Source organism: Mesorhizobium marinum, assembly GCF_040813675.1.
Taxonomy (GTDB): Bacteria; Pseudomonadota; Alphaproteobacteria; order Rhizobiales; family Rhizobiaceae; genus Mesorhizobium_K; species Mesorhizobium_K marinum.
The window spans coordinates 225,948-281,718 of the sequence record NZ_JBFOCI010000003.1; the positions used below are offsets into that span (position 1 = coordinate 225,948).

The 55,771-nt window shown below is 66.0% G+C and carries 50 protein-coding genes, 2 tRNA genes and 2 pseudogenes (2 of these 54 only partly in view); 22 read left to right on the forward strand and 32 right to left on the reverse strand.

Annotated features, from left to right (window positions below; all coding sequences use genetic code 11):
* Positions 1-847, forward strand: the 3' portion of a protein-coding gene (locus ABUE31_RS11945; RefSeq protein ID WP_367723827.1) for an MFS transporter. It extends 398 nt beyond the left edge of the window; 847 of the gene's 1,245 nt are visible here — the last part of the coding sequence; the start codon falls outside the window, past its left edge; it ends in the stop codon at positions 845-847.
* A gap of 11 nt (positions 848-858) precedes the next feature.
* Here ABUE31_RS11945 and ABUE31_RS11950 read toward each other — a convergent pair whose 3' ends face one another.
* Positions 859-3,588: a DUF2339 domain-containing protein gene (locus ABUE31_RS11950; protein ID WP_367723828.1), complete on the reverse strand. Its 2,730-nt coding sequence runs from the start codon at positions 3,586-3,588 to the stop codon at positions 859-861.
* A gap of 21 nt (positions 3,589-3,609) precedes the next feature.
* Positions 3,610-4,368 (reverse strand): DNA repair protein RecO, encoded by a 759-nt coding sequence (gene recO / locus ABUE31_RS11955; RefSeq protein ID WP_367723829.1) that lies wholly within the window; start codon positions 4,366-4,368, stop codon positions 3,610-3,612.
* Positions 4,369-4,466: 98 nt separating this feature from the next.
* Between recO and ABUE31_RS11960 the strand changes: the two genes are divergently transcribed.
* The gene (locus ABUE31_RS11960) at positions 4,467-5,345 is read left to right on the forward strand and encodes a bifunctional helix-turn-helix transcriptional regulator/GNAT family N-acetyltransferase (protein WP_367723830.1); all 879 of its coding nucleotides are present in this window, start codon (positions 4,467-4,469) and stop codon (positions 5,343-5,345) included.
* Between the two features lie 10 nt (positions 5,346-5,355).
* Here the strand turns inward: ABUE31_RS11960 and era are convergent, their stop codons facing one another.
* The 7 genes from era to rpoZ all read right to left on the reverse strand — a co-directional run bounded on the left by era (position 5,356) and on the right by rpoZ (position 11,608).
* Positions 5,356-6,261: a GTPase Era gene (gene era / locus ABUE31_RS11965; protein ID WP_367723831.1), complete on the reverse strand. Its 906-nt coding sequence runs from the start codon at positions 6,259-6,261 to the stop codon at positions 5,356-5,358.
* Positions 6,258-6,977 carry a ribonuclease III gene (gene rnc / locus ABUE31_RS11970; RefSeq protein ID WP_367723832.1) on the reverse strand — a complete coding sequence of 240 codons (720 nt, stop codon included), beginning with the start codon at positions 6,975-6,977 and terminating at the stop codon, positions 6,258-6,260. Before rnc ends, era begins: the two co-directional genes overlap by 4 nt.
* Positions 6,978-6,988: 11 nt before the next feature.
* Positions 6,989-7,738, reverse strand: coding sequence for a signal peptidase I (gene lepB, locus ABUE31_RS11975; RefSeq protein WP_367723833.1), 750 nt, complete (start codon positions 7,736-7,738; stop codon positions 6,989-6,991).
* 74 nt (positions 7,739-7,812) lie between these two features.
* Positions 7,813-8,214, reverse strand: a complete 402-nt coding sequence (gene acpS / locus ABUE31_RS11980; protein WP_367723834.1) for a holo-ACP synthase — start codon at positions 8,212-8,214, stop codon at positions 7,813-7,815.
* A 52-nt stretch (positions 8,215-8,266) separates the two neighbouring features.
* Entirely contained in the window at positions 8,267-8,845 is a 579-nt protein-coding gene (pyrE, locus tag ABUE31_RS11985; protein WP_367723835.1) for an orotate phosphoribosyltransferase, read from the reverse strand.
* A gap of 11 nt (positions 8,846-8,856) precedes the next feature.
* Complete coding sequence (locus ABUE31_RS11990) at positions 8,857-11,100, reverse strand: RelA/SpoT family protein (protein WP_367723836.1); 2,244 nt, start codon at positions 11,098-11,100, stop codon at positions 8,857-8,859.
* A 109-nt stretch (positions 11,101-11,209) separates the two neighbouring features.
* Positions 11,210-11,608, reverse strand: coding sequence for a DNA-directed RNA polymerase subunit omega (gene rpoZ, locus ABUE31_RS11995; protein WP_367723837.1), 399 nt, complete (start codon positions 11,606-11,608; stop codon positions 11,210-11,212).
* A 296-nt stretch (positions 11,609-11,904) separates the two neighbouring features.
* Here rpoZ and ABUE31_RS12000 point away from each other — a divergent pair, with 296 nt between their 5' ends.
* Positions 11,905-12,483: a LabA-like NYN domain-containing protein gene (locus tag ABUE31_RS12000; RefSeq protein WP_367723838.1), complete on the forward strand. Its 579-nt coding sequence runs from the start codon at positions 11,905-11,907 to the stop codon at positions 12,481-12,483.
* A gap of 9 nt (positions 12,484-12,492) precedes the next feature.
* Entirely contained in the window at positions 12,493-13,146 is a 654-nt protein-coding gene (locus ABUE31_RS12005) for a uracil-DNA glycosylase (protein ID WP_367723839.1), read from the forward strand.
* 2 nt (positions 13,147-13,148) lie between these two features.
* Here ABUE31_RS12005 and ABUE31_RS12010 read toward each other — a convergent pair whose 3' ends face one another.
* The 3 genes from ABUE31_RS12010 to dapA all read right to left on the reverse strand — a co-directional run bounded on the left by ABUE31_RS12010 (position 13,149) and on the right by dapA (position 15,376).
* The gene (locus ABUE31_RS12010) at positions 13,149-13,856 is read right to left on the reverse strand and encodes a glycoside hydrolase family 25 protein (protein ID WP_367723840.1); all 708 of its coding nucleotides are present in this window, start codon (positions 13,854-13,856) and stop codon (positions 13,149-13,151) included.
* A gap of 134 nt (positions 13,857-13,990) precedes the next feature.
* Positions 13,991-14,470, reverse strand: coding sequence for an SsrA-binding protein SmpB (smpB, locus tag ABUE31_RS12015; protein WP_367723841.1), 480 nt, complete (start codon positions 14,468-14,470; stop codon positions 13,991-13,993).
* 24 nt (positions 14,471-14,494) lie between these two features.
* Positions 14,495-15,376, reverse strand: coding sequence for a 4-hydroxy-tetrahydrodipicolinate synthase (gene dapA, locus ABUE31_RS12020; protein ID WP_367723842.1), 882 nt, complete (start codon positions 15,374-15,376; stop codon positions 14,495-14,497).
* A gap of 200 nt (positions 15,377-15,576) precedes the next feature.
* Here dapA and ABUE31_RS12025 point away from each other — a divergent pair, with 200 nt between their 5' ends.
* A complete protein-coding gene (locus tag ABUE31_RS12025; RefSeq protein WP_367723843.1) occupies positions 15,577-17,652 on the forward strand; it encodes a lytic transglycosylase domain-containing protein in 2,076 nt (691 codons plus the stop codon).
* Between the two features lie 92 nt (positions 17,653-17,744).
* Positions 17,745-18,629 carry an alpha/beta fold hydrolase gene (locus tag ABUE31_RS12030; RefSeq protein WP_367723844.1) on the forward strand — a complete coding sequence of 295 codons (885 nt, stop codon included), beginning with the start codon at positions 17,745-17,747 and terminating at the stop codon, positions 18,627-18,629.
* Between the two features lie 271 nt (positions 18,630-18,900).
* Here ABUE31_RS12030 and ABUE31_RS12035 read toward each other — a convergent pair whose 3' ends face one another.
* The gene (locus ABUE31_RS12035) at positions 18,901-20,100 is read right to left on the reverse strand and encodes a porin (RefSeq protein ID WP_367723845.1); all 1,200 of its coding nucleotides are present in this window, start codon (positions 20,098-20,100) and stop codon (positions 18,901-18,903) included.
* A 421-nt stretch (positions 20,101-20,521) separates the two neighbouring features.
* Here ABUE31_RS12035 and ABUE31_RS12040 point away from each other — a divergent pair.
* The 3 genes from ABUE31_RS12040 to ABUE31_RS12050 all read left to right on the forward strand — a co-directional run bounded on the left by ABUE31_RS12040 (position 20,522) and on the right by ABUE31_RS12050 (position 22,983).
* Positions 20,522-20,611: transfer RNA gene (locus ABUE31_RS12040), tRNA-Ser, on the forward strand.
* 305 nt (positions 20,612-20,916) lie between these two features.
* Positions 20,917-21,234 (forward strand): hypothetical protein, encoded by a 318-nt coding sequence (locus tag ABUE31_RS12045; RefSeq protein ID WP_367723846.1) that lies wholly within the window; start codon positions 20,917-20,919, stop codon positions 21,232-21,234.
* Positions 21,235-21,336: 102 nt separating this feature from the next.
* The gene (locus ABUE31_RS12050; protein ID WP_367723847.1) at positions 21,337-22,983 is read left to right on the forward strand and encodes a tetratricopeptide repeat-containing sulfotransferase family protein; all 1,647 of its coding nucleotides are present in this window, start codon (positions 21,337-21,339) and stop codon (positions 22,981-22,983) included.
* Here the strand turns inward: ABUE31_RS12050 and ABUE31_RS12055 are convergent.
* A protein-coding gene (locus ABUE31_RS12055) for an IS5 family transposase (RefSeq protein ID WP_367722482.1) occupies positions 22,980-23,746 on the reverse strand; the annotation gives its coding sequence in 2 pieces (ribosomal slippage) (positions 22,980-23,422 and positions 23,422-23,746; 768 coding nt in all). The two genes, ABUE31_RS12050 and ABUE31_RS12055, sit on opposite strands and share 4 nt — an antisense overlap.
* A gap of 333 nt (positions 23,747-24,079) precedes the next feature.
* On the opposite strand from ABUE31_RS12055, the gene ABUE31_RS12060 reads away from it, so the two are divergent.
* Both ABUE31_RS12060 and ABUE31_RS12065 read left to right on the forward strand, forming a co-directional pair.
* Positions 24,080-25,222, forward strand: coding sequence for a porin (locus ABUE31_RS12060; RefSeq protein WP_367723848.1), 1,143 nt, complete (start codon positions 24,080-24,082; stop codon positions 25,220-25,222).
* A 202-nt stretch (positions 25,223-25,424) separates the two neighbouring features.
* Positions 25,425-26,351: pseudogene (locus ABUE31_RS12065) on the forward strand (tyrosine-type recombinase/integrase).
* Between the two features lie 81 nt (positions 26,352-26,432).
* Here ABUE31_RS12065 and ABUE31_RS12070 read toward each other — a convergent pair.
* Both ABUE31_RS12070 and ABUE31_RS12075 read right to left on the reverse strand, forming a co-directional pair.
* Positions 26,433-27,362: a dimethylarginine dimethylaminohydrolase family protein gene (locus tag ABUE31_RS12070; protein ID WP_367723849.1), complete on the reverse strand. Its 930-nt coding sequence runs from the start codon at positions 27,360-27,362 to the stop codon at positions 26,433-26,435.
* A gap of 15 nt (positions 27,363-27,377) precedes the next feature.
* Positions 27,378-28,958, reverse strand: a complete 1,581-nt coding sequence (locus ABUE31_RS12075; protein ID WP_367723850.1) for a zinc-binding metallopeptidase family protein — start codon at positions 28,956-28,958, stop codon at positions 27,378-27,380.
* A gap of 102 nt (positions 28,959-29,060) precedes the next feature.
* Here ABUE31_RS12075 and ABUE31_RS12080 point away from each other — a divergent pair, with 102 nt between their 5' ends.
* The 5 genes from ABUE31_RS12080 to ABUE31_RS12100 all read left to right on the forward strand — a co-directional run bounded on the left by ABUE31_RS12080 (position 29,061) and on the right by ABUE31_RS12100 (position 33,953).
* On the forward strand, positions 29,061-29,969 hold the full coding sequence (locus tag ABUE31_RS12080) for a LysR substrate-binding domain-containing protein (protein ID WP_367724164.1): 909 nt from the start codon (positions 29,061-29,063) through the stop codon (positions 29,967-29,969).
* A 99-nt stretch (positions 29,970-30,068) separates the two neighbouring features.
* Positions 30,069-31,151 carry an ABC transporter ATP-binding protein gene (locus tag ABUE31_RS12085; protein ID WP_367723851.1) on the forward strand — a complete coding sequence of 361 codons (1,083 nt, stop codon included), beginning with the start codon at positions 30,069-30,071 and terminating at the stop codon, positions 31,149-31,151.
* Between the two features lie 47 nt (positions 31,152-31,198).
* Positions 31,199-32,311, forward strand: a complete 1,113-nt coding sequence (locus tag ABUE31_RS12090) for an ABC transporter substrate-binding protein (protein ID WP_367723852.1) — start codon at positions 31,199-31,201, stop codon at positions 32,309-32,311.
* 11 nt (positions 32,312-32,322) lie between these two features.
* Positions 32,323-33,153, forward strand: coding sequence for an ABC transporter permease (locus tag ABUE31_RS12095; protein WP_367723853.1), 831 nt, complete (start codon positions 32,323-32,325; stop codon positions 33,151-33,153).
* 2 nt (positions 33,154-33,155) lie between these two features.
* A complete protein-coding gene (locus ABUE31_RS12100) occupies positions 33,156-33,953 on the forward strand; it encodes an ABC transporter permease (protein ID WP_367723854.1) in 798 nt (265 codons plus the stop codon).
* Between the two features lie 18 nt (positions 33,954-33,971).
* Here ABUE31_RS12100 and ABUE31_RS12105 read toward each other — a convergent pair whose 3' ends face one another.
* From ABUE31_RS12105 to ABUE31_RS12120, 4 genes are all read right to left on the reverse strand, one after another.
* On the reverse strand, positions 33,972-34,988 hold the full coding sequence (locus ABUE31_RS12105; RefSeq protein ID WP_367723856.1) for an ABC transporter permease: 1,017 nt from the start codon (positions 34,986-34,988) through the stop codon (positions 33,972-33,974).
* Positions 34,985-36,565 carry a sugar ABC transporter ATP-binding protein gene (locus ABUE31_RS12110; protein WP_367723857.1) on the reverse strand — a complete coding sequence of 527 codons (1,581 nt, stop codon included), beginning with the start codon at positions 36,563-36,565 and terminating at the stop codon, positions 34,985-34,987. Before ABUE31_RS12110 ends, ABUE31_RS12105 begins: the two co-directional genes overlap by 4 nt.
* Positions 36,566-36,652: 87 nt before the next feature.
* Entirely contained in the window at positions 36,653-37,600 is a 948-nt protein-coding gene (locus ABUE31_RS12115; protein ID WP_367723858.1) for a substrate-binding domain-containing protein, read from the reverse strand.
* A 152-nt stretch (positions 37,601-37,752) separates the two neighbouring features.
* Positions 37,753-38,043, reverse strand: a complete 291-nt coding sequence (locus tag ABUE31_RS12120) for a hypothetical protein (protein ID WP_367723859.1) — start codon at positions 38,041-38,043, stop codon at positions 37,753-37,755.
* Positions 38,044-38,250: 207 nt separating this feature from the next.
* Between ABUE31_RS12120 and ABUE31_RS12125 the strand changes: the two genes are divergently transcribed.
* The 4 genes from ABUE31_RS12125 (at position 38,251) to ABUE31_RS12140 (ending at position 40,993) form a co-directional block, all read left to right on the forward strand.
* Positions 38,251-39,276 carry a glucokinase gene (locus ABUE31_RS12125; RefSeq protein WP_367723860.1) on the forward strand — a complete coding sequence of 342 codons (1,026 nt, stop codon included), beginning with the start codon at positions 38,251-38,253 and terminating at the stop codon, positions 39,274-39,276.
* Between the two features lie 21 nt (positions 39,277-39,297).
* Positions 39,298-40,116 carry a 4-hydroxy-tetrahydrodipicolinate reductase gene (gene dapB, locus ABUE31_RS12130; protein WP_367723861.1) on the forward strand — a complete coding sequence of 273 codons (819 nt, stop codon included), beginning with the start codon at positions 39,298-39,300 and terminating at the stop codon, positions 40,114-40,116.
* A gap of 33 nt (positions 40,117-40,149) precedes the next feature.
* Entirely contained in the window at positions 40,150-40,767 is a 618-nt protein-coding gene (locus ABUE31_RS12135; RefSeq protein ID WP_367723862.1) for a 2,3-bisphosphoglycerate-dependent phosphoglycerate mutase, read from the forward strand.
* A 141-nt stretch (positions 40,768-40,908) separates the two neighbouring features.
* Positions 40,909-40,993, forward strand: a tRNA-Leu gene (locus ABUE31_RS12140).
* Positions 40,994-41,099: 106 nt separating this feature from the next.
* Here ABUE31_RS12140 and ABUE31_RS12145 read toward each other — a convergent pair.
* The 8 genes and pseudogenes from ABUE31_RS12145 to ABUE31_RS12180 all read right to left on the reverse strand — a co-directional run bounded on the left by ABUE31_RS12145 (position 41,100) and on the right by ABUE31_RS12180 (position 48,617).
* Positions 41,100-42,611 (reverse strand): aldehyde dehydrogenase family protein, encoded by a 1,512-nt coding sequence (locus ABUE31_RS12145; RefSeq protein WP_367723864.1) that lies wholly within the window; start codon positions 42,609-42,611, stop codon positions 41,100-41,102.
* Between the two features lie 163 nt (positions 42,612-42,774).
* Positions 42,775-43,119 (reverse strand): cupin domain-containing protein, encoded by a 345-nt coding sequence (locus tag ABUE31_RS12150; protein ID WP_367724165.1) that lies wholly within the window; start codon positions 43,117-43,119, stop codon positions 42,775-42,777.
* Between the two features lie 51 nt (positions 43,120-43,170).
* Positions 43,171-43,602 (reverse strand): annotated as a pseudogene (locus tag ABUE31_RS12155) (cupin domain-containing protein); the annotation flags it as partial.
* Positions 43,494-44,768, reverse strand: a complete 1,275-nt coding sequence (locus ABUE31_RS12160) for a nucleotide disphospho-sugar-binding domain-containing protein (protein ID WP_367723865.1) — start codon at positions 44,766-44,768, stop codon at positions 43,494-43,496. The pseudogene ABUE31_RS12155 and the gene ABUE31_RS12160, both read right to left, overlap by 109 nt.
* A gap of 17 nt (positions 44,769-44,785) precedes the next feature.
* Entirely contained in the window at positions 44,786-45,853 is a 1,068-nt protein-coding gene (locus ABUE31_RS12165) for an ABC transporter ATP-binding protein (protein ID WP_367723866.1), read from the reverse strand.
* A complete protein-coding gene (locus tag ABUE31_RS12170; protein ID WP_367723867.1) occupies positions 45,850-46,644 on the reverse strand; it encodes an ABC transporter permease in 795 nt (264 codons plus the stop codon). The genes ABUE31_RS12165 and ABUE31_RS12170 overlap by 4 nt, the downstream gene beginning before the upstream one ends.
* Positions 46,644-47,480 carry an ABC transporter permease gene (locus tag ABUE31_RS12175; protein WP_367724167.1) on the reverse strand — a complete coding sequence of 279 codons (837 nt, stop codon included), beginning with the start codon at positions 47,478-47,480 and terminating at the stop codon, positions 46,644-46,646. Before ABUE31_RS12175 ends, ABUE31_RS12170 begins: the two co-directional genes overlap by 1 nt.
* A 72-nt stretch (positions 47,481-47,552) precedes the next feature.
* Entirely contained in the window at positions 47,553-48,617 is a 1,065-nt protein-coding gene (locus ABUE31_RS12180) for a polyamine ABC transporter substrate-binding protein (protein WP_367723868.1), read from the reverse strand.
* A 210-nt stretch (positions 48,618-48,827) separates the two neighbouring features.
* Between ABUE31_RS12180 and ABUE31_RS12185 the strand changes: the two genes are divergently transcribed.
* Positions 48,828-49,769, forward strand: a complete 942-nt coding sequence (locus ABUE31_RS12185; RefSeq protein WP_367723869.1) for a GntR family transcriptional regulator — start codon at positions 48,828-48,830, stop codon at positions 49,767-49,769.
* Positions 49,766-51,037, forward strand: coding sequence for a glycosyltransferase (locus ABUE31_RS12190; RefSeq protein ID WP_367723870.1), 1,272 nt, complete (start codon positions 49,766-49,768; stop codon positions 51,035-51,037). Before ABUE31_RS12185 ends, ABUE31_RS12190 begins: the two co-directional genes overlap by 4 nt.
* 51 nt (positions 51,038-51,088) lie before the next feature.
* On the opposite strand, the gene ABUE31_RS12195 is transcribed toward ABUE31_RS12190, so the two are convergent.
* The 4 genes in view from ABUE31_RS12195 to ABUE31_RS12210 are tightly spaced (at most 41 nt apart) and all read right to left on the reverse strand, a layout consistent with a single transcriptional unit that may run on beyond the window.
* Positions 51,089-52,903, reverse strand: a complete 1,815-nt coding sequence (locus ABUE31_RS12195) for an ABC transporter ATP-binding protein (RefSeq protein ID WP_367723871.1) — start codon at positions 52,901-52,903, stop codon at positions 51,089-51,091.
* Positions 52,900-53,844, reverse strand: a complete 945-nt coding sequence (locus tag ABUE31_RS12200; protein WP_367723872.1) for an acetamidase/formamidase family protein — start codon at positions 53,842-53,844, stop codon at positions 52,900-52,902. The genes ABUE31_RS12195 and ABUE31_RS12200 overlap by 4 nt, the downstream gene beginning before the upstream one ends.
* Positions 53,834-55,477: an ABC transporter substrate-binding protein gene (locus tag ABUE31_RS12205; RefSeq protein WP_367723873.1), complete on the reverse strand. Its 1,644-nt coding sequence runs from the start codon at positions 55,475-55,477 to the stop codon at positions 53,834-53,836. The genes ABUE31_RS12200 and ABUE31_RS12205 overlap by 11 nt, the downstream gene beginning before the upstream one ends.
* A gap of 41 nt (positions 55,478-55,518) precedes the next feature.
* Positions 55,519-55,771 carry the 3' portion of an ABC transporter permease gene (locus tag ABUE31_RS12210; RefSeq protein ID WP_367723874.1) on the reverse strand. 668 nt of this gene lie beyond the right edge of the window, so only the last 253 of its 921 coding nucleotides appear in the window; the start codon falls outside the window, past its right edge; it ends in the stop codon at positions 55,519-55,521.

The window sequence follows — 55,771 nt, forward strand, 5'->3', positions numbered from 1 at the left end:
TTTCGCCCGCCACACGCCCCCGGAAAAGCGGTCGATCGTGTTCGGCATCGGCACGGCGGCGGGTTCCGCCGGGATGTTTCTCTTCGCCCCGATCGGACAGGGGCTGATCGACGCCTATGGCTGGTCGCAGAGCCTGGTGATCATGGCGGTGATGATGCTTGCCGTGCCGCTGCTGGCGATCCCGCTGCGCGGCAGTTCGCACAATGCCGAGGCCGCGCGCATGGCCGCCCAGCAGACCGTCGGCGCGGCGCTGCGCGAGGCGATGAACCATCGCAGCTACACGCTCCTGGTTTCCGGATTCTTCGTCTGCGGCTTCCAGGTGGCCTTCATCACGGCGCATTTCCCCGCCTATATCGACGACCTCGGCATCGACGCCCGCTACGCGGTGATCGCGCTTGCGCTGATCGGCTTCTTCAACATCATCGGCTCGCTGTCGGCGGGCATCATCGGGCAGCGCTACTCGAAGCCGAAGTTCCTGGCGTGGATCTACATCGGCCGGTCGATCGCGGTCACCGTGTTCCTGCTCGTCCCGCAGACGCCGACCAGCGTGATCGTCTTCGCGATCGTGATGGGGCTGCTGTGGCTGTCGACCGTTCCGCCGACCAACGGGCTGGTCGCAATCATGTTCGGAACCCGCCACCTCGGCATGCTCGGCGGCGTCGTCTTCCTGTCGCACCAGATCGGCTCGTTCCTCGGGGTCTGGCTCGGCGGCTATCTCTACGACCACTTCGGCTCATACGATCCGGTCTGGTGGATCGGGGTCGCGCTCGGCCTGTTCGCCGCGATCGTTCACTGGCCGATCGAGGAGAAGCCGGTCGAACGGCTGGCGGCGCTGCCGGCCGAATAGGCGCGGGCCGCCTACGGGTCCGGCGCGCGCTCGGCGCTCGCCGACCTGGCGAGCAGCTTCTGGTAGAACAGGCCGATGCCGATGAGCACGGCGCCGAGACCGATGAAGGACAGCGCGCGCAGCACGCCTTCAAGCTCGGACATGTCGAAGATGAACACCTTCGCCACGGCGACCGCGATCAGCGCCGCCGACGCGATGCGCAGCACCTGCGACCGCCGCCGGACACCGGCGACGAGCAGTCCGACGCCCATGACCAGCCAGAGCGCCGAATAGGCGTAGGTCTCCAACTGGCTCATACCGGTCCAGTAGGCGATGTGCTCGCCCTGGAAAAGCCGGCGGATCGACAGCGTCGCATAGGCGAAGAACAGCAAGGCCGCGAGCAGGCCGAGCATCGCCGAATACCAGCGCGGACGCCTGCCGCGGGCATAGACCGCCAGCGCGCCGGCGGCGATGCCAGGCAGCAGATAGGCCAGGAAAAGCAGGTTGAAGACGGGTATCCGGCCGGTCGATTCGTCGGTGATCAGCGGGTTCAGGAACAGGAAATGCTGGAAGGCGACGAACGCCGCCGAGGCGACGCCTGCGACCAGCGAACCGATGCGCAGCACCGAGCTTGGCGAACGCATGTCGAGCGCCACAAGGATGGCGCCGGCACCGAGCGCGATCAGCGTGTAGACGGCCTGCTCCGCGAGCGTGGGGGCGCCAGAGTTGATGACGCCGCCGTTCATCGCATGGCGCACCAGCATCGCCACGGTCAGCAGCGCGAGCAGGACCGCCGCCGCCTCCATGATGAGGCGCGGCCGCCCGCCGGTCGTGCGGGAAAGCTGCCAGGCAGCGAAGGCGAAGGCGAGCGCCGGGATGAGGTAGCCGGGCAGAAGCGCGTTGAAGACCGGCGTCCTGCCCAGCAGGGAAGCGCCGACGATCGTCGGATCGACCGCGATGCGGCCGACGACGACAACCACCACGAGAACGCAGAGCCAGCCCAGCACGGGATAGGCGCGGATGCGTGTCGCGACGGCCGGCACCACGGCAAGCGCGCCGGTCAGCACCGTCGTCCAAAGCGGGCCGAAGCTCATGTGCAGCGCGAGAACGGCTGCGACGCAGGCTCCGATGAAGGCGAACGACACGGCGAGACCGCCGGTCAGCGGCGGGCTTTCCCGCCGGGCCAGGATCTCGCCACAAGCGACGAACGCAGCGGTGAGGATCACTGCTGCGAGGGCGTAGCCCAGATCGCGGTCGAGGTCGCCGAACGCGATCCATTGCGACGCGAGAACGACGAGCGGCACAAGCACCGCCCAGCCGGTCCATGCCGCAGCCCGCGCGGGCGCAGAGGCAATCGCGCGCCATGCGCCCCAGATGCCGTCGACGAGAAACAGCACCGCAAGCACCAGGCCTGCCTGCCCCAGGACCGCAGCGAACGGCGACGCTTCGAACCCTTCGAAGGACAGGTCTCCGCCCGGGAGCTGCAACGTAAACGATCCCGTCAGCGCAAGCTTCACATTGACAAGGACCGTGGCGACGCCAGCAGCATGGAGAAGAGACACGGCGCCCGGCCGGTAGAAGGCGACGACGATCATGCCGAATATCAGCGCCGAACCGTAGGCTGCGCCGCCGAGCACCTGGTATTCGGGGGCGGACATCAGGACGGCCGCCGTCAGGGCGACGAAGACCGCCGGGACAACGGCGGGCCAGGCGGCCTGGTCGCCTTCACCGCCCGGCCTCAGCCAGACAAGGGCAAGCGCGCCGAGCGTGACGACGCTGATCGCCACCACGGCGATCATGTCGACGCTTGGCGAGTCGAACAGATAGGCGAGCGTCCACAGGCCGGTGCAGGCAAAGCCGGCGGCAGCCAGAACGTCCCAGCTGCGCAGACGGGCAATCGCCGTGTTTGCGACGAGCACGATCGCGAGATAGCCGAACAGGGTCCATGCGCTCGGCGACTGGGACGAAACGAGCGCCGGGGTCATCATCGAGCCGAGCAAGCCGAGGCCGGCCAGCGCCTGACCGTGCACAAGAGCCGCAGCGATGGTGGCGACGCCGATGACGCCGAGGAGCAAAAATGCGGCCGCCGGCCCAAGGAAACCGTAGATGCCGTGTGCGGCATAGACCGCGCCGAACAGCGTGAAGGCGCCGGCCGCCGTGAGAACACCCGGCACGTAGGCGCCCGCCGCGCCTTCGAGCGGCACTTTGAAACCCCGGCGTCGGACGAACTCGCCGCCTCCGGCAAGGAGGAGCCCGAGCAGACCGGCCATGGTGAGGCGCGCGCCCGGGCCGAAGATGCCGGCCTCGATGGAGTAGCGCACGAGAAACAGCCCGCCCAGCGCCAGCGCCAGTCCGCCGACCCATATCGCCCAGCGCGTGCCGAGCGCCGTCTCGATGTCGGGCGTCGAGGCCGCCGGCCGGACGGCCACGGCATCGGGCTCCGCCCGTGAGTCGGCGGCGGACTGCTCCTCGGCGGGGGCCGACATTGCCGCGGCGGCCCAGGGTCCTGCCTGTTCCGGCGTTTCCGCTGTATCGGCCGCGGCTTCGGCGGCCGGCGTTTCGACCGGCGCGACTTCGGCCGCAACCGTCTCTGCGGCGGCCGCCTCGTCCTCGGCCTTGGCGACCGCCGCGGGCGGGTTGGCGAGAACGAAGCTGCGCAGCGCGCCGATCTCGCGTTCGAGAAGACCAATGCGGCTGTTCTGGCGCGCCACGACGACGACCAGCGCGATGAACGCCACAATGCCGATCAGACCATCAATCATGTGTTCCCCCGGGCGCCGCCTTCACGCAGCGCTTTCCCCGCCGTCCGCATGCGCTCCCGGCCGATGCCGACGCAGCGCGCCGAGAAACGCCGATCGCGCTTCTGGCTCGCCGAAACCACGGGGTTCGTAGACATGGCGGGAGAAGAAAAAGCCGGTCAGCAGGAACGCCTGCGCCACCGCCGACGCATCGGCTCGCTGTCCCGGTTCGAGCAGGAAGGATGGGAGCACCAGCATCCTGTCGCGCCAGGGTTCGCCGGCGTCCCGCGAGACTGCCCTGCCCGACTTCGGCGAGACATAGGCGAGATCGACGCGCGATCCGGTCGCCGCGCACTCGGAGAGGTCGAGCCCGAAGCCGAGTTCGTCGAGCAGCATGACCTCGAAGCGCACGACCAGTTCGCCGGCCGCCGCGGGGTCGTCCAGATGGTCGATCACGAGGCCGAGCGTTTCATAGAGCCGTTCGTGCGGGTCGCGCTCAGGCAGCAGTCTGAGGTGCCCGGCCAGGGTCTGAAGCCCGTAGATCGCGCAGGCGCTGTCGAAGAGCCGCGCAGCGTTGAGGTCGAGCGCCTCGACCTGGAACGTGCCCAGATGCTCGTCGAGCCTGGCACGCCAGAGCAGGTCGACCCTGTTGCCGGCCTGAAGCAGCGGCTGCTGCTTGCGCGACCGCCCTCCGCGCACCAGCCCGAGATGGCGGCCGTGCAGGCGCGTCATCACTTCCAGGATGGCGCTCGTCTCGCCATGCCTGCGGGTGCCGAGAATGATTCCCTCGTCGCGCCATTCCATCAATCGAGCCTTCCACCGGTTCGAAGGCGAAATCAAGGATCGCTGCCGCAGCGCGACTTGGCAAACGGAAATATCTGACTAAAGTCAGAGAAATGGACATGGCTTCCGTCAGACAGATTCGCAGCTTCAACCGCGCGGTGACGCACCGCACCGGCGCGCTGGAAGACAGCTATCTCGGACGCGGGCGCCCGCTCGGCCACGCGCGGCTGCTCTTCGAGGTCGCGCCCGAGGGAAGCGACATCGCGTCCCTGCGCGAACGGCTCGGTCTCGATTCCGGCTACGCCAGCCGCCTGCTCAGGGCGCTGGAGACCGAAGGGCTCGTCGCGCTGCAGAGCGATCCCGCCGACCGCCGGCGCAGGCTGGTCACGCTGACCGATCGCGGCCGCGCCGAACGCGAGGCCTATGACGCGCTTTCGGACGATCTGGCAGCATCGCTGCTCGCTCCCCTGAGCCGGTCGCAGCGCGAACGGCTGGTCGCGGCCATGACCGAGGTCGAGACGCTGATGAAGGCCGCATCGATCGCCATCATGCCGGAACCCGAGGACAGCGCAGATGCGCAATGGTGCGTGGCGTCCTATTTCGGCGAGCTCGCGGCGCGGTTCCCGGGTGGCTTCGACCCCGGCGATGGCGGTTATGCAGGCAAGCCCGCTGAGACCGCCGGCGCGTTCCTGATCGCCCGCCTGCACGGCCGTCCGGTGGGATGCGGCGCGCTGAAGCCGACAGGGCATTCGACCGCCGAGATCAAGCGCATGTGGGTCGCGCCCGAGGCGCGCGGGCTGGGCGTCGCCCGGCGCCTGCTTGCGGCACTGGAGGACGCGGCGCGCCAGTCCGGCCTGACCAGGGTGGTGCTCGACACGAACCGCACGCTCTCCGAGGCGCAGGCCCTCTATCGCAAGGCCGGCTACCGCATGATCGAGCGCTACAACGACAATCCCTATGCCGACTTCTGGTTCGAGAAGACGCTGGGGCCGGAGTAGCGACGCCGCGCTAGCGCGGGAAATCCAGCCCCATCTCGCGGTAGCGTTCGGGGTCGTCGCCCCAGTTCTCGCGGACCTTGACGAACAGGAACAGGTGGACGGTCTGCTCGAGGATGTCGCCGATCTCCTTGCGGGCGGCCTGCCCGATGGCGCGGATGGTCTCGCCCTTGTGGCCGAGGACGATCTTCTTCTGGCTGTCGCGCTCGACATAGATGACCTGCTCGATGCGAACCGAGCCGTCCTTCTTTTCTTCCCACTTTTCGGTTTCGACGTGCGAGGAATAGGGCAGTTCCTGATGCAGCCTCAGGTAGAGCTTTTCGCGGGTGATTTCGGCCGCGAGCTGGCGCATCGGCAGGTCGGAAATCTGGTCCTCCGGATAGTACCAGGGCCCCTCGGGAAGCGTCTCGGCCAGATGATCGAGCAGATCGTCGCAGCCCGAACCGGTGAGCGCCGAAACCATGAAGGTGCGCTGGAACGCGACGCGCTCGTTCGCCGCCTTGGCGAGCTCGAGCAGAGCCTCCGGCTTGACCCGGTCGACCTTGTTGAGGATCAGAACCTTCGGCTGGGGGACGGAGGCAACCTTGTCCAGCAAGGCGTCGGCATCGCCCTTGATGCCGCGCTCGGCGTCGATCAGCACCAGCACGACGTCGGCGTCCTTGGCGCCGACCCAGGCCGTCGTCACCATTGCCGTATCCAGCCTGCGCCGCGGCTTGAAGATGCCCGGCGTGTCGACGAAGACGATCTGGGCGTTGTTGTGGGTGGCGATGCCGCGAACGATTGCGCGCGTCGTCTGCACCTTGTGGGTGACGATCGACACCTTGGCGCCGACCAGCCGGTTGACCAGTGTGGACTTGCCGGCGTTCGGCGCGCCGATCAGGGCGACAAATCCGGAGCGGGTCGGTTGTTCGGTGGTCATGCTGCCGCCCCTTTCTCGGGCGTCCATACGCCCTCTCTCACCAGAAACGCCGAGGCTGCCGCCTCTTCCGCGGCGCGGCGCGACGCGCCGGTACCGGTCGCCGGCTCGAAACCGGCGACCCGAAGCGAAACCGTGAAGACCGGCTGGTGGTCCGGTCCCTCGCGTCCCTCGATCACGTAGGCCGGCCGGGCGTCGCTCGACTTGGCGATCCATTCCTGCAGTTCGCCCTTCGGATTGGCGGGCTTCTCCACGGCGAGAACGGCAAGCGGGCCCCAGAGACGATGCACGACGGTGCGCGCCGCCTCCATGCCGCCGTCGATGTAGATGGCGGCGATCAGGGCCTCGACGGCGTCCGCGAGGTAGTTGCCGCCGGCCTTGCGTCCGCGCGACTTCAGCGCCGAATCCGCCCGCATGACATCGCCGAGCTGCATCTCCATCCCGATCTTCGAGCAGGCGCGGGCATCGACGAGCGCGTTGAAGCGCGGCGCGATCTCACCCTCCCTGGCGTCGGGAAACTGCGCAAGAAGCATGTCGGCGACGATCAGGCCGAGCACGCGATCGCCGAGAAACTCGAGGCGTTCGTTGTTGCTGGCCGCCTTCACCGCGCTTGAATGCGTCAGGGCCGTCTCGAGCAGGCGCAGATCCTTGAAGCCGTAGCCGGTCTTCGCCTCGATCTCCCTGGCCAGCGCTTCGCCCGTCGGACGCTTCAAGGGCATGAAGCCGGTCCCTAGCCAACCCAGTTGAATAGCCGGGACGGACGCATCAGCGACGGCCACTTCCAGATCTCGAGCGGGCTCGCGCCGCCGGCGATCGAGAAGAAGATGATGTTGGCGCGGCCGACCAGGTTCTCTTCCGGCACGAAGCCTACCGAAAAGCGGCTGTCGGTCGAATTGTCGCGGTTGTCGCCCATCATGAAATAGTGGCCCGGCGGCACCACGAACTCGCGGGTGTCGTCGCCCAGGCCGTTCCGGGTCAGGTCCAGCGTGTCGTAGGAGACGCCGTTCGGCAGGGTCTCGCGATAGACGTCGACCGGCCGGTCGACCTCGGTGATGTCGGGATTGTCGATTTCGCCGATCTTCTCGCGCGGGACTGCCTGGTCGTTGATGTAGAGCTGGCCGTCGCGCATCTGGATGCGGTCGCCGGGAAGGCCGATGACGCGCTTGATGTAGTCCAGCGACGGGTTCGGCGGGAACTTGAACACGGCGACGTCGCCGCGCTCGGGCGGCGTGTCCCAGATGCGGCCCGAAAACAGGTTGGGACCAAACGGCAGCGAATAGCGCGAGTAGCCGTAGGCCCACTTGGTCACGAAGAGGTAGTCGCCTTCGAGCAGAGTCGGCCGCATCGAGCCGGACGGAATCGAGAACGGCTGGAAGAACAGCGTGCGGATGACCAGCGCCAGCAGCAGCGCCTGCACGATCACGCTCACGGTCTCGCCGAGACCGCCCGATTTCTTCTCGCTTTTGTCAGCCACGCTCATACCGTCCTCGATTGTGCGCCGTTGGATATAAGGTCAGAAGCCGCATGGGGCAATCGCATTGCCCGTCCGCCGGCCTAACCGTAGGGAACCGCCTCGATGATGACGACGGCCTGCGCCATGGGGAACTCGTCCGTAATCGTGAGGTGGATGACCGCGCGGTGGTCCGCGGGCAACAGCCTCTCGAGCTTTTCGGCGGCTCCGCCCGTCAGGTGCATGGTCGGCCGGCCGTTCGGCAGGTTGACCACTCCCATGTCGCTCCAGAACACGCCCTCGGCGATGCCGCTTCCCAGCGCCTTCGCACAGGCCTCCTTGGCGGCGAAGCGTTTCGCGTAGGACGCCGCGGGCTGCGCCCTGCCCTCCGCCCGCGCCCGCTCGACCGTGGTGAACACCCGCGCGACAAAACGCTCGCCATGGCGCTGCAGCGATTTCTCGATGCGGCGGATGTCGATGAGGTCGCTGCCGATGCCGAGGATCATGGCGCGGCCGGCGTCGAGGTTCTGCGGTTGCGCGGCATCCCTTTTCCAGCCCTCAGATGTTGCGGCTGCCCGGCTTGACGGCCGGCAGCTTCGCCAGTTCCGGCGGCAAATTGTCCGCCGGGTAGGCCGGCACCTCGTATTCCGCGAGCGCGACCAGCGGCACGCCGACATCGGTCTTGCCGGCAGAGCGGTCGATGATGCAGGCGGCGGCGACGACATCGGCGCCGATGTCGCGCAGACAGGTGATGGTCTCGCGGATGGACAGCCCCGTCGTGACGATGTCCTCGACGATCACCACGCGCGCGCCCTTCTCGATCTCGAATCGGCGGAGGCGGAACACGCCGTTTTCGCGCTCGACCCAGATAGCGGGCACGCCGAGATGGCGCGACGTCTCGTAGGCCGGGATCAGCCCCCCGATCGCCGGGCCGACGACATAGTCTATGCGGCCGGGCACCTCGGCGCGGACCTTGTCCGCAAGCGCCCGGCAGAGGCGCTCGGTCTTGTCGGCATGCATGAAGACGCGCGCCTTCTGCAGGAAGACAGGGCTGCGCAGGCCGGAGGTCAGAATGAAGTGGCCCTCCAGCACGGCGCCGGCCTCGCGGAAGATCTCCAAGACTTCACCAGTGTCCATCGTCGCTCCGTTCAGCCGTTCACGCGCCGCGCATCGCTGACGCTGGTGTTGTTCTTGAGCTGCGTCAGCAGCCGATTGAGGTGTTTCAGGTCCCAGACCTCAAGATCGACCAGCATCTCGGTGAAGTCGGGAGCCGTCCTTATCATGGACAGGGAGTGGATGTTCGCATCGTTGACGGCGATGACCTGCGCGATCTCGGCAAGCGAGCCCGGCGCGTTGATGGCGGTGACCGACACGCGCGCCGGGAACCGCTCCTTGTTCGTCTCGTCGATGTCCCAGCGCACGTCGATCCAGCGCTCCGGCTGGTCGTCGAACGCCTGCAGCGACGGCGACTGGATCGGGTAGATGGTGATGCCGGATCCCGGCTGCAGGATGCCGACGATGCGGTCGCCCGGCACGGCGCCCTCGTCGGCGAAACGCACCGGAAGGTCGCCGCCGACGCCGCGGATCGGCACCGCGCCGTCCCGGACCTCGTGGTCGGTCCTGTCCTTGCTGCGGCGCGCCCGCGTCGGCAGCTTGAACAGCATGCCCGCGGCGTTGCGCAGGTTGAACCAGCCTTCCTCGCGCTGCGCCTTCTGCTGCAGGGGCTGCGTGACGCGCTCATCCTTGAAGTCGGGGTAGACGGCGCGCATCACGTCGCTCGACGCCAGTTCGCCGCGGCCGACCGAGGCGAGCACGTCGTCGATGTCCTTGCGGGCCAGCCGGTGCAGCACCGGCTTCAGGCTCTCCCGGCTGAACGACTTGCCTGCCCGCTCGAAGGAGCGTTCGAGGATTCTGACGCCCAGACCCGAAAACTGCTTGCGGATGGCGTTCTTGGTGGCGCGGCGGATAGCGCCGCGCGCCTTGCCGGTCACCACCATGGACTCCCAGGCGGCCGGCGGAACCTGCGCCTTCGAGCGGATGATCTCGACCTCGTCGCCGTTCTTCAGTTCGGTCATCAAGGGCATGATGCGCCCGTTGATCTTGGCGCCGACGCAACTGTCGCCGACATCGGTGTGGACCGCGTAGGCAAAGTCGATCGGAATGGCGCCACGCGGCAGCGCGATCAGCATGCCCTTGGGCGTGAAGCAGAACACCTGGTCCTGGAATAGTTCGAGCCGGGTGTTCTCCAGGAAGTCCTCGGGGTTGTCGCCGTCGGACAGCTGCTCGATCGTCCGGCGCAACCAAGCATAGGCGTTTGTCTCGTTCGAGAGCGCATGCCCGGCCCCGTTGGCCTTGCCCACGCCGTCCTTGTAGAGCGCATGCGCCGCCACACCGTATTCAGCGATGTCGTTCATCTCGGTGGTGCGTATCTGAAGCTCGATGCGCTGGCGCGACGGGCCGACAATGGTCGTGTGGATCGACCGGTAGTCGTTCTGCTTCGGCGTCGAGATGTAGTCCTTGAAACGGCCCGGCACCATCGACCAGGTCGTGTGGATCGCGCCGAGCGCGCGGTAGCAGTCGTCGACCGTGTCGACCAGCACGCGGAAGCCGAAGATGTCGGAAAGCTGCTCGAAGGACAGCGCCTTGGCTTCCATCTTGCGGAACACCGACCACGGCTTCTTCTGCCTGCTCTTCACCTCGGCCTTGATGCCGTGCTTCTCGAACAGCCCGCCCAGCGAGCGCTCGATGTCGCCGACCACGCCCTTGTTCTGCTCGAAGACGCCGGCGAGCCGCTCGGTCACCGTCCGGTAGGCTTCCGGGTTGATGTACCTGAAGCCGAGGTCCTCGAGTTCCTCGCGCATCTCCTGCATGCCCATGCGACCGGCCAGCGGCGCGTAGATCTCCATCGTCTCCTCGGCGATGCGCAGGCGCTTGTTCTCGGGAACGTGGTGGAGCGTGCGCATGTTGTGCAGGCGGTCGGCGAGCTTCACCAAAAGGACACGCACGTCCTCGGAGATCGCCAGCAGCAGCTTGCGCAGGTTCTCGGCCTGCTCGGCCTTCTTGGAAACCAGGTCGAGCTTCTTCAGCTTGGTCAGGCCCTCGACAAGCTTGCCGATGTCCGGCCCGAAGAGCTCGTCGATCTCGGCGCGCGTCGCGGTGGTGTCCTCGATCGTGTCGTGCAGCAGCGCGACCGCGATCGTCGATTCGTCCAGGCGCATGTCGGTCAGGATCGCGGCGACTTCGAGCGGATGCGAGAAGTAGGGATCGCCCGATGCGCGGCGCTGGTGGCCGTGCTTCTGCATGGCGTAGACATAGGCCCGGTTGAGCAATGCCTCGTTGACGTCGGGCTTGTAGCGCTGCACGCGCTCGACAAGCTCATATTGACGCATCATGGGCAGTGTCCGTGGGCCAGAAATAGATCATGCGCCGCAAAGGTTTACGGCGCATGTCATAGATAGCGGTCAAAGCGCCGCCGTGAAAGTGGCGGCGCTGGTCCAAAGACTAGAAGTCGTCGCTTTTTTCCGGCGGGACCAGACCTTCGATGCCGGCGAGAAGCTCTTCCTCGCTCATGCGGTCGAAAGCGATGTTCTCTTCCGCTTCTTCGGCATCGACGGCGGCGCCCGAGCCGGCCTGGTCGACCAGTTCCTGGCCGTCGCTTTCCGGTTCGTCCACCTCGACATGCTTCTGCAGCGAGTGGATCAGGTCTTCCTTCAGGTCGTCGGGAGACAGCGTCTCGTCGGCAATCTCGCGCAGCGCAACGACCGGGTTCTTGTCGTTGTCGCGCGGCACGGTGATCTGCGCGCCCTGGCTGATCAGGCGGGCGCGGTGGCCGGCCAGAAGCACCAGTTCGAAGCGGTTGTCGACCTTGTCGATGCAGTCTTCAACGGTTACGCGGGCCATTCAAATGCCCCTTTCATGTTCGGAATGTACTGGAAATCAGGCGGCGTCCATAACGCGAAAGGCCGTGGAATACAAGCATTTTGGCCTGCCCTCCCGGGCGGCCCGCCGATATGGCCGGCAGCCGTCCAACCGGCCCCCCGGGATCACATTTTATTGTTTGCCGGCCGAATTCCTTGGAAATGCGCGATTTTGCGCCGATAGTCGGGGAACCAAGATGTCCGGAATTGAATTTCCCCGGACATCGACGCTAATGAAATACGTTTTGGTCCATTGCATATTTCAGAAGGGTCCCGGGCATGTTTGATCCCCGCGAGAAGATCGCACTCTTCATCGACGGCGCCAATCTCTACGCAACATCGAGGGCTTTGGGCTTCGACATAGACTACCGCAAGCTGCTGGCCAGCTTCCAGAAGCGCGGCTACCTCATCCGCGCCTACTACTACACCGCACTCGTCGAGGACCAGGAGTATTCCTCCATCCGGCCGCTGATCGACTGGCTCGACTACAACGGGTTCAAGGTGGTGACGAAGCCCGCCAAGGAGTTCACCGACTCGACCGGCCGGCGCAAGATCAAGGGCAACATGGACATCGAACTGACTGTCGATGCGCTCGAACTTTCGGATCATGTCGATCACTATGTCATCTTTTCGGGAGACGGCGATTTCCGCACCCTTGTCGAGGCGCTGCAGCGGCGCGGCCGGAAGGTGAGCGTGATCTCGACCATGGCCTCCCAGCCGCCGATGATCTCGGACGACCTGCGCCGGCAGGCCGACAATTTCATCGACCTGATGTCGCTCAAGGGCGAACTGGGACGCGAGCCGAGCGAACGCCCAGTCCGCAAGCCCGAACCGGTCGACGACGACGCCGACGCCTGATTCCCAGACATGACCGAGACCTTGACCGAACCGGGGCGGAACTGCCCGCTGTGTCCGCGCCTGAAAGACTTTCGCGACAACTGGCGCGGACGCGAACCGGGCTGGTTCAACGCACCGGTGCCGGCGTTCCTCCCCCCGGAGGGGGAAGATGCGGTCCGGCTGCTCGTGGTGGGACTTGCGCCGGGGCTGCGCGGCGCCAACCGGACCGGGCGCCCCTTCACCGGGGACTATGCCGGCGACCTCCTCTATTCGACGCTGATCCGGTTCGGGCTGGCGCGCGGGCAGTTCCTGGCGCGGCCCGACGACGGGCTGGAACTGGTCGGGACTGCGATCATCAACGCCGTGCGGTGCGTGCCGCCGGAGAACAAGCCGACCCCGGCCGAGATCACGGCCTGCCGGCAGTTCCTGACACCGGCGCTCACCGGGCTGCCGAAGCTGCGCGCGGTGCTGGCGCTCGGCGCGATCGCCCACCAATCGACGGTCAGGGCCTTCGGCCAGCGCGTCGCGGCGCTGCCGTTCAAGCACGGCGCGCGCTACGACCTGGATCGCGTGGCGCTGTTCTCCAGCTACCACTGCTCGCGCTACAACACCAATACCGGCGTTCTGACGGAAGACATGTTCGTCAGCGTTTTCAGCGAGATAGATGATTTCCTGCGGAACTAGATTCAATCCGCCGGACGGGTCAATCCGGTCAGGCGGGACAGTCCTCCCCGGATCACATCGAGATCGACATCGCCCTCTATGCCGTCGACGCGACCGACGTCGCTGTACTGCCAATACACCCAGTCCTCGTGCGCGGGATGACGGGCGAGCGAACGGACCCAGCGCAGACGATCCGGCATGACAGCGGCGTAGAGATCTTCCGCGTCACCGGCCAGATAGATGATCGCCGGCTTGCCGAAATGCGCTTCCACCGGCTCCAGAAACGCCGCCAGTTCGATGGACAGCGTCTCGGGCGCCGGGCGTTGCGGACAGTTGCCGTGGAACTCGACGTCGACGACAGGCGGAAGCAAGGACGGGTCGCGCGGGACCGTCGCGATGAAGTTTCGGGCCTGCTCGACACCCGCCCGGCAGAAGGTGAAGAAGTGATAGGCGCCGACGGCGAGGCCGGCTTCCTTCGCTCCCGCCATGTTCCGTGAAAACGACCTGTCGACCCAGTCGCCGCCCTCGGTCGCCTTGATGATGGCGAAGGAGACATCGTCAGCCGCGACGCGCTTCCAGTCGATCACGCCCTGATGGTTGGAAACGTCGATGCCGCGAAGGGGATGGGCGGCCCGATCCGGCGAGAACGGCATCAGGTAGAGATAGCCGACGCCGAGCGCGACGCAGCCAAGAAGGAGAACGCCGATCAGGCCCCACAGGTAGCGTCGCATGGATTGTCTGCCGGTCATGGTCACACGCAACCCTGTCAGAGGCCAGCAGACGCTCCAGACTCGTGCGAACGGAACCTGACGATCCGGCCTACATTCGATCACGAAGATCGCGCTCAAGCGCCGTCAGCGCGTGCTCAGCCCCGCTCCTTCAGCAGGCGGCCTTTTTCGCGCGCCCAGTCGCGGCTCTTCTCGGTCTGGCGCTTGTCGTGCAGCTTCTTGCCGCGCGCGACCGCGAGCAGCAGCTTCGCGCGCCCCCTGTCGTTGAAGTAGATCTTGAGCGGCACCATCGTCATGCCTTCGCGCTCGACCGCCTGGCCGAGCTTCGCCATCTCGCGCTTGCTGAGCAGGAGCTTGCGGCGGCGGCGCGGTTCGTGGTTGAAGCGGTTCGCCTGCAGGTATTCGGGCAGATACGAGTTGATCAGCCAGATTTCCCCGCCTTCGAGCGACGCGTAGGATTCCTGGATGTTGGCCTGGCCCTGGCGCAACGACTTCACTTCGGTGCCGGTCAGCACCAGGCCGGCCTCGACCGTATCGAGCACTTCGTAGGAGAAGCGCGCCTTACGGTTTTCCGCCACGGTCCGGTTGTTCGGATCGGCTTTCTTGATCTGGTTCATGCAGGCCTAGGTGGACGCGCCGCGTCAGTTTATCAACCCTGCGGACTTCATTGCGGCGTCGATCTTCTCCGCGGTCGCCTCCTCGACGGTGGTCAGCGGCGAGCGCACGACGTTCTCGATCTTGCCCAGGCGCGACAGCGCGTATTTGGCGCCGGCGACGCCCGGCTCGATGAAGATCGCCTTGTGCAGCGGCATCAGCCGGTCCTGCAGGTCGAGCGCCTTTTCCTTGTCGTTGTCCAGCGTCGCCGCCTGGAACTCCGCGCAGAGGCGCGGCGCGACGTTGGAGGTGACCGAGATGCAGCCGACGCCGCCATGGGCGTTGAAGCCGAGCGCCGAGGCGTCCTCGCCGGACAGCTGGATGAAGCCCTTGCCGCAGGACAGGCGCTGCTCGGAGACGCGCTCCACCTTGCCGGTCGCATCCTTGACGCCGGCGATGTTCTTGAAGTCGTGCGCGAGCCTGCCCATCGTCTCGGGCGTCATGTCGATGACCGAACGCGGCGGAATGTTGTAGATGATGACCGGCAGCGTCGTCGCCTTCGCGACGGCCGCGAAATGCGCATAGAGCCCGCGCTGGGTCGGCTTGTTGTAGTAGGGCGTGACGACCAGCACGGCGTCGGCGCCGGCCTCCTCGGCGAACCTGACCAGGCCGACCGCCTCGTCGGTGTTGTTGGAGCCGGCCCCGGCGACGACAGGCACCCTGCCCTTCGCCGCGGCAATGCAGGTCTTCACTACATGGCGGTGCTCGTCGTGCGAGAGCGTCGGGGATTCGCCGGTCGTGCCGACCGGCACGAGCCCGGCGGTGCCCTCCGCGATCTGCCAGTCGACGAACGCGCGAAAGGCTTTCTCGTCTATGCGCCCGTCCTTGTCGAACGGCGTGACAAGCGCGGTGAGAGAGCCTCTCAGCATGATTCGGTACTCCGGCGGCTGCTATGGATTTCTTCAACTCCCGTGCGGCTTCTAGCCGAAAGCCGAGCCGCGCACCATAGGCCAAGTTGCGGTTCGCCGCCCACCACGAGCGCCGGGAAGCACATGGTTTACCGACCGTTCACCATCCGGCCGGTAGGCTCGCTCTACCCGTTCCGGTCCAATTCGTGTAAGGACAGGACATGATCAGCAAGCCGCATCGGGGCCGCGCAAGCTGCTTCACGCTTCTCGCCGCATCGCTGGTGCTGACGCCCGCCGCCGCGCAGGAGGCCGCCGAGCAACCGACAATGGCGATGCCCGTCCTGCCGGACGCGGGAGACATCGCCGCGCGCGGGCGCCTGCTTCCACTGCAGTTCGGCCTCGACGCACTCAGCCGCGGCGAAGTCGCGAATGCGCGGCGTATCCGCGACCGCCAGCCGGAGGGATCGCTCGACCGCCATATTCTCGCCTGGGCCATCGCGATGGACGGGGGGCCGGACATACCGAGCCTCGACATCGCTGCCGCGGCGGTGGTCCTGCCCGACTGGCCGGGCGTCGCGGCGATGCGCCGGAACAGCGAGCGTGCGCTCTACCGGGAGGACCCTGACGCCCGCAGGGTGATCGAGATCTTCGGATCGTCGCAGCCGCGCACGCTCGACGGCGTCGTGCTGCTGGCGCGGGCCAATGTGTCGCTCGGCCAGACGAAAGAAGCCTGGGCCGTCCTGTCGCCGTTCTGGCGCACCAGGAAAATGGAGGCGCCGGAGGAGCAGCGCATCATCCGCGAATTCGGCGAACTCCTGACGCCCGAAGACCACCGCTGGCGCATGGAGCGCATGCTGCACGCCGAACGCATCAGCGCAGCCGAGCGGGTGGCCAAGCTCGCCGGCGCCGAGCCGCTGGCAAAGGCATGGGCGGCGGTCATCCGCAACGAGAAGAAGGCTTCCGAACTGCTGAAGGCAGTGCCGAAGGAGATGCGCTCGGCCGGCTACTACTTCGCGGCGGCCCGATACCTGCGGCGCAAGGAGAAGTTCGCGGAGGCCGCCGAACTGATGCTGATGGCGCCGACCGATGCCGGATCGCTGGCGGATGCCGATGCGTGGTGGCTGGAGCGCCGGGTTCTGTCGCGCGAACTGATGGACGCGGGCGACATGAAGCTCGCCTACCGGATCGCCGCCGCGCATTCGGCCGAAAGCCCGGTCGAAGCGGCGGATGCGGAATTCCATGCCGGCTGGTATGCGTTTCGCGGCCTGAACGACGCCACCACGGGCGCGAAACACTTCCTGCGGATCGCCGACCTCGCCAGCGGCTCGATCTCGCTGGCGCGCGCCTATTACTGGCTCGGCCGCGCGGTCGAGGCGGGCGCCGCGATCGATACGCAGGCCGGCCGCACGTCGCCGGCGGACGCAAAAGCGTATTACGAAAAGGCGGCCGCCTTCGGCACCACCTTCTACGGCCAGCTCGCCGCCGAGCGAATCGGCGGCAGGACGCTCAACGTCGACTATCCCGAGCCGACGGCGCTCGACCGCGACCGGTTCGAGCGGCGCGAGACGGTGCGGGCGATCCGGCTTCTCGAACGCTGCGGCTACCTGACGATGGCGGATACGCTCTATCGCGCGCTCGCCGACGAACTCAGCGCACCGGCCGAACTGGCCCTGCTCGCCGCGATGGCCGACAGCCGGGGCAACCATGTGCTTGCCTTGAAGGTCGGCAAGATCGCCGCCGGCCGCGGACTGGACATCGGCGCGCTGTCGCACCCAGTCGGCGCGATCCCGGCCGACGCAGAAATCTCCGCCTCGGGCAAGGCGCTCGCCTATGCGATCGCGCGCCAGGAAAGCGAGTTCAATGTCGGCGCCGTCTCGCATGCCGGCGCCCGCGGTCTGCTGCAACTGTTGCCCGGCACCGCGAAGTCGGTCGCCAAGAAGGCCGGTCTCGCCTACTCGATGGACAAGCTGACAACCGACGCCGGCTACAACGCGACGCTTGGCGCGGCCTTCCTGGGCGAGCAGCTCGGCCGCTTCGACGGCTCCTATGTGCTGACCTTCGTTGGCTACAATGCCGGGCCGGGTCGCGCGCGCCAGTGGATGCGACGCTACGGCGACCCGCGCGGACAGGACGTCGATGCGGTGGTCGACTGGATCGAGCGCATTCCCTTCGAGGAAACGCGCAGCTACGTCCAGCGCGTGATGGAGAACTACCAGGTCTACAAGATGCGGCTCTCCGGCAGCTTCGACATCGAGAGCGACCTGGTCAGGGGCCGGCAGGTCACGGCCTCGCAATAACACGGCGGATACGATTTCCCTGGCCGTCCCGGCTTTGCCGAGCGGGCCAGCCGATGCTATCTGCAGGGGCGACCACAGATCGGGCAGCCGCAATGACCGCAGATTCCGGATTCACAGACCTCTACTATTCCGCGACCGACGGGCTGAAGCTGCACGCCGCCGTCTATGGCGAGGGGCTGAGGCACACCACGCCGGTCGTCTGCCTGCCGGGCCTTTCGCGGAATGCCCGCGATTTCCACGAGCTGGCGCTCTACCTGTCGCGGCGCGAGGAACGCCCGCGCAAGGTCGTCGTGTTCGACTATCGCGGCCGCGGGCTCTCGGCCTACGACCGCGCCTGGAAGAACTACAATGTCGTCGTCGAGGCGGACGACGTGGTCGCGGGACTCGTCGCGGCCGGCGTCGAAAAGGGACACTTCATCGGCACCTCGCGCGGCGGGCTGATCATCCACCGGCTCGGATCGGTGCGCCCCACCGCAATCAGGAGCGTGGTGCTCAACGACATCGGGCCGGCCATCGAAGGCGAAGGGCTGGCGCAGATCCGCTCCTACCTCGAACAGGCGCCGAAGCCGCGGGACATGGCCGAAGCGGTGGCCATCCAGAAGGCGGCGCACGGCGCAGCCTTCCCAGCGCTTTCCGACGCCGACTGGACGCGATTCGCAGACGCGATCTACAGGGAACAGAAAGGACGGCCGGTCGCCGACTTCGACCCAGCGCTTCTGAAGGTGGTGAAGGGTTTCGACCTCGACAAGCCGATCCCCGTCATCTGGCATCTGTTCGAGGCGCTGCGGGGCATGCCGATGCTGGTCGTTCGCGGCGGGAACTCCAAGCTGCTCTCGGCAGCCACGCTGGCGGAAATGGCGAACCGGCATCCGGACTGCCAGACGATCACGGTGGAGGGGCAAGGCCACCCGCCGATGCTCGAGACCGGCGACCTGCCGCAGGCGCTGGCCGCGTTCTTCGACAAGGCGGAGGCGTGACGGCCGCCTGACCCGCGGCGTCGCGGAGAGCGCCCTTCCGCGGAGAAGCGGACGGGGCTTGCCGAATATCGACGGCAAGGCACAGGGGCCTGCGGGCAGAGAGCGTTTCGCCTCGGACGCCGCAGTCCGGGCTTTCCGATATTCAAACCGACTTTCGTCCCCCACGCAGGACTTGTGCCTGAGGGCCGCGCGGTCGTGCCGACCGGAAACAAGAAAAACGGCCCGCGCTCGGTTGAGCGCGGGCCGCCTTGAGACTTACGTCGTCAGCCTATCAGCCGCCGAAGTTGGCCTGCAGACGCAGGAAGCCGCCAAAAGCGTCAGCATCGTCGTCGCTGTCGAAGTTGTCGGTGTAGATGATTTCCGGCTTGATGAGGAAGTTGTCGACCAAGTAGTAGTCGAGGCCAACGACCGTCGAGAAGTTGTCGAAATCATCGTAGCCGATTTCGAGGTTCGCCGTCATCTTCTCGCTGAACTTCCAGGCGCCGCCGAGCCAGAAGGCCCAATCGCCACCCCACTGCGCGTAGTAGTTCAGGCCGAAATTATCGTCATCCTTCGAACCCCAGCCGGCCATCACGAAGGCCGACAGAGCGTCGCCGATGTTGAAGTCGACACGACCCTTGACTGCGAACTCTTCCCAGACCGAGTCATAGCCGGCAACGAGCGAAACGCCACCCCAACCGCCGGTGTAGCCGACGCCGCCGACCACATGCGGAACGTAGCTGTCGATCGCAAAGGCGTCGATGCTAATCGGAGTCGGAGCGGGGAGGTAGCTGCCCGTACCGCCACCATCACCGGTTTCAAGAGCAACCGCGGCCGAGAAGCCGTTGCCGCCGTTGAAGGTGTAGGCGATCTGGTGGGTGCCGAACGGACCGTACGGAATGATACCGTCGTTCGCGACGCCCGACGCGTAGCCGGTGAAGGTCGAGAACAGCGAGTCCGTCTTGCCGACGCGGAAGCCGCCGAGTTCGATGTAGGCATGCTCGATGCTGACATAGTCGTTCGACGTGGTGATGCCGTAGCCGTACGCACCGGGGTCGATCTGAATGCCGAACACCTTAACACCATTGGTCTGCGTGTCATAGTTGAAATTGACCGCAGCATAGGTGCGCAGCGTGCCGAGTTCGGTCTCGGTGCGGCTGTCGACGCGGAGCTGGAAGCGAGCACGCTTGAAGTACGTGTCGTTGGTATCAACGTCGCGATCGTCAAAGAACGCATCGTCGATGTCATCCTTATCGACGACGTCAACGAGGCCGTTGGTGTCACCAATACCGATGTCGTAGCGGACGTAGCCGGAGACCTTCAAGCAGGTCTCGGTGCCCGGGATGTAGTAGAAGCCGACGCCGTACGTGTCGCAGATGCGAACGTATTCCATCGGTTCCGGCTCAGCGATCACCACCGCGTCGGCGGCGCGCGCACCGGACACTGCGACCATCGCCGCAGCAGAGCCGAGAAGCAGCCCCTTGATGTTCATTTTCTGACCTCCAGTCAAAAGTTAATAAGCGGGTCTGGGCTTTTTTGCTGAAGGACAGCTTTCCCTGCCCCATCCCCAATTCCGAAAAAACATGCGCACCGCGCTGCTTCTTCACCGCCGACATTACCCATCACGGTTCGTCGTTCAACCACGATATGGGCTTTGCCACGACCCGCCGACCGCTATCCCGACGCGCTGTTGCACAAATGACACGATTTGGCGGGCGGCGGAAAGCTTAGGTTAACCATTGGACCCCCGGCGCATCGTGCAGCCCGCTTTGCAGGGTGGCAAAAACCCGGGGAATCGCGAGGTCCCGACGATGCCGGTCGATTCGAGCGTTTCCGGGCCAGCACCTGTTTTTTCGACGCCGACAGGTATTCCAGTTGATTGTGCCTGGCCTTTTCATTATCCAGCGCGCGACGGAGAGGTGGCCGAGTGGTCGAAGGCGCTCCCCTGCTAAGGGAGTAGAGGCGAAAGCTTCTCGTGGGTTCGAATCCCATCCTCTCCGCCATGCCGATGGAGCATATTGAGGTAGACGCTCGCGTATGCGGCCTCAAACGACCAGATCCCCGGATTCGGTACCTTGCTCCGTCTTCAGAAGAACTGATGCGTCCGGCCACAGGACGAACCAACCATGGCGCAGTTTGCGGGCTGATATGGCGTGGCGGTAGATTGCGCCTGACAGCCTAGCAGGGCCAGCGTCGCAAAAATGATTACGATCCTTGGAAGCATGGCGGAGTACCCTTGTCTTCTGCTGTCGCCAGTTATTAACGATTGCCGTGGCAGATAGTGCTGACACGGACGGCGGCGAGATCCATGACAAAATGGCTTGCAGTATGCATTGTGGCTGCGATCGCTGGCGGTTGCACCTCGACTCCCGCAGAATATGCGGCCACGCTTTCACCCAAAGATCCCAAATGGCAGTCCCCTCAATGCAGGACGACGCGGGCGGAGGCCGCCACCTTCGAGCAGCGGAAAGTCAGTTGGGCGGCCGGCGCCCTGCTCGGCCCGTATGGCCTTGCAATCGCAGCGGCAGCAAAGGAGCATCAGGAAAAGCAGCGGCGCAAACTCGCTCGCGAGATGCATCTGAATTGCTCGACCAAGCCGCTACCCAAGTCGCTCCAACGAATCTAGGTTCTTTGGATTCGGCTTTGATCCAGCCCGTTGGAACTTCTCATGCCCTGGTGACGAACCCTTCGACTGGATTTGCCGCCCGCTTGTTGCTAGGCAATCTCGATGAGCAGACTGCCCGCCTCGTTCGCCAAGCACCTGAAGCCCGTCCGACGTCCGGCGACGCCGCCGCCGGTTGCCAAGAAGACCGTCAACGGCGTCGACGAGTTGCTTCGGCGCGCCAAGGAGTTCCACGACAAGGGTGATTTCACCGAGGCCGAAAAGCACTGTGTCATGGTGCTGGCCCGCGATCCCGGCAATGCGCAGGCGCTGCTGCTGGCCGGCTCACTGGCGCGCGGCGTCGACGATCTCGGGCTGGCCCTGATTTTCTTCAGGAAGGCGCTAGCGCGGCAGCCGAAGTCGGTCGAGACACATCTTGTGCTCGCGGCGACCTACAGCGAGGCGCACGAACACGACAACGCAATCAAGCACTTCCGGGAAGCGCTTTCGCTGCAGCCGGGCAAACCGGCCGCGCTTGGCGGGCTCGGCCAGGCCTATACGGCCGCCGGAAAAGCCGAACTCGCCCTGCCGCAGTTCGAAGAGGCCTTGCGGTCGATGCCGGAACACCCCTCGCTGCGCCTCGACCATGCCAACGCGCTGATTGCGCTCGGCCGGATGGAAGAGGCGGCGGATCTCCTGCGCGAAAACATCGCGCTCGGGCATCGCGTGGCGGCTTCGTATCGCACCTTGGCCGACACCCGAAAGTTCTCGACCGAACCGGCCGAACTCAAGGCGATCCTGGAAAAGCTGGAGGAAAACGGGCTTCCTCCGAAAGAGAGCGTGTCGCTACATCACGCGGCCGGCAAGATCCTGAACGATCTCGGGAAATACGATTCGGCCATCGACCACTTCCAGGAAAGCAAGATCGTCAGCGGCCACGGCTTCGACCTCGACGCGTTCCGCCGGAAGATCGATAGCCTCGTAGCCGGGTTCACGCCGCAACTGCTGAAGTCGAAGGCCGGCTACGGCAACCCGTCAGAGGCGCCGGTGTTCATCGTCGGCATGCCGCGTTCCGGCACGACTCTGACCGAACAGATCTGCGCCAGCCATCCCGCCGTCCATGGCGCGGGCGAGTTGAGCAAGCTCGGAACGGTCGTGCGGACCGGAGGCTACAATCAGGCGCCGGACGGATCGATAAAGAAGACCCTGCAATCCATTACCCGCGACGAGGCGCGGTCGATGGCGCGCGAATATCTCGACTTCATACGGGGCACGGCGCCCTCGGCGGCCCGTATCGTCGATAAAATGCCACATAATTTTCAGCACGTGGGCATGATCGCGCTGCTCTTCCCGAACGCGAAGATCATCCATTGCACGCGCGACCCGATCGACAACTGCGTCTCGTGCTTCTTCAACACGTTCAACGAGAATCACGGCTACAACACCGACCTGCATACGCTCGGGCTGTACTACCGCGAGTACCGCCGCCTGATGCAGCACTGGAATACGCTCCTCCCGGGCCGCATTTTCGAGGCCAACTACGAGACGATGATCGCCGACCAGGAGGCCGAAACGCGGCGCCTGATCGAGTTCCTCGGCCTGCCCTGGGACGATGCCTGCCTTCGCTTCTACGAAACCGATCGCTCGGTGACGACGCCGAGCCGCTGGCAGGTGCGCCAGCCGATCTACAGATCGTCGGTCAAGCGCTGGAAGAAGTACGAACACAAGATCCAGCCACTGATCGAATCGCTCGGCGACCTGGCGGACGTCTAGGGCGTGGACTCAACTGAACGCATCCAGAGTCTAGCCGAAGCGAGTGCGACAGCGGCGAGGAAGTTCGTGGCGTGCTTTTCGAAGCGAGTGGCGATGCGCCGGAACTGCTTGATCTTGCAGAAGAAGCGCTCGACCAGGTTGCGGCGTCTGTAGAGTTCGTGATCGACGGAGCGTTGGGCCTTGACGCGGCTCTGGGTCGGGATATGGGCCTCACCGCCTGCCCTGCGGACGAGATCGATGATGGCGCGGCTGTCGTAGCCACGGTCGGCGACGAGCGCCCGAGCTGGCGGCAATCCCGCCAGAAGATCTGGCACGGCGGTCTTGTCTGACGCCTGCCCAGGCGTGATCAACAACCGGACCGGCAGTCCGTCTTGATCGACGACGGCATGGATCTTGGTGCTCAGTCCGCCACGAGAACGGCCGATGGCGTGATCCGGACCCCCTTTTTTCCACCGGCTGCGTGCTGGTGGGCCCGCACGATCGACGAGTCGATCAGGTGAAGAGACTGCGGCGACTGGGCCGCCAGGGCCTCGAACAGGCCGAGCCATACCCCCTTCTTGGCCCAACGATTGAAGCGGTTGTAGACCGTCGTGTATGGCCCATACCGTTCCGGCAGATCACGCCACGGCGATCCTGTCCTCAGCACATAGAAGATGCCGTTGACCACCCGACGGTCGTCAACCCGACGCTTACCCTTGCCAGCCGCAGGAAGTAGCGGCTCGACAATCCGCCACTCCGCCTCGTTCAGATCGTATCGCGCCATTTCAAGGCCTCCTTCCGGAACCCTTGAATCAACACCGCGACCAATCAGCAAGGCCTATTGAGTACGCGCCCTAGTCCGGACCGTTGCTGCGCGGGGGCGGCAGGCCGGTCGCCGCGAGGCGCATGCCGCCCGGCCGGTTCGCGCCGGGCGCCCGTCCCACGTCCTGACCGGCCGCTTCCCGGCACGATTCGCTCACCCCGATGCCCGGGCCGCGTCCTTTGATTGGCATGCGGCCGCCATGCCAGCTTCTCCCTGAACCCGTCGCCCAACCGATGTCGATGGGAAAAACTCAATGATTTCAATGCATGTCATTTTTTGACTGGAGGTCAGAAAATGAACATCAAGGGGCTGCTTCTCGGCTCTGCTGCGGCGATGGTCGCAGTGTCCGGTGCGCGCGCCGCCGACGCGGTGGTGATCGCTGAGCCGGAACCGATGGAATACGTTCGCATCTGCGACACGTACGGCGTCGGCTTCTACTACATCCCGGGCACCGAGACCTGCTTGAAGGTCTCCGGCTACGTCCGCTACGACATCGGCGTTGGCTACAACGGTCTTACGGATATCCGGGACAAAGAAGACGGCGATCTGAACGACACGTATTTCAAGCGCGCCCGCTTCCAGCTGCGCGTCGACAGCCGTGCCGAAACCGAGCTCGGCACGCTGCGCACCTACGCCGCGATCAACTTCAACTACGACACCAACGGCAACTATTACTCGAGTTCCGTTCCGTTGGTCACGGATTCGTCCGACTATGTCGGCATTGAGCATGCCTACATCGAGCTCGGCGGCTTCCGCGTCGGCAAGACGGACTCGCTGTTCTCGACCTTCACCGGCTACGCGTCGGGCGTCGCGAACGACGGTATCGTCCCCTACGGTCCGTTCGGCACGCACCAGATCGCCTACACCTTCAACGGTGGCAACGGCTTCTCCGCCGCGGTCGCTCTTGAAACCGGTGACGGCAATGGTTCGCTCAACTCGTCCGACCCGAACATCTACTCGATCGACAGCTACGTGCCGCATGTCGTCGGCGGCGTCGGCTACACCGGCGGCTGGGGTGGCGTGTCGCTCGTTGCCGGCTACGACTCGGTCTGGGAAGAAGTCGCCGTCAAGGGTCGCGTCGACTTCAACATCGGCGACGCTCTCTCGGCCTTCGTGATGGCCGGCTGGGCTTCCAAGGACGAGGACATCGTCCGCAACATGACGACTGGCCCGAACTATTACGGCCAGTGGGGCGGCGACTGGGCCTTGTGGGTCGGCGGCGCCTGGAAGTTCAACGAGAAGACCACGCTCAACGTCGAAGTCGGCTATGATGACGCCGATAACTTCTCGACGGTGGTTGGCCTCGACTACTACCTGGTCAACAACTTCCTCATCAAGCCGGAAGTCGTCTACTACGACAACTTTGACGACGACATGGGCTACGACGGCGACAACTGGGGCGGCTTCCTCCGCTTCCAGGCCAACTTCGGCGGCTGATCCAGCCAGTGCCGGCGTCTAGAAGGCCGGCTGACAAACAAACCGAAGCGGCCCGGGTCAGAAAACCCGGGCCGCTTCAGGCACTAGTCTGCCAGGGGTATCCGCCAGGAGGGGGTGGCGGCCTTGTGCATATCGGCCAGAAATTGAACTTCATCCAGACCGCGAAGCGTCGTAAGAAGCCTCGCGAATTTGGGAAATGAAAATGTCAAAATGGGCTGATCACCTAGCAAAGCAGAACGCGATTCCGCCGCCGGACGGAAATCAGACGATAAGCTTCACCTACGGCGGCGAGCGGATTGTCAAGAAAGTTGATACTTATACTATTTCAGAACTTTTCTCGGCTCACGGGGCCGTGCTATGGAATGAAGGACGTCACAAAGATAATGTAAGGTCATTTCTAGGAGAAATTGACGAAATACTTCTGGGTCAGAGGTTCAGCACTTTCGATCAGGAGACTTTGGACGGGCTTGTGCAAGCCCTCAGAGATCGCGGCAACAGCAATGCAACGATCAACAGGAAGATGGCTGCGCTCAGCAAGTTGCTGCGCAAGGCGTACAAGATGGGAAATATCTAAAACCTACCGGAATTTCGCCGGCAGAAGGAAAAAAGCGGGCGCATCCGCTTTCTCGAGATAGACGAAGAGGACCGCCTCTTCGATCGCATTCGCTTTCACTCCGTCGAATACCATGAACTGTCCGTTTTCCTGGTGGATACCGGCGCCAGGCTCGGCGAAGCGATCGGCCTGCGCTGGAACGATATCCACAACGGCTCGGCATCCTTCTGGCTGACCAAGTCGGGTCGCAGCCGTTCAGTCCCGCTTACCAGCCGTGTCAAGGACATACTTAGTGGCATGGACCGCCGGTCGCCGGGGCCATTCGCAAAAATCAAGCAATACCAGTTCCGCGCCGTCTGGCACAAGGCGAAGGCCGAGATCGGGCTTGCCACCGACAGCGAACTGGTGCCCCACACGCTGCGCCACACCTGCGCGTCGCGGCTGGTGCGCGGCGGCATCGACATCCGCCGCGTGCAGATGTGGCTCGGACACCAGACGCTGCAGATGACGATGCGCTATTCCCACCTCGCCACGCACGACCTGGACGTCTGCGTGCCGGTGCTGGAACGGCGCTGAGCCAGCGCGGCCGAAGGCAAGGAACGAGCAGCCAGGCGCTGTAGTCCGCGCCTGAACCGCCCGCGTCCGCCACACGCCCGGTCATTCCGGTGCGCGCCTCAGGGCCTGGGCCATGCAATGGATGCCGCCGCCCGTCTTCGAGATCTCGCTCATGTCGACGGCGGCGACATCGAAACCCAGCGCCTTGAGCTTTTCGATCAGCGTCTTCGACACGGTCGGCGCGATGACGCGGTCCCTGCCGAGCGACATGAAGTTGCAGCCGAGCGCCATCGTGTCCTGGAACGGCACGTCGACGATCTCATGGCCCTTGCCCTTCAGCCAGTCGACGATGCCGGGCTCGGTGCAGGCGAGGCAGACGGCCGTCAGTCTATCGGCGATCGGCACCACCATCAGGTCGATGTGCACGTAGTATTCGTCGATGAAGGCAAGCCTGGTTTCCCAGCCTTCCTTCTCGAACCACTCCTGCACCTGGCGGGCGCCCTCCTCCTGGGTTCGCGCGCCGCCGCAGCCGATCAGCACGACGCCCTCCTCGATGACGTTGAAGTCGCCGCCCTCGAAGGTGCCGGCCGTCACCATGTCGTAGATCGGGATGCCGAGCTTCTCGTAGGTGCGGATGGCTGCGTAGTTCTCGCCGCGCCGCCACCAGTTGGCCATCGCGGTGATGATCGCGCCATAGGGGGTCATGACGCTGGAATCGCGTGAATAGACCTGCATCGGCAGTTCCGGGGTCGGATCGTGCCAGTGGACCTTCACGCCGAAGTTCTCGTAGGCGGCGACCAGATCCTTGTGCTGCGCCTGGGCGGTCTGGATGTTGCAGGGGTTCTCGCGCAGGTGCTTGCGCGACAGCGAACTGGTCGCAAGATGGCGCAGATAGGCCGGCGATCCCAGCAGCACGTCGGTCAGCGGGTCGGTCTCGTTGCGGAAGCCCCAGTTGCGCAGCGGCGCCGTGCCGCCCGCCGGATCGCGGCGCTGGAGCGAAAAGGGCTCGGCGATCGTTTCGTGACGCGTCATGTCGGTCTCCTCGGTTCAGGCGGCGGGAACGGACGGAATCCACCAGTCGCGGCCGCGCGGCGTGGTGACATATTCCGGCCAGCGGAAATGGATCGGCGGTTGGTAGTCGCAGAGCGGCGGCAGCCAGCGGTCGCCGCCGACACCGCCGCCCGTGCGTTCGACGAATTCCAGGCGGGCGGCGTCGCGCGCCGCCCTATCCTCGACCAGGCGGAGCGCGGACAAGGCAAGCACTTTCGATGCGCAAACCACCATCGGATCGATGGTTTCGGCGATGCCGCCGAGCGCGTTCATCACCCAGGACGGGTATGCAAAGCCGGGCGGCCCCTTCAGCGCCGGCCGCGCCACGTAGATGCGCGCCGTCGGCGCGTGCCAGCACATCTCGGTGTAGTCGTCGGAGGTCGAGTTGAGCTGCGACGGCGCAAGGTCGCGCCGCAGGATCGCTTCCGCCTCCCGGGGATCGATCAGCCTCTCGCATTCGTCGAGCAGCGGCTCGGCCATGGGCTCCACCCCGGCATTGCGCTGGATCTCCCGGGCGACCGCCTTGCCGGCCTCGTCCCAGCGCGGCGCGCCGACCGTTTCAAGCGCCTCATGGGCGATCCGCGCCATGGCGTGGTTGGCCAGGCCCGGCCTCGATTTTGAGACCCAATGCCGTTCATAGCGACAGCCCGTCATGCGCGCGGCCGCGTCGGCATTGGCGTCGAGCATCGCCGTCGCCTGCTCCGCCATGGCCACGGTCGGCACGCGGATCATGTACTGGATCTCGGCCAGGCCCGCCGGCAGATTGTCGGCCGTCGCCTGGCCGGCTGTGAGGATCGCCTCACTGATCGACCAGCCGCCCTGATGCGGCAGCATCGAATCGCGCAGCGCCTTGGAGGCCATGTACATCATCATCAGCGCGTCGTTGGCGCCCGGCGCGCGCACCGCCGAATGCGACTGCGGGATCGGCGCGCCGTCGCCTGCCGCCCTCGCCCATGCCTCGGGCGTGTCGCAGACGAAACGGTAGATCATGGCGTAGGCGGCGCCGCAATGCGTGTCCCAACGCACCGTGTTGCAGAGCGGCAGCATGTAGAACGGGTGAAAGGAGAGCATCGCGTCCAGCCCGTCATAATAGCCCCTGGCGGCGTGGATCGGCTTGGAGCCCCTCACCTTCTCGGCGGGCTCGCCCGTGAACCGCAGGCTTCCCTGCAAGCCATGACGCTGCATCGCGGCCCTGGTCGCCAGCAGGGCGCCGAGGCTCGACATGCCGAGCGCGGAATGCGGATCGGTGTGGCCGCCGGCATGTTCATTGAGGCCAGGACGGGGCCGCCTGACGGTGGCCGCGTCCTGGCAGTTGCCGGGCACGGCGTCATACTCGGCATACATGCCGATGGTCGGACCGGGTCCGTTCGTCCAATGCGCGCAGAAGGCGGTCGGCATGCCGCCGGAGCCTTCCTCGACGGAAAACCCCTCGCGCTTCAGCAGGTCCACGTACCAGGCCGCCGACTGGTATTCGCGCCAGGCCGTCTCGCCGAAATCGAAGATCGTCCGCGTCCAGGCCGACAGCAGATGCCGTGTCCCATCGACAAATTCGAGCGCGGTCGTCTGTGCCGGCGTCATCACCGATTTCCTCCGTCGGCCGAGGAAAGCAGTGAACGCGCCGCTCAAAAAGTGATATGTTTTTTGCCTTCGCGCAAATTCCATTCACCTCAAGGAGCTACCCTGCGCATTCCATCGACCCAGGCGCTGCGCGCGCTGGACAGTTTTGCAAGACACGGCAGCGTCTGGCGCGCGGCCGACGAGTTGCACCTGACACGCAGCGCCGTCAGCCACCAGCTGCGGCTCCTCGAGCGCGACCTCGGCTTCGAACTCCTGCAACGGGTCGGCAAGGGCGTGACGCTGACGCCGCAGGGCCGGCGCTATGCGCTCGACGTGCGAAAGGCGCTTTCCGTCATCGGCGAAGCCGCGGCGCGCCACGAAAGCAAGGGGGTCGCCGGTTCGTTCAGCGTCAGTTGCACGCCCGGTTTCGCATCGCTCTGGCTGTGCACCCATATCGGCGGGTTTCAGGACATGTATCCGGACGTGGCGCTGAGCATCCAGACGCCGCGCCGGCTCGACGACGTGACCAGCCCGGACGCCGACGTGTTCATCGCGTTCGGCATCGGCAACTGGCCAAGCCACGCGGTCGAACTGTTGTGCGACATCGAGTTCACGCCGCTTTGCAGCCCGAGCCTGCTCAACAAGCTGGGCGGCCTGCCCAAGCCGCAGGACCTGCTGCGCGCCCGTCTCCTGCATCTGGTGGACTTCGAGGACTGGTCGCGCTGGTTCGCGGCGACCGGCGTGGAAAATCCCGATCCCGAATGCGGCACCGTTTTTTCCGACATGAACCTGGTCTTCTCCGCCGCCATCGCCGGGCAAGGCATCGCCATGGGCGACGAACTGACAAGCCGCAAGGCGCTCGACGAGGGACGGCTGGTGCGGCCGTTCGACATCGCCATCAAATCGCCGCGCTCATACTTCCTCGTCGCCGAGCGCGCCAAGGCCGACCACCCGATCGCCAGGGCCTTCGGCAGCTGGCTGCAGTCCAGGCTGGCCGAAACCGCTCCCCGCCAGAGCCTGTCGCTTGCATGAGCAATAGTGAATGAAATTTGCCGGTCGGGCGAAAACTATTCGATTGCCGGGCGAACGATCCCTGCCTACCATTTCGAAGGAACAGTCAGGGATGGCCGCATGCATCAGCCTGGACGGGCCGCGGAAATCAAGGCGATCGGGATCGGCAAGAGCTTCGGCCAGTTTCGCGCGCTGAACGACCTGACGCTCGACATCGGCCGCGGCGAGTTCCTGGCGCTGCTCGGACCGTCCGGCTCCGGCAAGACGACGTTCCTGATGATCCTCGCCGGCTTCCTTCCGCCGAGCGAAGGGCGCCTGTTTAGCGACGGCGCCGACATCACCACCCGGCCGGCCGAAGAGCGCGCCGCCGGCATGGTCTTCCAGGGCTACGCCCTGTTTCCGCACATGAGCGTCGAGGCGAACATCGCCTTCCCGCTCAAGGTGCGCAAGCGTTCCGCGGCCGACATCAAGCAGCGCGTCGCCGAGATGATCGAACGCGTCGGCCTGCAGGGGCACGAGCGCAAGCTGCCTTCGCAACTCTCGGGCGGCCAGCAGCAGCGTGTGGCGCTGGCGCGGGCGCTCGTCTTCGAGCCCGGCGTGCTGCTTCTCGACGAACCGTTCTCGGCGCTCGACAAGAGCCTGCGCGGCCAGATGCAGGCGGAGATGAAGCGCCTGCACCAGGAGACCGGAACGACCTTCGTGTTCGTCACGCACGACCAGAGCGAGGCGCTGGCGCTCGCCTCGCGGATCGCCATCTTCAACCAGGGCGAACTGCTCCAGGTCGGCACGCCGCAGGAGGTCTACGACCTGCCGGCGAACCGGTTCGTCGCCGAATTCCTGGGCGAGATCAACATGCTGCCGCTGAGCGGCGTGCGGCACGAGGGCGGCGCGGCAACCGGCCGATGCGAGGACGCCACGGTGACGGTGCGCTCGCCGGGCGACGTGACCGGCGATGCGGTTCTCGCGATCCGACCCGAATACATGACGATCAAGAGCGCGGCGCAGCCCGGCGAGAACGGCATCGCCGCGACGACGACGGCATCCACCTATCTCGGCGCGGCCACGAAACTCGACATGGTCACCCGGCAGGGCACCAGGCTCTCCGTTTCGGTACCAAGCGAGGTCGCAGCGTCGGCCATGCGCAACGGAAGTTCGGTCTGGCTCACCTGGCCAGAAGAAAGGGGCATCCTGCTCGCGCGGTAGCGAAGCCCAGTCTATCGAAGTCAACGAAACGAAAAAGGGGAACCGACATGAACGAGATGAAGAAGCAGGCCATGGAGTCGCTGGTCCACCGCGCGGCTCGGGGCGAGATTTCGCGGCGCCAGTTCACGCAGCTGTCCGCGCTGCTGTTTGCCGGGACGCCGATGATGCTGCGGTCGTCCGGCGCCTTCGCACAGGCCAAGGAACTGGTGCTGGTGAACTGGGGCGGCGACGCCATCACCGCCTACGACGCAGCCTACGGACAGCCCTTCGCCAAGGATACCGGCATCGTCGTCAAGATGGACGGCTCCGGGCCGACCGAAGGCGCGATCGAGGCCCAGTACAAGAGCGGCAAGCCGACCTGGGACCTGGTCGACGTCGATCCGTTCTCGGCGATCACGCTCGGCGAGAAGGGCATGCTCGAGCCGATCGACTACACCATCGTCGACAAGTCGAAGTTCCGCCCGGGCTTCGGCTGGGACTATGCCGCCTCGACCTACTTCTTCTCCTATGTCATCGCCTACGACTCGTCGAAATACGGCGACATGGCGCCGAAGGGCATGGCCGACTTCTTCGATGTGGAAAAGTTCCCCGGCAAGCGCTCGCTCTACAAGTGGGGCGTGTCGAGCTGGGAGGCGGCGCTGCTCGCCGATGGCGTCGCGCCGGCGGAACTCTATCCGCTCGACCTGAAGCGGGCGCATGACAAGATCGCGGCCTTCAAGGAAAACGTCATCGCCTATTGGGGCGGCGGCGCCGAGAGCCAGAGCGTGCTTCTCAACGGCGAAGCCTCGATGGCGATCGTCTGGTCGACGCGCGCCTCGCTGATCGAGCAGGATTCCGGCGGCCAGATCAAGTTCATCTGGGACCAGGGCCTGATCTCGCCCGGCGCGCTGGCCGTCCTGAAGGGCAATCCCGGCGGCAAGGAAGCGGCGATGAAGTTTATCGCCAGCACCCAGGACCCCGAGAAGGAACTGGTGATGTTCGACAAGCTCGGCCAGGGACCGGCCAATCCCGCAGCCGATGCGCTGATCCCCGAGGACAAGAGGCGGATCAACCCCGTCGACCCCGCCAACATGGGCAAGCAGATCGCGCTCGACATGGACTGGTACGCCGCCAACTATGGCGCGGCGCTCGACGAATACACCAAGATCATCTCCGCCTGACCCGCGGCGGGATGCGACATCTCTCGAACCGGAAGGGCGCGGCGCTGCTCATGGCGCCGCTGCTCCTCTTCCTGGCCATCGCCTATGCATGGCCGTTCCTCGGTGTCGTCAAATGGAGCTTCACGCTGCCCGAACCGGGGATCGGGCAGTACCGCACGCTGATCAGCGACCCGCTCGTCCAGTCCGTCTTCATCCGGACGCTGCGCATCTGCGTCCTGGTGACGATCTCGTCGGTGGCCGCCGCCTACGCCATCGCCCTGGTCTGGGTGCGCGGCACGCCGGCACAGCGCATGATGGCGGAGTTCTGCATTCTCATCCCCTTCTGGATCTCCGTCCTGACGCGCGCCTTCGGCTGGGTCGCGCTGCTGTCGAACCGCGGACTGATCAACACCTGGCTGCAATCGATCGGCTTCATCTCGGAGCCGCTTGCGCTGGTGCGCAACGAGTTCGGCGTCATCGTCGGCATGACGCATTTCCTGACACCGTTCGCCGTGTTCCCGCTGGCGTCGGCCATGCGGGGCCTCGACGACCGCGTGCTGCTTGCCGCGCGGGGGCTGGGCGCAAGCCGGACACGGACCTTCTGGACGATCTTCGTCCCGATGACGGCTTCAGGCATCATCGGCGCGGCGCTGATCGTCTTCGTCTTCGCACTCGGCTTCTTCGTGACGCCGGCCATCCTCGGCGGCGGCCGCAGCGTGATGGTGGCCGAACTGGTGTACCTGCGCATATTCCAGAGCCCCGACTGGGGCCTGGGAGCAGCGATCAGCGTCGTCCTGGTGGTGTTCGTGAGCGCGCTGATGGCGCTGTTGTTCCGCTATGTGCGACCAAGGCAACTGGTGTAGCCATGCCGAGCTATCGTCCTGGCCCCGTCTCTCTTGCCGTAGCAGCGCTGGTCGCGCTGTTCCTGCTGATGCCGCTGCTCGCCGTCGTGCCGGTGTCGTTCACGCCGTCGCGCATGCTGGCGATGCCGTCCGGCGAACTTTCGCTGCGGCACTACCGGGCGCTGATCGAGGACCCGCGCTGGATCGACAGCATCCTGCTCAGCATCCGCATCGGTATCGTCAGCAGCGCCTTCTCGACGCTTCTCGCGCTCGCCTTCAGCCTCGGCGTCTGGATGTTCCAGCCGCGCTTCGTGGCGCTGCTCGTCGGCTTCGTGCTGCTGCCGATGATCGTGCCTCCGGTGGTGTCGGCGATAACGCTCTATTTCCTGCTGACGTCGCTGTCGGGCTTCATCCCCTGGTTCGGCTACGACACGTGGCTGGGCGTGGCGATGGCGCACTCGATCATGACCGTGCCCTTCGCCACCGTCCTGATCCTGGTGGCGCTCAGCCAGGTCGACCGCCGCATCGACCTCGCGGCCAGGGGCCTCGGCGCCAGCCCCTGGGAGCGGGCGACGCAGATCATCATCCCCAACGTGAAGTTCGGCATCGTCGCGGCGGCGCTGCTGTCCTTCGTCTTGTCGTGGGAAGAGATCGGCGTCACGCTGTTCATCACCAGCGTCAACGCAATCACCCTGCCGCGCCTGATGTGGATGGGCCTCAGGGACAACATCGACCCGTCCATCGCCGCGATCTCGGTGATCCTGATCCTGGTGACCGTGGCCGTGCTCGTGCTGCGCCGCCTGCTTGCGCGCGCAGCCTGAGCCGGCCAAACGCCGGCGCTACCGGCTCACGCGCGATTTCAGGAAGCGGTCGAAGGCAACGGCGAGGATGAGGATCAGGCCGATGACGATCGACTGCGTGTAGGACGACACGTTGTTGAACTGCAGCCCGTTCTGCAGCACGCCGATCAGCGCCGCCCCGACCACCGTGCCGCCGACGCTGCCGATGCCGCCGAACAGCGAGGTGCCGCCGATGACGACGGCGGAGATCACCGTCAGTTCGTAGCCGATGCCGGCGACCGCCTCCGAGGAGTTCAGGCGCGCCGAGAGCACGAAGGACGCCAGCCCGGCGAAGAAGCCGACGATGACGTAGACCGAGATCAGGATTCGATCGACGCGCAGCCCGGACAGGCGCGCGGCCTCCGCGTTGCCGCCGACCGCGTAGACCGCCCGTCCGTATCGCGTGTAGCGCAGCACGATATGGCACAGGATGGCAGCGACCGCGAAGATGATGACCGGCACCGGAACCGGGCCGACGAGCCCGTTGCCGAACCAGCGCATGGAGGCGTCGAAGCCGGAGATCGGACCGCCGTTCGAGATGGTCAGCGTCAGGCCGCGGAAGATGGTGAGCCCGCCGAGGGTGACGACGAAGGGCGGCACCTTCAGCCGGGTGATCGCGAGCCCCTGGACGAAGCCGGCGAGCGCGCCGACAGCGACGGCGGCGAGAAGTGCCGCGAACCAGCCGTAGCCGGTGCCGCCGGCAGCCGACAGCGAAAGCGTGTTGGCCGTTCCGCCCTTGGCGACGACCGCGGCGACCATGCCGCAAAGCGCGAGCAACGACCCGACAGACAGGTCGATGCCGGCTGTCAGGATGACGAAGGTCATGCCGAGCGCGATCAGACCGGTGATGGAGATCTGGCGCAGAATGTTGAACAGGTTGATGGGATCGATGAAGTTCGGGCTCATCACCGTGAAGACGACCATCAGCGCGGCGAGGAAGATCAGCGGCCCGAAGTTGACGAGTAGCCGCGTGACGTTGACGCTGCTGCGCCGACCCTGTTCCACGGTGCTGCTCATTGCGCCCTCCCCGGCCGATTGTCGAGCGCCATCAACTCCATCAACCTCTCCTCCGTCGCCTCGATGGCGGGCATCTCGCCCGTGATCCTGCCGCGTCGCATGGTGACGATCCTGTCGGACACCGCAAGCACTTCCGGCAGCTCCGAGGAGATCATCATGATGGCGATGCCGCGCTCGGCGAGCTGCGCCAGTATCTGGTGTACTTCGGCCTTCGCCCCGACATCGACGCCGCGCGTCGGTTCGTCGACGATCAGCACCTTCGGGTCGCGCGCCAGCCAGCGGGCCAGGACGACCTTCTGCTGGTTGCCGCCCGACAGGCCCTCGATCGCCTGTTCGGGCGAAGCCATGCGGATCGACAGCATCTTCTTGTAGTCGGCCAGCGCCTCGCGCTCGCGACGCTCGGCCATGATGCCGAAGCGGTTGCTGAACCGCCCCAGCGCGGCGACCGAAAAATTGGTCAGGATGCCGAGCGCGGCGAAGATCGCCTGGTGCTTGCGGTCCTCCGGCACCAGCCCGATGCCGAGCCGGATGGCCTCGGCCGGCGAGTCCGGGGCAATCGGCTTGCCGTCGAGGGTGATCGCCCCGGCGGCGATACGATCGGCGCCGAAGATGGCGCGGGCAAGCTCGGTGCGGCCGGAGCCGACGAGGCCGGCGACGCCAAGGATTTCGCCGGCCTTCAGGTCGAGGTCGACACCTTCGAGCACGATCGCATGCGGGGCTTCCGGATCGCGAACCGTGCGCAGGCCGCGCACCGACAGCATGACGCCGCCCGGAATCTCGCGCTGATGCGGCCGCGCATAGAGTTCGGCCGCGGCGCGCCCGACCATCTTCTCGATGATTCCGGGAATCTCGATCGGCGCACCGTCCTTGCGGTCGAGGTGGCCGGCCAGCCTGCCATCGCGCAGCACGGTCATGCGGTCGCAGATGAAGGAGGCTTCCTCGAGCCTGTGGGTGACGAACATGATGGCGACGCCGTCGCTGCGCAGCCGGTCCATGATGGACAGCAGTTGCTGCACTTCGGATTCGGTCAGCGCCGAGGTCGGCTCGTCCATGATGATCAGCCGGCTTTCCAGCGAAAGCGCGCGGGCGATCTCGACGAGTTGCTGCTCGGCCACCGAAAGCGCGGAGACCGGCGTGCGCGGGTCGATGTCGAGGCCGACGCGCGCGATGATCTGGCGCGAGTCCTCGACCATCCTGCGCCAGTTGACCAGGCCGAGCGGGCCGGTCGGCGCGCGGCCGACGAAGATATTCTCTGCCACCGACAGCGTCGGGATCAGGCTGAGTTCCTGGTAGATGGTGACGATGCCGAGCCGCTTGGATTCCTCCGGGCTCGCCGGCCTGAAGTCCCTGCCGTCGAAAACGATGCGTCCGCTGGAGGGCGGCTGCACGCCCGACAGGATCTTCAGCAACGTCGACTTGCCCGCGCCGTTCTCGCCGAGCAGTCCGAGGATTTCGCCCCGCCTGACATCGAGCGATACATCGTCGAGCGCAGTGACGCCCGCAAAATGCTTGCTGACCCCCTCGACGGCGAGAAGGATTTCGCCGGCGGGCGCGGCTGCGGCTTGCGCTTGGGACAAGCGGTGCTCCCTCAGTGACTGGCGCGGAAGGCACACGACCGGCCCGCCTTGCGGCGAGCCGGCCCTGTCGTTTCGTCGACGAGCCGCCTACTGGGTCTCGCCGATGCGTTCGGCCTTGTCGATATTGTCCTTGCCGATGACGATGGGCGTCAAAAGCACGACTTTCTCGGCCGGCTCCGTCTTGTCCTTGGCATAGGCGACCGCGATGCGGACGGCCGTGCGGGACTGCTCGCCCGGGAACTGTTCGACCGTGCCCGCCAGCTTGCCGTCGCGCACGGCAACCAGCGCCTCGGGAAGCGCGTCGAAGCCGTAGATCTTGACGTCGTTGAAGCCGCGCGCCGCGCACGCCTCCATCGCACCGAGCGCCATGTCATCGTTGGCGCAGATGATGGCATCCGGCTTGCCGTTGGCCGCAAGTCCGGCCTCCGTCACCGAAAGCGCCTCGGCGCGCGCGAAGTTCGCCGTCTGCTCGAAGACGATCTGGTACTTGTCCTTCATGGAATCGAGGACGTTGTGGACGCCCTTGTTGCGGTCTATGGCCGGACCGGCGCCGGGCTGGCCCTGCAGGTGGAAGATTTTCGCGCCGTTCGGGAAGGCGTCGACCATGGCTTGCGCCTCGGCTTCGCCGCCCTTGACGTTGTCGGCGCCGACATGCGCGAGGATGCCGTCCACGCCATCGACGCGGCGGTCGATCGTGACGACCGGGATGCCGGCCTGCACGGCCTGCTCCACGGCCGGCGCGAGCGCGTTGACGTCAAGCGGCGAGATCACGATCGCATTGACCTTCTGGACGATCGCCGCCTCGATGTCGGCGGTCTGCTTCGGCGCCGAATTCTGGCCGTCGCTCTCGACGAGGTTGACGCCCTGCGCCTCGGCCTCGACCTTGATCTGGTTCAGCATGTGAACGAAGAACGGAAAGCTCAGGCTGGGCACCGAGCCAAGGACGGTCAGCTTGTCCTGGGCGAACGCGGCCGGCGCGGCGGCGACCAGAGCCGTCACTGCCACCGACGAAATGAGAAACTCACGTCTGTTCATCGACAATACTCCTCCACGTTGGCCGGTTCGCATCGGCATCGTGTTCCTCCCGGCGCCGGCGAAGGGAGCCTAGCCCAAGGCGAATTGTTTACGCAAGGAAAGTTGGTAGCGCTACCGCGCCTATTTTCCGCCCGGCGCCACGGGACACGCGGTCAGCGATCGCGAATCTTGTAGACGCACTTCTTGACGTTGCAGGACTTGTCGGCGGCCGGAACGCTCGCGAACGAGATGATCTCGCCCGAACGGCAGAAACGCCGGTCCGAGACATAGCGTCCGTAGAGCGGCATGCCGCTTTTCGAACGCCAGCGCAAGATCACCGTGCCGTTGGAATTGACGGCGGACTGCACTGCGCTGCAGCTCATCTTGGTGATCGTGTATTCGCGGTCGGCGGCAGCGGGAAATGCCGCGCAAACCATGACTGCGGCCAGAAGAAACTTCTTCATCCCTGTCTCCCGTGCGCATGCGCGCCGGCGGCGCCGGCGCCCGTCAGGCATCGGCATTGAAGCAGAACCCGCCCGCAAAGTCGATTGGAGCCAAATGCTTCGCCCTTCCTTCACGGGTCAAACCTGCCTATAGGTCTGGCCGTTCGGATCGGACAAGCCGCTTGCGCGCGCAGGCGCGGCGGCAGCCATCGAAGGACCAGGCAAGGCATGACGAGCACCAGCGAGCGGACCGACGCGTTCGAATTCCCGATCCTGATCGCCGACATCGGCGGCACGAATGCGCGCTTCGCCGTCATCGACAATGCCGACGCCATTCCGGGCGAGCCGCAGATCGTGCGCACCGCCGACTTCGCCACCATCGACGACGCGATCCGCACCGCCGTCATCGAGCGGCTGTCCGTCCGCCCACGCTCGGCGGTCATCGCAGTCGCCGGTCCGGTCAACGGCGACGAGATCGCGCTGACGAACTGCCCCTGGATCGTCAAGCCCAGGGCCATGGAGGAGACCGTCGGGCTGAAGGACGTCGTCGTGCTCAACGACTTCGAGGCGCAGGCGCTGGCCGTGGTGGCGCTGGGCGACGAGCACGTGGAGAAGATCGGCGGCGGCGAGGCGCTGCCGCATGCCGGACGCGTCGTGCTGGGACCGGGCACCGGCCTCGGCGTCGCCGGGCTGATCCGCTCCAGCGGCAAATGGATCCCGGTTCCCGGCGAAGGCGGCCACATGGACATCGGCCCGCGCACGCCGCGCGACTACCAGATATGGCCGCATATCGAGCCCCTGGACGGACGCGTCTCGGGCGAGCAGATCCTGTGCGGCCGCGGCCTGGTCAGCACCTATCGCGCGGTCGCGATCACCGACGGCAGGGAGATCGTCCACACCACGCCTGCCGCCGTCACGCGGGCGGCGCTCGACAAGAGCGATTCCGTCGCCGAGGAAGCGCTGTCGCTGTTCGTCACGTGCCTGGGGCGCACGGCCGGCGACCTGGCGCTGGTCTTCAAGGCGCAGGGCGGCGTCTACCTGTCCGGCGGCATCGCCCAGAAGATCATACCGGCCCTCAAGGCGGGCAACTTTCGCGCCGCCTTCGACGACAAGGCGCCGCACAGCGAATGGATGGCCGAAATTCCGGTCTATGTGATAACCGATCCGCTCGGCGCACTGGCCGGGCTGGCTGCCTATGCACGCGCACCGCATACGTTCGGCGTCGAGACCGAAGGCCGGCGCTGGCACAACTGATACGCCGGAAGGAACGCTGGAATGACAGACATGGGCCTCGTCGTCGTGGGAGCCGCCGGGCGCATGGGCCAGGCGCTGATCCGCGCGATCGCCGCCACGCCCGGCGCCAGGCTGGCCGCCGCCATCGAACGCAAGGGAGCGAGCGAGATCGGCCGCGACGCCGGCGAACTGGCGGGGCTCGGCCCGATCGGCGTGACCATCGCCGACGACCCCCTGCCCGCCTTCGCCAAGGCCGATGGCGTGCTCGACTTCACGGCGCCGGCCGCGACGGTCGAGTTCGCGGGGTACGCGGCGCAGGCGCGCATCGTTCACGTCATCGGCACGACCGGCCTCGGCCCCGAGCACGAAGCGGGCATAGCCGCAGCCGCCCGCCACGCGACCATCGTCAAGTCCGGCAACATGAGCCTCGGCGTCAATCTGCTCGCGGTTCTGGTCGAACAGGCGGCGAAGGCGCTCGGCCCCGAGGATTTCGACATCGAGATTCTGGAAATGCACCACCGCCACAAGGTCGACGCGCCGTCCGGCACGGCGCTGCTGCTCGGCGAGGCCGCCGCAAAGGGGCGCGCGATCGGCCTCGCGGACAACAGCGTCCGGGTGCGCGACGGCCATACCGGGCCCAGGCCGGAAGGCTCGATCGGCTTCGCCACGCTGCGCGGCGGCTCGGTCGCGGGCGACCATTCCGTGCTGTTCGCCGGGCCAGGCGAGCGCATCACGCTGTCGCATGTCGCGGAGGACCGGGCGATCTTCGCGCGCGGCGCCGTAAAGGCCGCGCTGTGGGCCCGCGGCAGGAAGGCCGGCCTCTATTCGATGCGCGACGTCCTTGGTCTGGACGCCGCGTGAAGTCACGCCCTTCAACCCGATAAAGGAGCTTACATGTCCGGTACACTGGTGCTCGTCCGCCACGGCCAGAGCGAATGGAACCTCAAGAACCTCTTCACCGGCTGGCGCGACGTCGACCTGACGGACCAGGGCCGCGAGGAGGCGCGGGCCGGAGCAGAAAAGCTGAAGGCGCGCGGCGTGACGTTCGACATCGCCTTCACCTCGGCGCTGCAGCGCGCGCAGAAGACCTGCCAGATCATCCTCGACGTGCTCGGGCAGAGCGGCCTCGAGACCATCCGCAACCAGGCGCTCAACGAGCGCGACTACGGTGACCTGTCCGGCCTCAACAAGGACGACGCGCGCGCCAAGTGGGGCGAGGAGCAGGTTCATATCTGGCGCCGCTCCTACGACGTGCAGCCGCCCGGCGGCGAAAGCCTGAAGGACACCGGCGCCCGCGTCTGGCCCTACTACATGCACGACATGCAGCCGCATGTGCTGCGCGGCGGCACGGTGCTGGTCGCCGCGCACGGCAATTCGCTGCGCGCGCTGATCATGGCGCTCGAGGGCAAGTCGGGCGAGGAGATCGTCAAGCTGGAGCTCGCGACAGGCGTGCCGATCGTCTACCGGCTGAACGCCGATTCCACGGTGAAATCGAAGGACGTGCTCGACTGATCGGATGGGCGCGGGGGCGTTTCCGGGGGCCGCGGCGCCGCGGCCCGACGCCCGCGATCCGCGACAAAACCGGCAGGCCACATGTTTCGGGAAAATGCGCGTTGACAGGACCCGCGCGCCCGCTTACATGAGCGCCCACCAGCCCAGATGGCGGAATTGGTAGACGCGCACGGTTCAGGTCCGTGTTCCGCAAGGAGTGGAGGTTCGAGTCCTCTTCTGGGCACCATCTTTCCCGCTTCAATGAATCACGAGAACCGGACGCGGCGCGCGTTCCAGTCCGTCGTCGTATCCGGCCGCGGGAGCTTCTGCGGCGCTTCCCGCCCGCCGCGCCTTCAGGTCACGTGCTTGCGGCCTCCGGCCTTGCGGAACCAGGCGTCGGGATAGGGATACCACCAGTCCTGAACGACGGGCTTGTGGTCGATGACGACCATCTTCGAGCGGCGGAAGGCGTCGAGCCCCTGGCGGCCGAGTTCGCGCCCGATGCCGGAGGCCTTCCAGCCGCCGAAGGGCAGCGCATCGTTGTCGATCAGGGGATTGTTGACCCAGACCATGCCAGCCTCCAGCCGCTCGGCCGCTTCATGCGCCTCGGCAAGGTCCGTGGTGAAGATCGAGGCGCCGAGGCCGAACGGGGTGTCGTTGGCCAGGCGGACGGCCTCGTCGAAATCGCCGACACGGCAGATCGCCGCGACAGGCCCGAAGCACTCCTCCCGGCAGATCGCCATGTCCGGCGTCACCCCGGTCAGGATGGTCGGTTCGTAGAACCAGCCGACATTGTGCGCCGGCGGGATGCGTCCGCCCACGACCGCCCTCGCGCCGCTCGCGACGGCGTCGTCGACCAGCCGCATCACCTTGGCGCGCGCCGCCTCGCTGACCAGCGGGCCGATTTCCGTCTCGTCCATGCCGTTGCCGATGCGAAGCGCCCGCGTCTTCTCGGCGAACAATTCGACGAAGCGGTCGTGCACGGCATCGACCACGAAGAAGCGCTCGGCCGAGGTGCAGACCTGGCCGGAAAGGTGGAAGGCGGCCGTCACGCTGCCGGCGGCGGCGACCTCCAGCGGGGCGTGCGCGCTGACGATCAGCGGATCGCTGCCGCCCGCCTCGATCACGCAGGGTTTCGTGCGTTCCGCGCAGGCGACCGCCACCCGCCGCCCCGCCGCCACCGAGCCGGTGAAGGCGACGGCGTGGGTGCGGTCGGATTCGACAAGCGCCCTGCCCGTCTCCGCGCCGCCCGGCAGGCATGCGACCAGGCCTTCCGGCAACGAACGGAAGACGGCCATGAAATCCAGAGTCGACAGCGTCGTCGCCTCGGCCGGCTTGACGATGCAGGCATTGCCGGCGGCGAGCGACGCCGCGACCGTCCAGCACATCAGGAGGATCGGGAAGTTGTAGGGCATGATGTGCACGGACACGCCGTAGGGCTCGTAGCGCGCATACTGGAACGAGCCTGCCTGCGTGGTGCCGGCGATCTTGCCGGCCTCGTCGCGCGCCATCTCCGCGTAGTAGCGGAAGACCGGCGCGCAGTTCGCGATCTCGCCGATCGCCTCGGGATAGGGCTTGCCCATCTCGCGCACCATCAGTTCGGCACAGCCGGTGAAATCGGCGGCCTCGATGGCGTTGGCGACGCCGTGCAGGCATTTGGCGCGCGCCTTGGCGTCGAGCGCCTTCCAGCCGGCTTGCGCCCTTGCGGCCGCCGCCAGCGCCGCATCGGTCTCGGCGTCGGTCGCGGCGGCAATCGCGCCGACGGTTTCAAGCGTCGCCGGATCGACCACGGCGCGCGGGGCGCCGCCCATCCGCAAGTAGGATGGGTTGACGAAAAAGGCTGGCTCTGAAGGCGAGAAACTCATCGGGAAGCGCCTCCAATACCCCGTACTGGCCTGCCGGCCATCTCCGCCTTAAGTCGCGGCAATACCGTGCCTGAAACGGCGGCGTTCGGGACGGGGAGAGCCCTTGATGACGGCGAGGCCCGCAGGCCAGGAGGGGGCATGATTTTCATCTGACGGATCAAACTTAGCGGATCATGTAGACTTTCTTGATGGTCTCATGGACCGTGCAGATGCCCTTCCAATCCTGCGGGAAGAAGGCGGCCGTGTCCGGCTCGATCTCGATCACCTCGCCAGATTCATGAACATAGGTGCAGCGGCCCTCGAGGAAGTGGCAGAATTCGTCGCGCGTGACGTGGCACTCCCACTTCCCGGGCGTGCAGACCCACAGCCCGCACTCCGACCGGCCCTCCGGCCCCTTGTGCAAAAGCTTGCCCGAGGTGCGCGACTGTCCCTCGATCATCGTGGGGATGACGCCCCAGTCGACGAGATCCTTCTGTTCGAGCGGCGCGTGCATGACAGGGGTAGGCATTGGAGGCTCCTTGGTGGCTGGCTCGTCCTCGGCCAGGATGTAGGTGTTTCGGATGGTTTCATGGACGCTGCATTCGCCGGACCAGCCGGCCGGGAACATCACCGCCGTGCCGGCCGCGACCTCGATCGCCTCGCCCAGGTCGGACCGGTAGGTCGCACGCCCCTGGACGAAATAGCAGAGTTCGTCGCGCGGGATCGACAGCCGCCAGCGCCCCTCGCTGCAGACCCAGATGCCCGTCTCCGGCCGGTTGCCGGGCCCCTTGTGAACCAGGCGCCCCGTCGAGCGCGAAACGCCCTCGATCGCATTCGGCTGGACGCCCCAGTCCAAAAGGTCGGTCCGCGTCGAGGCCTGGTAGAGATGTGGCGCCGACGACGTCACAGCAGCGCCTCCAGCAGGCCCGCCGCCTTCTCCGGACCGTTCTGCGCCTGCATGTGCCTGGAGGTCGCGGCGAGCTTCGCCTTCATCGCCGCGTCGGTGAGGCACGCATCGAGCCTGGCCAGGAGCTCGGCGTCGGTCCAGTCGTAGCGCGGCATCTTGAAGCCGTGGCCCGTCTCCTCGACGCGCGTCGCGTTGTCGTGGCCGTCCCAGACATAGGGCATGATGATCGCCGGCTTGCCGAAGAACAGGCACTCGGTGAACGAGTTGTTGCCGCCGTGGTGGATGACGGCGTCGACCTGCGGGATGACGGACGGCTGCGGGAACCAGCCGTCGACGATGACATTCGGCGGCAGGTCGGAATACTGGTCGACATAGCCGCCGACATTGACGAGCGCGCGGTAGGGTGACTTGCCGATCGCGGCGATGACGCGTTTCAGCAACTCCGTGTCACCGGCGCCGAGCGAGCCGAAGGACACGTAGACCAGCGGGCCGTCATTGTTCGCGGCGAAGGGCGGCACCGCATAGGCGGCCTCCTTGCGCACGCAGCCTTCGAGGTACTGGAACCGCTTCGGGTCGAGCGCATGCCTGCGCCTGAACTTCACCGCCTCCGGGTAGAGCAGCAGGTTGAGATAGGGCGATGCCTCGAAGAACTGCCCGATGGGGTACGGCGCTTCGTTGGTCGACGTCAGGAACTGGTTGAAGTCGTCGTGGATCGGCTTGATCACGTCATTGAAGTGCTCGCGGTAGGCGCGGTGGCAGGCGTGGTCGCCCTCCCCGCAGCCCGAGAGATGCGGCGGGATGTCCTCGTCCTCGATCTCGTTCTCGGAGCACGAGATGACGCGCACCCACGGCACCCCGAACTGCTTGATGGCCGGGAAGAGAACGACGTTGTCGACGCAGATGACATCCGGCTTGATCTGCGCCAGCACGCCCGGCAAATCCTTCTGCGCCCATTTCGCGCTGTCGACGATGGCCGTCCAGCAGTCCTTCACATAGTTGTCGACCTGATCGTACGGCGACTTGCGGAAGTTCGGGATGTGGCCGTTGATGAAGTCCTCCCAGAACTTGGCCATCTTTTCCGGCGGCATCGGCTCCGACAGGTTCACCGGATAGGCGTCGAAACCGTAGCCCTTGTAGACATCGACGAAGCCGGGGTCCGACAGGAAGACGGCCTTGTGGCCGCGCGCCTCGACCGCCTGGGCGATGCCGACGGAATTCAGCGCCGGCCCGTAGGCGGCCTCGGGAAAGAATGCGATCGTCTTTTGCGCCATGTCTGCCTCCGGATCGTTCAGCTCTTGAAAATTCGGGTGTCCGCGGCCGACCAGCCGATTTCGACCGTATCGCCGGTGCGGATGCTCCGGCTGTCGGCGGCGTCGGCGGTCATGCGGACCAGGAAGGGCTTGTCGGCCAGCGGCGTGCGGACGTGAACCTGCAGGTCGAGACCGTGGTAGGCGAGCGCCTCGACGGTGCCGCTCGTGCGGTTGGCGGCGCCGGCCGCCGGAAACAGCACGATGCGCTCGGGCCGGACCGCCGCGAGCGCCGGCGCGCCTGCCGCGATGCCCTGCGGGAGCGTGCCAGCAACCAGCGAACCGTCGCTCGCGCGAACACCCTCGGCGACCGCGCTGCCCGCGCAGAAGTTCATCACGCCGATGAAGCCGGCGACGAACGCGTCGGCCGGCCGTTCGTAGACCTCGTGCGGCGTGTCGCATTGCAGCAGCCTGCCGTCCCTGAGGACCGCCATGCGGTCGGCCATGACCAGCGCCTCCTCCTGGTCGTGGGTAACGACGATGAAGGTGATGCCGACCTCGTCCTGCAGGCGCTTCAGCTCGATCTGCATCTCGCCGCGCAGCTTCTTGTCGAGCGCGCCAAGCGGTTCGTCCAGCAGCAGCACGCGCGGCCGCTTGACCAGCGCGCGGGCGAGCGCGACCCGCTGCTTCTGGCCGCCGGAGAGCTGGTCGGGCTTGCGGTCCGCCAGCGCGGCGAGTTGCGTCGTCGCCAGCATCTCGTCCACCCGGCTCCGGATTTCCGCCGACGGACGACGCTCCATCTCGAGCCCATAGGCGATGTTGGCCCGCACGCTCATGTGCGGGAACAGCGCGTAGGACTGGAACATGAGGTTCACCGGGCGCCTGTTCGGCGGCACGCGCGACACGTCGGCGCCGTCAAGGAGGATTTTGCCTCCGCTCGGCATTTCGAAGCCCGCAAGCATCCTGAGAAGCGTGGTCTTGCCGCAGCCGGAGGGACCGAGAAGCGCGAAAAATTCGTTCTCGCGGATCGACAGCGAAACATCGTCGACCGCGGTCAATCGGCCGAAATTCTTGGTCACACCTTCAATGTCGAGCACGCCCCCGGTCATTGGCCGACCATCCCGCGGTTCAGCCGCTGCGAGATCGCCAGCGCGATCACGCTGACGGCCATGACGATGGTGGCGAGCGCATTGATCTCCGGCGTGATGCCGAAGCGGATCATCGAATAGATCTGCATCGGCAGCGTCGTGGAGGAACGCCCCGCGCCGGCGGTGAAGAAGGCGATGATGAACTCGTCCACCGAAAGCGTGAAGGCGAGCAGCGCCCCGGCGATCACCGCCGGCAGGATGACCGGCAGGGTCACGCGCCGGAACGTCGTCAATGCCGATGCGCCGAGGTCGGCCGACGCCTCCGTGATAGACCAGTCGAAGGATTTCAGCCGCGCCCGCACCACGGCGCAGACGAAGGCGAGGTTGAAGACGACATGGGCGAGCACGATCGTGTGCAGGCCCATCGTGACGTCGAGCATCGAGAAGAAGGAGAGAAGCGCAACCGCAAGCACGATGTCCGGGATGATCATCGGCGCGAAGACAAGCGCCTCGAGCACCGTGCCGCGGCGGCGGCGCATCTCGATGCCGATTGCGAGCAGCGTTCCAAGCAAGGTCGCGATGGCGGTCGACGCGACGGCGACGACCAGCGTGTTCAGAGCCGCCGACAGGATGTCCTGGTTCGACGCCAGCGACACGTACCACCTGGTCGAGAAGCCGGACCACACCGTCGGCAGTCCGCCCTCGTTGAAGGAGAGCGCCACCAGCACGGCGATCGGCACGTAGAGGAAGGCGAAGACCAGCACGAGAACGGCCGTTCCGCTTCGCCGGGCGGCTGCGCTGCGCTCGGCCATCACGCATCCTCCCTGACGGGGGCCGTCCTGGTCGATGCCCGGTCCGATGCGTAGGCCTGCACCAGCAGCAGGAGCATCATGATGCCGATCAGCGCCATCGAGAGCGCCGCGCCGAACGGCCAGTCGTTGGCGGTGAGAAACTGGTCGTAGACGAGGTTACCGATCATCTGGAACCGGCCGCCGCCAAGCAGCGCCGGCGTGACGAAGTTGCCGATCGACAGCACGAAGACGAAAACCGCGCCAGCGGCGATTCCGGGCAGCGTCAGCGGCAGGATGATGCGGCGGAATGTGGTGAAGGCCGAGCCGCCGAGATCGCGCGAAGCCTCTGCCAGTTCGGGGTTCATGCGCGAAAGCGGGGCGTAGCAGGCAAGGATGACGAAGGGCAGATAGTTGTAGACCAGCCCGGCGATGACCGCGCCTTCGGTGTAGAGCATGGACGGCGGCTCGCCCTCGTAGCCGAACCAGCGCAACAGCTGCGTGATCAGCCCTTCGCGGTTGAGCAGCACGATCCAGGCGTAGGTCCGGATGAGGTAGTTCGACCAGAACGGCAGCACGGCAAAGAACAGCAGGACCGGCTGCAGCGAGCGCCGGCACGACGCAATGGCGTAGGCCGCTGCATAGCCGAGCACCACGGCGATCACAGTGGCGGTGCCCGCGATGCGCGCCGACCTCAGGAAGATGCCGGCATAGAGCGGGTCGAAGACCCTGCCGAAGTTCTCCAGCGTGAAGGTGTAGTCGACGCCCCCGTAGACGCCGCGCTGGAAGAAGGCGAGCGCAAGCACCAGGGCGCACGGCACCACCATCAGGCCGACCAGCCAGGCCAGCGCCGGCGCCATCAGGAAGGCGGGGCGGGTGCCGATGGCCGTCATGTCCCGCCCCCTTCCGACTGCGTCAACCGCTGCGGCTGGCTACTGCGCCGCCTTTATCTCGCTGACGATGCGCGAATACTCCTTCTGGGCCTCGCCGACGTCGCGCAGAACCTCATACTTGGTGAGTTCCGCGACCGGCATGGCCATGTTCGGATAGGTGGCGGAGAGTTCGGCGGGCAGGCTTTCCATCGCAGCCTTGTTGGGCACCTTGTAGAGGATGTTCTCGGCCGCCCAGGCGTGGTTCTTCACGTCCAGCATGAAGTTGATGAACTGGAAGGCGGCATCCTTGTTCTCGGAAGCCTTCATGACGACCATCGTGTCGACCCAGAGGTCCGAGCCCTCCTTCGGGATGACGTACTTGATGTCCTTGTTGTCGGTGATGCCGTAGTTGCACCAGCCGTCCCAGGCCTGCACCATCAGCGCCTCGCCCGAGACGAGCTTCGCGTAGAAGGTAGTATCGTCGTAGGCGAGCAGCGTCTTCTTCGCCTCGATCAGCGTGTTCTTCACCTGCTCCATCTTGGCAGGGTCGATCTCGTTGACCGAAAAGCCGTCGGCGAGCTGACCGGCGGCGAGCAGCCAGCGGTCGGTTGCCAGCATGGTGGTCTTGCCCTTGATGTCGTCGGCGGGCTTCAGCAGGTCGTTCCACGAAGTCGGCTCTGTCTTCACCAGGTCGGAGCGGTAGCAGAGGCCGGTCGTCCCCCAGGTGTAGGGAACCGAGAAGCTGTTGCCCGGATCGTAGGCGAGCCCGGCCGCCTCCGGATAGAGATTGGCGAGGTTCGGCACCTTCGAAGCCTCGATCGTCTCGGTCAGCCCCAGATTGTGCAGCACCTCGGCGAAGGGCGACGACACGAAGACCACGTCGTAGCCCTTGCCGCCCGAGGCGACGAGCTTGCCCATGATCTCTTCGTTGGTCGCGTGCTTCACCACCTCGCCGGTGTTGCCTGTGGCCGCCTTGAAAGCGTCCATGGCGTCCGGCGCCATGTAGCCGTCCCAATTGGAGATGACGAGGTTGGCGGCGCTTGCCGTCGAGGCGAGCGCGGCGAGGCTGACGCCAAGCAGGATCGCCCGCGCACCCCTTGCCCGGCGGTCGTTCGTGATCTTCATGACAGACTCCCATTTTTGCCGCGACCTGGATGTCGCGGACCTCGGCGTAAAGTGCCCGCGTCCCGTTGCGGGCGAAGGCATCGTTCTGTTCCCCGGCTTTTCGCCATTTTGTTTGACTGTACTATTGCTGCAAAAAGAACGTCAATCCATAATCGGGGAGCGACCCACACGCCGGTTCGCCGACTATTTTCGCGATGCAACAGGGCGATGATGCCGACCCGTCAACAGCCACGATCGAACCATCTTGAACTCGCCCAGCGCATCCTGGAGGCCGTTCGCCGCGGCGGCTTCCAGCCAGGCAGCCGCCTGGCCGAGCAGCAGATCGCCTCGCTCTGCAACGTCTCGCGCACCCCCGTTCGCGCGGCCTTGCGCCTGCTGACGCAACAGGGCGCGGTCCGCTGGGAGAAGGACAGCGGCTACACGCTCGCCATCGATCCGGCCGGCACAATCGGGGCCGCAGCCGAACTGCCCAGCGCCGAAGAAGACCGGCTTGCAGAGTCGATCCTGCGCGACCGGGCAGCGCGCCGACTTGACGACACCGTCACGGCGAGCAGCCTGTCCCGGCGGTACTCCGTCGACAAGCGGATGGTACAAAAGTCGCTAAAAATACTGGCGAGTGGAAACTGGATCGAAAAGGCGCCCGGTCAATCCTGGCTGTTCCGTGTCGGGCACGAGGGGCCTGAAGCGCTGGCCGAAAGCTATGACTACCGGCTGCTGCTCGAGCCGGCGGCGCTGCTGTCGCCTGGCTTCCGGCTCGACGAGGCCCAGGCAAGCGCATTGCGCCTGGCCATGGAAACGCAACTCGCCTCGCCCGAATCCTCCTTCGATATCAGGGAGTTCCAGCGCCTCGACCTGGATTTCCACGGGATGGTCGCGCGCGGCTCGGCCAACCGCTTTGTCGGCGACGCACTGGCCGATCACCTGAAGCTGCGCCGGCTGCCGGGCGCGCTGCACGGCGTCAACGTCTTTCGCCTGAAGCAGTCGACGCGCGAGCACCTGGCCATCCTCGACCAGTTGGAGGGCAAGCAGTTCGAAGCGGCGGCCGACCTGATGCGGCTGCATCTGCGCCTGTCCCGCAGCCAGCGGCCGCAGGCGGCAAGCAGGGGCGCGCCGGTCCTGCCGGCGGCGGTCGGCGAGCGTACAGGCCGATGACGCGCCCTCCGCCGACGATAGCGCTCTTTCCGGAAGCGAGTTTCGGCGCCGCGCTGAACTGCATCGGCATCGCCCAGGCCCTGCGCGAGCGCGGCGCCCGTCCCGCCTTCATCTGCCATCCCGGCTTCACCGGCCTGTTTGCCGACTACGGCTTTCCCGAACACCATCTGCCGGCCGCTGCAGCCAAGGGCGGCTCGCCGGACACCTGGCAGGGTTTCGTCGACCGGCACCTGCCGCATTTCAACCTGCCGCCGCTCGAACAGCTCGAAACCTATGTCGGCCCGACCTGGGAAGCGATCGTGGACACGGCGATCGGCGCCGAGGCGGGGCTGCGCCGGTTGCTGGCGCGGCTGAAGCCGGACGCCGTCGTGCTCGACAACGTCATCATGTTTCCGGCGCTGGCGGGATCGAACGTCCCATGGGTGCGCATGATCTCCTGCGCCGAAACCGAACTGCCCGATCCCGAGGTCCCGCCGTACCTCTCCGGCCTCTCGGCCGACGATCCATCGAGGGCCGATTTCGAAAGCCGCTACCTCGAGGCGGTCGCGCCCGCGCATGACCGGTTCAATCGGTTTCGCGCCGGGGCCGGCCTGCCCGCGCTGCCGGCCGGCACCTTCCTCGAAACGTCACCCTGGCTGAACCTGCTGCTGACGCCCGGCATCGTCCGGCGCGACCGGGCCGATCCGCTGGATCCGGAACGGTTCGTCTACCTGGAGGGCTGCGTCCGCCGCGAGGGCCCCTTCGACCTACCGGACTTCCCGCGCGCGGAGGGGCCGCTCGTCTATCTGGGATTCGGCAGTCTCGGCGCCGGCGATACCGATCTCATCGAGCGCATGATCGCGGTCTTCGCGACGCTTCCCGCCCGCTTCATCGTCAATGTCGGCGGCTTTCGCGATGCGTACCGCGCGGTGCCCGACAACGTCTATCTCGACGCCTGGTTTCCGCAGCCCAGCGTGGTCGAGCAATGCGACCTGTTCATCCACCACGGGGGCAACAACAGCTTCTGCGAAGCCCTCTATTTCGGCGTGCCGTCCCTGATCATGCCCTATTGCTGGGATGGCCACGACAACGCCCGGCGCGCCGTCGAGACCGGCGTCGGCCGACGCCTCGATCGCGCTTCCTGGACGGCCGACGACCTTGCTTCCTGCATCACGGCGCTGCTCGGCGACGAGACCATGCGCAGGCGCCTCAGCGACAACGCCGCGGCGATGGCCGCGCGGCCCGGTACGGCCGTTGCCGCCGATGCAATCCTCGATCTGTTGGGATGATGATCGCCTGACCGCCGTGACACGCGCCGGCCCGCAGCCGGCCTCAGCCGATCAACCGGCAACCAGATGCCCTTCCCCGGCATCGGCGAGGACAAGCCTTTGCGGCGGATCCCCGACCCTTCTGACGGCGTTGGGAATCTCGCTTTCCAGGCGGGCAAACCGTTCCCGCCGCATCCTGGGGTCCGGCATCGGCACCGCCTCGATCAGGCGCCTGGTGTAGGGGTGGCGCGGGTTCGAAAAGACCTGGTCGCGCGTGCCCATCTCGACGATCTGACCGAGGTACATCACGGCGACGCGATCCGAGATGTTCTCGACGACGGCCATGTCGTGCGAGATGAACAGATAGGCGATCCCGAATTCGCGCTGCAGGTCCTTCAACAGCCTGAGCACCCGCGCCTGCACGGAGACGTCGAGCGCCGAGACGCTTTCATCGGCGATGATCAGCTTCGGCTTCAGCGCCAGTGCGCGCGCAATGCAGATGCGCTGCCGCTGGCCGCCGGAGAACTCGTGCGGATAGCGATCCATCTGGTCGGCCGACAGTCCGACGCGCTCGAACAGCGAGGCAACCTGGGCCCGTCGCTCCTCCCTGGACCCGATCCGGTGGATCAGCAGCGGCTCGGCCACCAGGTCGCCGACGCGCATGCGCGGGTCGAGCGAGGCGTAGGGATCCTGGAAGATCATCTGCACGTCGCGGCGCACCGCGCCGCGGTCGGCCGAGGATAGCCCCTGCAGGCTGCGTCCGGCGATCGAGATGTCCCCGGAATAGGGCACGAGCCCGGCGATGGCCTTCGCGGTGGTCGACTTGCCGCAGCCGGACTCGCCGACCAGCGACAGTGTCTCGTTGCGCGCAATCGAGAAGCTCACGCCCTCGACCGCATGAACGCGCCGATCGACGCGGCCGAAGAATCCTCCATGAAGGTCGAAGCGGACTTGCAGGTCCCGCACCGTCGCGACGGCGGAAGCGGCCTCGTTCGTCCCCTCGGCATGCTGCTGCGGCGCGGCAGGCGGGCGGGCGCCCTCGCCCGTGCGCATGCGCGGCACGGCCGCCAGGAGTTCCCTGGTGTAGTCGGTGCGCGGCGCGGAGAAGATGTCGATCGTCGAGCCTTCCTCGACCATGCGGCCGTTGCGCATGATGATCACGCGATCCGCCATTTCGGCGACGACGCCCATGTCGTGCGTGATCAGGATCAGGCTGGTGCCCGTCTCGCGCTGGAGGTCGCGCAAGAGTTCGAGCACCTCGCCCTGGACGGTGACGTCGAGCGCGGTGGTCGGTTCGTCGGCAATGAGGACGTCGGGCTTCAGCGCCAGCGCCATGGCGATCATGACCCTCTGGCGCATGCCGCCCGAGAGCTCGTGCGGATACTGGCCCAGCCTGCGTTCCGCGTCGGGGATGCGGACGGCGTTCAGCGCTTCGATCGCGCGCTGGCGGGCCTCGCGGCGCGACAGCGGCGTGTGAACCTCGATCGCCTCGACGATCTGCCGCCCGATCGTCAGGACCGGGTTCAGCGACGTCATCGGCTCCTGGAAGATCATGGCGATGCGGTTGCCGCGCATGTGGCGCATGCGGCTTTCCGGCAAGGCGGCAAGGTCCACGCCGTCAAGCCGGATCGCGCCGGCTGAAATGCGCGCCATCGGCTGCGGCAGGAGCCCCATGATGGCGAGCGACGTCATCGACTTGCCGGAGCCGGATTCGCCTGCAATGCACAGCGTTTCGCCGCGCGCGACGGAGAAAGAGAGGTCGGAAACGACCTCGCGTTCGCCATCCTCGTCGCGCACGGCGACCGACAGGCGCGAGACGTCAAGAACCGGCTTCGCATGGCGCGAAGCCGGCTTGTCGGCGACGGTTGCCTGCCCGGCGCCTGTCATTCGAAGACGCAGCGCGGGAAGTAGAACGACACCACCCAGTTCGGCATGTCGACGATCTCGCTGATCCGGAGATCGCCGCAGACCGAGCAGAGCATATAGGCGTCCACCGGGTCGAGGCCGTGCTGGCCGGCAAGCAGGTCGACCATCTGGGCGACCGCCTCCTTGGCGCCCGTCATCAGGTCGGGCCCGACGCCGGTCGTGACCTCGTAGCCCTTGGCGTCGAGGTGCCGCGTAACCGGTCCCGGCGTGGTGAAGCGCGGCATCTTCAGCCGCGCGTCCTTGACGAGATCGATCGTGAGGACCGCGTTCATCTGGCTCTCGATCGCGGTTCCGCACACTTCGCCGTCGCCCTGGGCGGCATGCGTGTCGCCAACGGAGAACAGCGCGCCCGCAACCTCGACCGGCAGGTAGAGGGTCGTGCCGGCGGCGAGGTCGCGAATGTCGAGATTGCCGCCCATGCGTCGCGGCGGAACGACCGAATGCAGGCCCGCCTCGGCCGGCGCGTTGCCGATGGTGCCGGCGAACGGCTTCAGCGGCACCCGCGCGTTCCTCCCGTAAAGCGCAGGCGCGAGCGAGGTCGCGTCATATTTCCACAGGTTGAGCGCCGGCTCCTTGAAGTCGTCGGCAAGCAGGCCGAAACCCGGGATGTTGGCCGTCCAGCCGAAGCCGGACGGCTTGAAGCCCTCGATCGTGATCTTCAGCGCGTCGCCCGGTTCGGCCCCATCCACATGGATGGGGCCGGTGACCGGATTGACCTTGCCGAAGTCGAGCGCCGTGACGTCGGCGACCGTGCTGTCAGGCTTCAGCTGGCCGCCTGAGGAGTCCAGGCACTCGAACTCGATCGTTGAGCCGGGCGCCACCCGCTCGACCGGGGCAAAACTGTTGTCCCAGCCGAAATGATGGTGGCGTCCGTGGATCGTGTAGTCGCAGTTATTGCACATCGTTCACATACACGTAGTCGTAGTTGATCGGGATGTGGACGGGGTCGACATAGAGGTTGTCGGCGCCGGCCATGCGCGGCGAGCGCATGGTGAAGCGCTGCTCGTTGAAGACCGGCACCCAGGGCGCGTCCTCCATGACCTTCTCGTAGATGCCGCTCCACATCTTGTAGCGCTCCTCGGCCTTGGCCGGGTCGGTGATGGAGTCGGCTTCCGCCGCCAGCTTGTCGAGGTCCTCGTTGCAGTACCAGGACCAGTTCCATCCGCCCGGCACGGCGCCGCCGCAACCAAGGATCGGTCCGTAGAAGTTGGACGGATCCGGGAAGTCGGCGATCCACGCCATGCCGCCCGACCAGATCATCGGCGCGCCGTCCTTCTCGCCGCCGGCGGCGATCACGTTGGCCTGTGCCAGCGACTGGATGTTGGCTTTGACGCCGATCGCGGCCAGATCCTGCTGGATGGCCTGGGCAATGCGCGGGTTGGGATCGGTGTTCATCACGAACAGCTCGGTCTCGAAGCCATCGGCATGGCCGGCATCGGCCAGCAGCGCCTTCGCCTTGCCGGCGTCGTATGCATAGCCCTTGTAGTCCTTCGAGTATCCCGGCATCGAGGGCGGCAGCGGCTGGTTCGCCGGCACCGCGCGGTTGTTGATGAGCTGGACGATGCGATCCTTGTTGATCGCCATGTTCACCGCCTGGCGAACCTTGACGTTGTCGAAGGGCGCCATCGTCGTGTTCATGGTGATGTAGCCGGTGTGGAGCTGACCGCCCTCGACGACGCGTTCCTTCTGGGCGGGATCGGCCATCACTTCCTGGAACTTGGCGGGCGGGATGCCGTCGCCGGGCACGTCGACCTCGCCCTTCTGCAGGCGCAGCAGCGCAACGATCGGTTCCTGGCCGACCTCGAAGGTGATCTTGTCAAGATAGGGCAGGCCCTTGTTCCAGTAGTCGGCGTTCTTCTCGAACACAAGGCGCTGGCCCAGCGTCCACTCAGCCAGCTTGAAGGCGCCCGTGCCGACCGGGTTCTTGCCGAAGTCGGCGCCGTGCTTCTCGACTTCCTCCTTGGGAACGACATGCGAGAAATTGAGCGCCATGACATGCAGGAAGGTCGCGTCGGGACGCGACAGTTCGATCTTGACGGTCAAGGGATCGACGACGGTCACGCCCGAAAGGCCGGTAGCCGTTCCGCCCGCGACCTCGTCAAAACCCTTGATCGAGGCGAAGAAGCCGGCGCCGGGGCTCTGCGTCTTGGGGTCGGTCACGCGGTCGAGCGTGTACTTGACGTCGTCTGCCGTCATGTCGCGGCCATTGTGGAATTTCACGCCGGAACGCAGCTTGAAGGTGAAGACGGTGCCGTCCGCCGAAATCTCGTAGCTCTCGGCGAGTTCGGGCCTGAGCGTCGTCGTGCCCGGCTCGTAGTCCATCAGGCCGTCGAACAGGCTCTTGATCATCGACCAGTTCTGCCAGTCATAGCCGATCGCCGGATCGAGCGTCGAAACGTCGTCCTTGTAGGTGATGACGATGTCACCGCCCGGCTTGGCATTCGGGTCGCGCTGTTCCTGGGCGACGGTCGGTTGCAGGCCGAGCATCAGCGCAAGCGCCGACGCGGCTACGGTGGTGGCGAGATAACTCCTCATATCGGTGTTCCCTTTCTCCTTGGTTGCATTGCTAGTTCCGCTCAGCGCAGCTTGATGCGCGGATCGATGAATGGGGCGACGATGTCGGCAAGCAGGTTGCCGAGCACGATCGCGCAGGCCGAGACAAGCGTCACGCCCATGATGATCGGGATGTCGACGCGCTGGATCGCCTGCCAGGCAAGCTGGCCGATGCCGGGCCAGCCGAAGACGCTTTCGACGACGACGATGCCGCCCATGAAGATACCGATGTCGATGCCGATCATGGCGACAACGGGCAGGATCGCGTTAGGCAGC

Bases quoted from the DNA above. Each gene is read 5' to 3' on its own strand.
- ABUE31_RS12185 (WP_367723869.1), top strand. From the start codon at position 48,828: ATGCCGACCCGTCAACAGCCACGATCGAACCATCTTGAACTCGCCCAG.
- smpB (WP_367723841.1), bottom strand. From the start codon at position 14,470: ATGAACCAGATCAAGAAAGCCGATCCGAACAACCGGACCGTGGCGGAA.
- dapB (WP_367723861.1), top strand. From the start codon at position 39,298: ATGACAGACATGGGCCTCGTCGTCGTGGGAGCCGCCGGGCGCATGGGC.
- ABUE31_RS12070 (WP_367723849.1), bottom strand. From the start codon at position 27,362: ATGACGCGTCACGAAACGATCGCCGAGCCCTTTTCGCTCCAGCGCCGC.
- ABUE31_RS12085 (WP_367723851.1), top strand. From the start codon at position 30,069: ATGCATCAGCCTGGACGGGCCGCGGAAATCAAGGCGATCGGGATCGGC.
- rpoZ (WP_367723837.1), bottom strand. From the start codon at position 11,608: ATGGCCCGCGTAACCGTTGAAGACTGCATCGACAAGGTCGACAACCGC.
- rnc (WP_367723832.1), bottom strand. From the start codon at position 6,977: ATGCCCTTGAAGCGTCCGACGGGCGAAGCGCTGGCCAGGGAGATCGAG.
- ABUE31_RS12010 (WP_367723840.1), bottom strand. From the start codon at position 13,856: ATGCGACGCTACCTGTGGGGCCTGATCGGCGTTCTCCTTCTTGGCTGC.
- ABUE31_RS12090 (WP_367723852.1), top strand. From the start codon at position 31,199: ATGAACGAGATGAAGAAGCAGGCCATGGAGTCGCTGGTCCACCGCGCG.
- ABUE31_RS12160 (WP_367723865.1), bottom strand. From the start codon at position 44,768: ATGGCGCAAAAGACGATCGCATTCTTTCCCGAGGCCGCCTACGGGCCG.
- pyrE (WP_367723835.1), bottom strand. From the start codon at position 8,845: ATGGACACTGGTGAAGTCTTGGAGATCTTCCGCGAGGCCGGCGCCGTG.
- ABUE31_RS12100 (WP_367723854.1), top strand. From the start codon at position 33,156: ATGCCGAGCTATCGTCCTGGCCCCGTCTCTCTTGCCGTAGCAGCGCTG.
- ABUE31_RS12120 (WP_367723859.1), bottom strand. From the start codon at position 38,043: ATGAAGAAGTTTCTTCTGGCCGCAGTCATGGTTTGCGCGGCATTTCCC.
- lepB (WP_367723833.1), bottom strand. From the start codon at position 7,738: ATGAGCGTGGCTGACAAAAGCGAGAAGAAATCGGGCGGTCTCGGCGAG.
- ABUE31_RS12125 (WP_367723860.1), top strand. From the start codon at position 38,251: ATGACGAGCACCAGCGAGCGGACCGACGCGTTCGAATTCCCGATCCTG.
- ABUE31_RS12105 (WP_367723856.1), bottom strand. From the start codon at position 34,988: ATGAGCAGCACCGTGGAACAGGGTCGGCGCAGCAGCGTCAACGTCACG.
- ABUE31_RS12205 (WP_367723873.1), bottom strand. From the start codon at position 55,477: ATGAGGAGTTATCTCGCCACCACCGTAGCCGCGTCGGCGCTTGCGCTG.
- ABUE31_RS12135 (WP_367723862.1), top strand. From the start codon at position 40,150: ATGTCCGGTACACTGGTGCTCGTCCGCCACGGCCAGAGCGAATGGAAC.
- era (WP_367723831.1), bottom strand. From the start codon at position 6,261: ATGACCACCGAACAACCGACCCGCTCCGGATTTGTCGCCCTGATCGGC.
- ABUE31_RS12075 (WP_367723850.1), bottom strand. From the start codon at position 28,958: ATGACGCCGGCACAGACGACCGCGCTCGAATTTGTCGATGGGACACGG.
- ABUE31_RS12025 (WP_367723843.1), top strand. From the start codon at position 15,577: ATGATCAGCAAGCCGCATCGGGGCCGCGCAAGCTGCTTCACGCTTCTC.
- recO (WP_367723829.1), bottom strand. From the start codon at position 4,368: ATGGAATGGCGCGACGAGGGAATCATTCTCGGCACCCGCAGGCATGGC.
- ABUE31_RS12000 (WP_367723838.1), top strand. From the start codon at position 11,905: ATGTTTGATCCCCGCGAGAAGATCGCACTCTTCATCGACGGCGCCAAT.
- ABUE31_RS12060 (WP_367723848.1), top strand. From the start codon at position 24,080: ATGAACATCAAGGGGCTGCTTCTCGGCTCTGCTGCGGCGATGGTCGCA.
- ABUE31_RS12005 (WP_367723839.1), top strand. From the start codon at position 12,493: ATGACCGAGACCTTGACCGAACCGGGGCGGAACTGCCCGCTGTGTCCG.
- dapA (WP_367723842.1), bottom strand. From the start codon at position 15,376: ATGCTGAGAGGCTCTCTCACCGCGCTTGTCACGCCGTTCGACAAGGAC.
- ABUE31_RS12195 (WP_367723871.1), bottom strand. From the start codon at position 52,903: ATGACAGGCGCCGGGCAGGCAACCGTCGCCGACAAGCCGGCTTCGCGC.
- ABUE31_RS12165 (WP_367723866.1), bottom strand. From the start codon at position 45,853: ATGACCGGGGGCGTGCTCGACATTGAAGGTGTGACCAAGAATTTCGGC.
- ABUE31_RS12180 (WP_367723868.1), bottom strand. From the start codon at position 48,617: ATGAAGATCACGAACGACCGCCGGGCAAGGGGTGCGCGGGCGATCCTG.
- ABUE31_RS12150 (WP_367724165.1), bottom strand. From the start codon at position 43,119: ATGCCTACCCCTGTCATGCACGCGCCGCTCGAACAGAAGGATCTCGTC.
- ABUE31_RS11960 (WP_367723830.1), top strand. From the start codon at position 4,467: ATGGCTTCCGTCAGACAGATTCGCAGCTTCAACCGCGCGGTGACGCAC.
- ABUE31_RS12035 (WP_367723845.1), bottom strand. From the start codon at position 20,100: ATGAACATCAAGGGGCTGCTTCTCGGCTCTGCTGCGGCGATGGTCGCA.
- ABUE31_RS12145 (WP_367723864.1), bottom strand. From the start codon at position 42,611: ATGAGTTTCTCGCCTTCAGAGCCAGCCTTTTTCGTCAACCCATCCTAC.
- ABUE31_RS12045 (WP_367723846.1), top strand. From the start codon at position 20,917: ATGACAAAATGGCTTGCAGTATGCATTGTGGCTGCGATCGCTGGCGGT.
- ABUE31_RS12190 (WP_367723870.1), top strand. From the start codon at position 49,766: ATGACGCGCCCTCCGCCGACGATAGCGCTCTTTCCGGAAGCGAGTTTC.
- ABUE31_RS11950 (WP_367723828.1), bottom strand. From the start codon at position 3,588: ATGATTGATGGTCTGATCGGCATTGTGGCGTTCATCGCGCTGGTCGTC.
- ABUE31_RS12170 (WP_367723867.1), bottom strand. From the start codon at position 46,644: ATGGCCGAGCGCAGCGCAGCCGCCCGGCGAAGCGGAACGGCCGTTCTC.
- ABUE31_RS12200 (WP_367723872.1), bottom strand. From the start codon at position 53,844: ATGTGCAATAACTGCGACTACACGATCCACGGACGCCACCATCATTTC.
- ABUE31_RS11990 (WP_367723836.1), bottom strand. From the start codon at position 11,100: ATGATGCGTCAATATGAGCTTGTCGAGCGCGTGCAGCGCTACAAGCCC.
- ABUE31_RS12095 (WP_367723853.1), top strand. From the start codon at position 32,323: ATGCGACATCTCTCGAACCGGAAGGGCGCGGCGCTGCTCATGGCGCCG.
- acpS (WP_367723834.1), bottom strand. From the start codon at position 8,214: ATGATCCTCGGCATCGGCAGCGACCTCATCGACATCCGCCGCATCGAG.
- ABUE31_RS12030 (WP_367723844.1), top strand. From the start codon at position 17,745: ATGACCGCAGATTCCGGATTCACAGACCTCTACTATTCCGCGACCGAC.
- ABUE31_RS12050 (WP_367723847.1), top strand. From the start codon at position 21,337: ATGAGCAGACTGCCCGCCTCGTTCGCCAAGCACCTGAAGCCCGTCCGA.
- ABUE31_RS12115 (WP_367723858.1), bottom strand. From the start codon at position 37,600: ATGAACAGACGTGAGTTTCTCATTTCGTCGGTGGCAGTGACGGCTCTG.
- ABUE31_RS12175 (WP_367724167.1), bottom strand. From the start codon at position 47,480: ATGGCGCCGGCGCTGGCCTGGCTGGTCGGCCTGATGGTGGTGCCGTGC.